Origin of the sequence: Mesorhizobium sp. CO1-1-11 (genome assembly GCF_020164995.1) — a bacterium.
Classification (GTDB): Bacteria; Pseudomonadota; Alphaproteobacteria; order Rhizobiales; family Rhizobiaceae; genus Mesorhizobium; species Mesorhizobium australicum.
The window spans coordinates 168,557-225,138 of the sequence record NZ_JAIUHE010000010.1 but is presented as its reverse complement, the minus strand read 5'-3'; the positions used below and the strand labels follow the sequence as shown (position 1 = coordinate 225,138).

At 63.6% G+C, this 56,582-nt stretch carries 52 protein-coding genes and 2 tRNA genes (2 of these 54 running past the window's edge); 28 read left to right on the top strand and 26 right to left on the bottom strand.

Annotated elements, in window-relative coordinates; genetic code table 11:
• Window positions 1-585 carry the 3' portion of a zinc-dependent alcohol dehydrogenase family protein gene (locus tag LB554_RS14235; protein ID WP_140714908.1) on the top strand. It extends 459 nt beyond the left edge of the window, so the window shows 585 of its 1,044 coding nt (coding positions 460-1,044); its start codon lies off the left edge, out of view; its stop codon occupies window positions 583-585.
• A gap of 12 nt (window positions 586-597) precedes the next feature.
• On the opposite strand, the gene LB554_RS14230 is transcribed toward LB554_RS14235, so the two are convergent.
• Window positions 598-1,488, bottom strand: coding sequence for a DMT family transporter (locus LB554_RS14230; protein ID WP_224585137.1), 891 nt, complete (start codon window positions 1,486-1,488; stop codon window positions 598-600).
• 107 nt (window positions 1,489-1,595) lie between these two features.
• Between LB554_RS14230 and LB554_RS14225 the strand changes: the two genes are divergently transcribed.
• Entirely contained in the window at window positions 1,596-2,996 is a 1,401-nt protein-coding gene (locus LB554_RS14225; RefSeq protein WP_140616030.1) for a PLP-dependent aminotransferase family protein, read from the top strand.
• A gap of 232 nt (window positions 2,997-3,228) precedes the next feature.
• On the opposite strand, the gene LB554_RS14220 is transcribed toward LB554_RS14225, so the two are convergent.
• The 3 genes from LB554_RS14220 to LB554_RS14210 form a co-directional block, all read right to left on the bottom strand.
• Complete coding sequence (locus LB554_RS14220; RefSeq protein WP_140616028.1) at window positions 3,229-3,726, bottom strand: MaoC family dehydratase; 498 nt, start codon at window positions 3,724-3,726, stop codon at window positions 3,229-3,231.
• A 258-nt stretch (window positions 3,727-3,984) separates the two neighbouring features.
• Window positions 3,985-4,413, bottom strand: coding sequence for a phasin family protein (locus LB554_RS14215; RefSeq protein ID WP_140616026.1), 429 nt, complete (start codon window positions 4,411-4,413; stop codon window positions 3,985-3,987).
• A 106-nt stretch (window positions 4,414-4,519) separates the two neighbouring features.
• Complete coding sequence (locus LB554_RS14210) at window positions 4,520-5,815, bottom strand: DUF445 domain-containing protein (protein WP_224585136.1); 1,296 nt, start codon at window positions 5,813-5,815, stop codon at window positions 4,520-4,522.
• 268 nt (window positions 5,816-6,083) lie between these two features.
• Between LB554_RS14210 and rirA the strand changes: the two genes are divergently transcribed.
• Window positions 6,084-6,548 (top strand): iron-responsive transcriptional regulator RirA, encoded by a 465-nt coding sequence (gene rirA, locus LB554_RS14205; protein ID WP_015317488.1) that lies wholly within the window; start codon window positions 6,084-6,086, stop codon window positions 6,546-6,548.
• A 32-nt stretch (window positions 6,549-6,580) separates the two neighbouring features.
• Here the strand turns inward: rirA and LB554_RS14200 are convergent, their stop codons facing one another.
• Genes LB554_RS14200 through hemP form a run of 5 tightly spaced genes read right to left on the bottom strand, consistent with a single transcriptional unit; the run spans window position 6,581 to window position 10,696 of the window.
• Window positions 6,581-7,372: a heme ABC transporter ATP-binding protein gene (locus LB554_RS14200; RefSeq protein ID WP_140821989.1), complete on the bottom strand. Its 792-nt coding sequence runs from the start codon at window positions 7,370-7,372 to the stop codon at window positions 6,581-6,583.
• A 7-nt stretch (window positions 7,373-7,379) separates the two neighbouring features.
• Complete coding sequence (locus LB554_RS14195; protein ID WP_224585135.1) at window positions 7,380-8,480, bottom strand: FecCD family ABC transporter permease; 1,101 nt, start codon at window positions 8,478-8,480, stop codon at window positions 7,380-7,382.
• 5 nt (window positions 8,481-8,485) lie between these two features.
• Entirely contained in the window at window positions 8,486-9,394 is a 909-nt protein-coding gene (locus LB554_RS14190) for a hemin ABC transporter substrate-binding protein (protein ID WP_224585134.1), read from the bottom strand.
• Window positions 9,395-9,404: 10 nt separating this feature from the next.
• Window positions 9,405-10,466 carry a hemin-degrading factor gene (locus tag LB554_RS14185; RefSeq protein WP_224585133.1) on the bottom strand — a complete coding sequence of 354 codons (1,062 nt, stop codon included), beginning with the start codon at window positions 10,464-10,466 and terminating at the stop codon, window positions 9,405-9,407.
• Window positions 10,467-10,489: 23 nt separating this feature from the next.
• Window positions 10,490-10,696 carry a hemin uptake protein HemP gene (gene hemP, locus LB554_RS14180; protein WP_015317483.1) on the bottom strand — a complete coding sequence of 69 codons (207 nt, stop codon included), beginning with the start codon at window positions 10,694-10,696 and terminating at the stop codon, window positions 10,490-10,492.
• 198 nt (window positions 10,697-10,894) lie between these two features.
• Between hemP and LB554_RS14175 the strand changes: the two genes are divergently transcribed.
• The 4 genes from LB554_RS14175 to LB554_RS14160 all read left to right on the top strand — a co-directional run bounded on the left by LB554_RS14175 (window position 10,895) and on the right by LB554_RS14160 (window position 15,030).
• Window positions 10,895-13,084, top strand: coding sequence for a TonB-dependent hemoglobin/transferrin/lactoferrin family receptor (locus LB554_RS14175; RefSeq protein WP_140661084.1), 2,190 nt, complete (start codon window positions 10,895-10,897; stop codon window positions 13,082-13,084).
• Window positions 13,085-13,086: 2 nt separating this feature from the next.
• Entirely contained in the window at window positions 13,087-13,524 is a 438-nt protein-coding gene (locus tag LB554_RS14170) for a hypothetical protein (protein WP_015317481.1), read from the top strand.
• A gap of 81 nt (window positions 13,525-13,605) precedes the next feature.
• Window positions 13,606-14,658, top strand: coding sequence for a TonB family protein (locus tag LB554_RS14165; RefSeq protein ID WP_318013205.1), 1,053 nt, complete (start codon window positions 13,606-13,608; stop codon window positions 14,656-14,658).
• Between the two features lie 57 nt (window positions 14,659-14,715).
• Window positions 14,716-15,030 carry an antibiotic biosynthesis monooxygenase family protein gene (locus LB554_RS14160; protein WP_015317479.1) on the top strand — a complete coding sequence of 105 codons (315 nt, stop codon included), beginning with the start codon at window positions 14,716-14,718 and terminating at the stop codon, window positions 15,028-15,030.
• Window positions 15,031-15,038: 8 nt separating this feature from the next.
• Here the strand turns inward: LB554_RS14160 and putA are convergent, their stop codons facing one another.
• Entirely contained in the window at window positions 15,039-18,647 is a 3,609-nt protein-coding gene (putA, locus tag LB554_RS14155; protein WP_140792271.1) for a bifunctional proline dehydrogenase/L-glutamate gamma-semialdehyde dehydrogenase PutA, read from the bottom strand.
• 163 nt (window positions 18,648-18,810) lie between these two features.
• Here putA and LB554_RS14150 point away from each other — a divergent pair, with 163 nt between their 5' ends.
• The gene (locus tag LB554_RS14150; RefSeq protein ID WP_015317477.1) at window positions 18,811-19,263 is read left to right on the top strand and encodes an Lrp/AsnC family transcriptional regulator; all 453 of its coding nucleotides are present in this window, start codon (window positions 18,811-18,813) and stop codon (window positions 19,261-19,263) included.
• Window position 19,264: 1 nt separating this feature from the next.
• Here LB554_RS14150 and LB554_RS14145 read toward each other — a convergent pair whose 3' ends face one another.
• On the bottom strand, window positions 19,265-20,464 hold the full coding sequence (locus LB554_RS14145; protein WP_224585132.1) for a cytochrome-c peroxidase: 1,200 nt from the start codon (window positions 20,462-20,464) through the stop codon (window positions 19,265-19,267).
• A gap of 7 nt (window positions 20,465-20,471) precedes the next feature.
• Complete coding sequence (locus tag LB554_RS14140; protein ID WP_041163818.1) at window positions 20,472-20,921, bottom strand: FixH family protein; 450 nt, start codon at window positions 20,919-20,921, stop codon at window positions 20,472-20,474.
• Between the two features lie 151 nt (window positions 20,922-21,072).
• Here LB554_RS14140 and LB554_RS14135 point away from each other — a divergent pair, with 151 nt between their 5' ends.
• A complete protein-coding gene (locus LB554_RS14135) occupies window positions 21,073-21,996 on the top strand; it encodes a sugar kinase (protein ID WP_224585130.1) in 924 nt (307 codons plus the stop codon).
• 5 nt (window positions 21,997-22,001) lie between these two features.
• Here LB554_RS14135 and LB554_RS14130 read toward each other — a convergent pair whose 3' ends face one another.
• From LB554_RS14130 to LB554_RS14120, 3 genes are all read right to left on the bottom strand, one after another.
• A complete protein-coding gene (locus tag LB554_RS14130) occupies window positions 22,002-23,024 on the bottom strand; it encodes an aldose epimerase family protein (RefSeq protein WP_224585129.1) in 1,023 nt (340 codons plus the stop codon).
• 86 nt (window positions 23,025-23,110) lie between these two features.
• Entirely contained in the window at window positions 23,111-24,568 is a 1,458-nt protein-coding gene (locus tag LB554_RS14125; protein WP_140661079.1) for an NAD-dependent succinate-semialdehyde dehydrogenase, read from the bottom strand.
• A 181-nt stretch (window positions 24,569-24,749) separates the two neighbouring features.
• Entirely contained in the window at window positions 24,750-25,700 is a 951-nt protein-coding gene (locus LB554_RS14120) for an AEC family transporter (RefSeq protein ID WP_140822004.1), read from the bottom strand.
• A gap of 57 nt (window positions 25,701-25,757) precedes the next feature.
• On the opposite strand from LB554_RS14120, the gene LB554_RS14115 reads away from it, so the two are divergent.
• The 10 genes from LB554_RS14115 to LB554_RS14070 all read left to right on the top strand — a co-directional run bounded on the left by LB554_RS14115 (window position 25,758) and on the right by LB554_RS14070 (window position 33,706).
• A complete protein-coding gene (locus LB554_RS14115) occupies window positions 25,758-26,000 on the top strand; it encodes a hypothetical protein (RefSeq protein WP_224585128.1) in 243 nt (80 codons plus the stop codon).
• 94 nt (window positions 26,001-26,094) lie between these two features.
• The gene (locus LB554_RS14110) at window positions 26,095-26,643 is read left to right on the top strand and encodes a histidine phosphatase family protein (RefSeq protein WP_015317470.1); all 549 of its coding nucleotides are present in this window, start codon (window positions 26,095-26,097) and stop codon (window positions 26,641-26,643) included.
• 229 nt (window positions 26,644-26,872) lie between these two features.
• Window positions 26,873-26,946: transfer RNA gene (locus tag LB554_RS14105), tRNA-Tyr, on the top strand.
• Window position 26,947: 1 nt separating this feature from the next.
• A tRNA-Met gene (locus LB554_RS14100) sits at window positions 26,948-27,012 on the top strand.
• 357 nt (window positions 27,013-27,369) lie between these two features.
• Entirely contained in the window at window positions 27,370-28,512 is a 1,143-nt protein-coding gene (locus LB554_RS14095; RefSeq protein WP_224585126.1) for a slipin family protein, read from the top strand.
• A gap of 175 nt (window positions 28,513-28,687) precedes the next feature.
• Window positions 28,688-28,969: an acyl carrier protein gene (locus LB554_RS14090; RefSeq protein WP_010909964.1), complete on the top strand. Its 282-nt coding sequence runs from the start codon at window positions 28,688-28,690 to the stop codon at window positions 28,967-28,969.
• A 55-nt stretch (window positions 28,970-29,024) separates the two neighbouring features.
• The gene (locus tag LB554_RS14085) at window positions 29,025-30,215 is read left to right on the top strand and encodes a beta-ketoacyl-ACP synthase (protein WP_140792266.1); all 1,191 of its coding nucleotides are present in this window, start codon (window positions 29,025-29,027) and stop codon (window positions 30,213-30,215) included.
• 44 nt (window positions 30,216-30,259) lie between these two features.
• The gene (locus LB554_RS14080; RefSeq protein WP_140714886.1) at window positions 30,260-31,531 is read left to right on the top strand and encodes a beta-ketoacyl-ACP synthase; all 1,272 of its coding nucleotides are present in this window, start codon (window positions 30,260-30,262) and stop codon (window positions 31,529-31,531) included.
• A 36-nt stretch (window positions 31,532-31,567) separates the two neighbouring features.
• On the top strand, window positions 31,568-32,596 hold the full coding sequence (locus tag LB554_RS14075; RefSeq protein WP_224523101.1) for a zinc-binding dehydrogenase: 1,029 nt from the start codon (window positions 31,568-31,570) through the stop codon (window positions 32,594-32,596).
• A 126-nt stretch (window positions 32,597-32,722) separates the two neighbouring features.
• Complete coding sequence (locus LB554_RS14070; RefSeq protein WP_181174587.1) at window positions 32,723-33,706, top strand: lipid A biosynthesis lauroyl acyltransferase; 984 nt, start codon at window positions 32,723-32,725, stop codon at window positions 33,704-33,706.
• Between the two features lie 70 nt (window positions 33,707-33,776).
• Here LB554_RS14070 and LB554_RS14065 read toward each other — a convergent pair whose 3' ends face one another.
• Window positions 33,777-34,205 (bottom strand): L,D-transpeptidase, encoded by a 429-nt coding sequence (locus tag LB554_RS14065; protein ID WP_140714882.1) that lies wholly within the window; start codon window positions 34,203-34,205, stop codon window positions 33,777-33,779.
• 215 nt (window positions 34,206-34,420) lie between these two features.
• Here LB554_RS14065 and LB554_RS14060 point away from each other — a divergent pair, with 215 nt between their 5' ends.
• The 5 genes from LB554_RS14060 to LB554_RS14040 all read left to right on the top strand — a co-directional run bounded on the left by LB554_RS14060 (window position 34,421) and on the right by LB554_RS14040 (window position 40,809).
• A complete protein-coding gene (locus LB554_RS14060) occupies window positions 34,421-35,701 on the top strand; it encodes an acetylornithine deacetylase/succinyl-diaminopimelate desuccinylase family protein (protein WP_224585124.1) in 1,281 nt (426 codons plus the stop codon).
• A gap of 162 nt (window positions 35,702-35,863) precedes the next feature.
• The gene (locus tag LB554_RS14055) at window positions 35,864-37,342 is read left to right on the top strand and encodes an ABC transporter substrate-binding protein (RefSeq protein ID WP_224585123.1); all 1,479 of its coding nucleotides are present in this window, start codon (window positions 35,864-35,866) and stop codon (window positions 37,340-37,342) included.
• Between the two features lie 34 nt (window positions 37,343-37,376).
• Window positions 37,377-38,324: an ABC transporter permease gene (locus LB554_RS14050; protein ID WP_140615980.1), complete on the top strand. Its 948-nt coding sequence runs from the start codon at window positions 37,377-37,379 to the stop codon at window positions 38,322-38,324.
• Complete coding sequence (locus LB554_RS14045; protein WP_224585122.1) at window positions 38,321-39,190, top strand: ABC transporter permease; 870 nt, start codon at window positions 38,321-38,323, stop codon at window positions 39,188-39,190. The genes LB554_RS14050 and LB554_RS14045 overlap by 4 nt, the downstream gene beginning before the upstream one ends.
• Window positions 39,187-40,809, top strand: coding sequence for an ABC transporter ATP-binding protein (locus LB554_RS14040; RefSeq protein WP_224585121.1), 1,623 nt, complete (start codon window positions 39,187-39,189; stop codon window positions 40,807-40,809). Before LB554_RS14045 ends, LB554_RS14040 begins: the two co-directional genes overlap by 4 nt.
• Window positions 40,810-40,825: 16 nt before the next feature.
• On the opposite strand, the gene LB554_RS14035 is transcribed toward LB554_RS14040, so the two are convergent.
• Window positions 40,826-41,257, bottom strand: a complete 432-nt coding sequence (locus tag LB554_RS14035; RefSeq protein ID WP_140723860.1) for a TerB family tellurite resistance protein — start codon at window positions 41,255-41,257, stop codon at window positions 40,826-40,828.
• Between the two features lie 114 nt (window positions 41,258-41,371).
• On the opposite strand from LB554_RS14035, the gene LB554_RS14030 reads away from it, so the two are divergent.
• Window positions 41,372-42,157 carry a TSUP family transporter gene (locus tag LB554_RS14030; protein WP_140724190.1) on the top strand — a complete coding sequence of 262 codons (786 nt, stop codon included), beginning with the start codon at window positions 41,372-41,374 and terminating at the stop codon, window positions 42,155-42,157.
• Window positions 42,158-42,208: 51 nt separating this feature from the next.
• Window positions 42,209-42,379: a hypothetical protein gene (locus tag LB554_RS14025; protein ID WP_023769888.1), complete on the top strand. Its 171-nt coding sequence runs from the start codon at window positions 42,209-42,211 to the stop codon at window positions 42,377-42,379.
• A 167-nt stretch (window positions 42,380-42,546) separates the two neighbouring features.
• Here the strand turns inward: LB554_RS14025 and LB554_RS14020 are convergent, their stop codons facing one another.
• Together LB554_RS14020 and LB554_RS14015 are read right to left on the bottom strand one after the other, a co-directional pair.
• On the bottom strand, window positions 42,547-44,022 hold the full coding sequence (locus tag LB554_RS14020; protein ID WP_140723862.1) for a cobyric acid synthase: 1,476 nt from the start codon (window positions 44,020-44,022) through the stop codon (window positions 42,547-42,549).
• Window positions 44,022-44,636 carry a dimethylsulfonioproprionate lyase family protein gene (locus LB554_RS14015; protein WP_140723863.1) on the bottom strand — a complete coding sequence of 205 codons (615 nt, stop codon included), beginning with the start codon at window positions 44,634-44,636 and terminating at the stop codon, window positions 44,022-44,024. The genes LB554_RS14020 and LB554_RS14015 overlap by 1 nt, the downstream gene beginning before the upstream one ends.
• A 136-nt stretch (window positions 44,637-44,772) precedes the next feature.
• Between LB554_RS14015 and LB554_RS14010 the strand changes: the two genes are divergently transcribed.
• Window positions 44,773-45,939, top strand: coding sequence for an isobutyryl-CoA dehydrogenase (locus tag LB554_RS14010; RefSeq protein ID WP_224585120.1), 1,167 nt, complete (start codon window positions 44,773-44,775; stop codon window positions 45,937-45,939).
• Between the two features lie 26 nt (window positions 45,940-45,965).
• Window positions 45,966-46,850: a 3-hydroxyisobutyrate dehydrogenase gene (mmsB, locus tag LB554_RS14005; protein ID WP_140723867.1), complete on the top strand. Its 885-nt coding sequence runs from the start codon at window positions 45,966-45,968 to the stop codon at window positions 46,848-46,850.
• 280 nt (window positions 46,851-47,130) lie between these two features.
• On the opposite strand, the gene LB554_RS14000 is transcribed toward mmsB, so the two are convergent.
• From LB554_RS14000 to LB554_RS13970, 7 genes are all read right to left on the bottom strand, one after another.
• Window positions 47,131-47,775, bottom strand: coding sequence for a cytochrome c oxidase assembly factor Coa1 family protein (locus LB554_RS14000; RefSeq protein WP_224585116.1), 645 nt, complete (start codon window positions 47,773-47,775; stop codon window positions 47,131-47,133).
• Window positions 47,776-47,856: 81 nt separating this feature from the next.
• The gene (locus LB554_RS13995) at window positions 47,857-48,222 is read right to left on the bottom strand and encodes a hypothetical protein (protein ID WP_224523117.1); all 366 of its coding nucleotides are present in this window, start codon (window positions 48,220-48,222) and stop codon (window positions 47,857-47,859) included.
• A gap of 134 nt (window positions 48,223-48,356) precedes the next feature.
• Window positions 48,357-49,736, bottom strand: a complete 1,380-nt coding sequence (locus tag LB554_RS13990; RefSeq protein ID WP_224585114.1) for an aspartate aminotransferase family protein — start codon at window positions 49,734-49,736, stop codon at window positions 48,357-48,359.
• A gap of 244 nt (window positions 49,737-49,980) precedes the next feature.
• Complete coding sequence (locus tag LB554_RS13985) at window positions 49,981-52,050, bottom strand: prolyl oligopeptidase family serine peptidase (protein WP_224523119.1); 2,070 nt, start codon at window positions 52,048-52,050, stop codon at window positions 49,981-49,983.
• Window positions 52,051-52,148: 98 nt separating this feature from the next.
• Window positions 52,149-53,309, bottom strand: a complete 1,161-nt coding sequence (locus LB554_RS13980) for an MFS transporter (RefSeq protein ID WP_224523120.1) — start codon at window positions 53,307-53,309, stop codon at window positions 52,149-52,151.
• Window positions 53,310-53,405: 96 nt separating this feature from the next.
• The gene (locus tag LB554_RS13975; RefSeq protein WP_224523462.1) at window positions 53,406-54,581 is read right to left on the bottom strand and encodes an MFS transporter; all 1,176 of its coding nucleotides are present in this window, start codon (window positions 54,579-54,581) and stop codon (window positions 53,406-53,408) included.
• A 167-nt stretch (window positions 54,582-54,748) separates the two neighbouring features.
• Window positions 54,749-56,582 carry the 3' portion of a phospholipase D-like domain-containing protein gene (locus tag LB554_RS13970; protein ID WP_224585112.1) on the bottom strand. The gene runs 74 nt beyond the window's last position, so the window shows 1,834 of its 1,908 coding nt (coding positions 75-1,908); the start codon falls outside the window, past its right edge; its stop codon occupies window positions 54,749-54,751.

Here is a 56,582-nt window from a genome sequence, read left to right as displayed (position 1 = left end):
TTCCGCGCCATTGTCGATCAGGGCCGGGTAAAGCCCGGCGAATGGGTGGCGGTGCATGGCTGCGGCGGCGTCGGCCTGTCGGCAATCATGATCGCCAGTTCGATGGGCGCCAACGTCATCGCCATCGACCTCACCGAGGAAAAGCTGGACTTCGCCAAACAGATCGGCGCCGTGGCGACCATCAACGCTTCGACGACGCCGAACGTTATCAAGGCCGTCAAGCAGATCACCAATGGTGGCGCCCACATGTCGATGGACGCGCTCGGCCATCCGACGACGTCTTTCAACTCGATCGCCAACCTGCGCCGGCGCGGCCGTCACGTGCAGGTCGGCTTGATGCTGGGCGAACACGCCCGCCCGCAGGTGCCGATGGACAAGGTGATCGCCTTCGAACTCGAAATCCTCGGCAGTCACGGCATGCAGGCCTATCGCTACCCCGCGATGATGGAGATGATCCGCCACGGCAAGCTCAAACCCGAACTGCTGGTCGGCAAGAAGATCAGCCTCGACGAAGCGCCAGCGGCCTTGATGGCGATGGGCGGCTTCGAGGGTATCGGCATTGGGGTGGTGACGAAGTTCTCGTGAGGGTCGGCACCGCTATGCAGCCGCACGACGCGGCAAATCCTGCTTGGCAAACTTCTTCGCGCCGAAAACGCAAAGCACCACGCCGAGCGTGACGACGATCATCATCGGGCTGACCTGTTCATGCAGCAGCGTCGCCGCCAGTGCGAGCCCGAAGAACGGTTGCAGAAGCTGCAACTGCCCCACCGCCGCAATGCCGCCTTGCGCCAGGCCTCGATACCAGAACACGAAGCCGATCAGCATGCTGAACAGCGAGACATAGCCAAGGCCAATCCAGGCATTGGAGCCTACGCTGGCGAAGGATGGCGGCAGGGTCGCAAAAGTCAGCACCAGCATGACCGGCAGGGACAGCACCAGCGCCCAGCAGATCACTTGCCAGCCCCCGAGCTTGCGCGACAGCGCGGCACCCTCGGCGTAGCCAAGGCCGCAGGCGAGGATGGCCGCAAGCATCAGCCCATCGCCGACCGGCGAAGCCGTCACGCCTTGCGCAAGCGCGAAGCCCGCCACCAGCGCACTGCCCAGGCATGAGAATAGCCAGAAGGCCGGCCGAGGCCGTTCACCGCCGCGCAGCACGCCGAAGATCGCGGTCGCCAGCGGCAGCAGGCCGACGAAGATGATGGAGTGGGCCGAGGTGACATGCTTCAGCGCCAATGCCGTCAGCAAGGGAAAGCCGACGACCACGCCAAGCGCAACGATGACGAGCGACAGCAAGTCATGACGCCCGGGGCGCTTCTCGCGGAACACAAGCAGCAGCGCGAGACCGAGCAGGCCGGCAATGACCGCGCGGGCCGACGTCAGGAATATCGGGTCGAGATCCATCACCGCCACGCGCGTCGCCGGCAACGAACCGCTGAAAATCAGCACGCCGATAAATCCGCTCACCCAGCCGCTCGCCGTCTTGTCCATCGCAGGCTCCGTTTGTTTCGCCCCTCTATGGGGCCCGCGGCTATGGCGCCACCAGAGACAATGCAGTACAATTCGATAAAACTGTCATGGTTTTCTGGGAGGTACAGATGGACGAAGCAGTGAGGCTCGACAGCGGTGGAACTCTCGTCGAAGGGGTCATGGCCGCCATCCGGCAGCGGATTGCCGCGCGCAGCCTGACGCCTGGAGCAAGGTTGCCCTCGATCCGCGCTTTCGCCAAATCCATGCAGGTGTCGAAATCCACCGTGGTCGAGGCCTACGAACGGCTTGCCGCCGAAGGCGCGATCCGTTCGCGGCCCGGTTCCGGTTTCTATGCCGCCGGGTCGCTGGCACCGCTGTCGCTCGCCGAGATCGGTCCCCGGCTCGACCGTGCCGTCGATCCGCTCTGGGTCTCGCGCCAGTCCCTGGAGGCTGGCGACGAGGTCCTGAAACCCGGCTGCGGCTGGCTGCCGGCTTCATGGATGCCACAGGCCGGACTGCGCCGGGCATTGCGCACTGTCGCGCGTGCCGACGATGTCGCGCTCGCAGATTACGGCACGCCGCTCGGGCTGCCGCCGCTGCGGCAATTGCTGGCGCGGCGCATGGCCGGGCACGGCATCGAAGCCTTCCCCGACCAGATCATGCTGACGGAATCGTGCACCCAGGCCATCGACCTGCTCTGCCGGTTCCTGATCGAGCCGGGCGACACCGTGTTGGTCGACGATCCCTGCTACTTCAATTTCCATGCTCTGCTGCGCGCCCACCGCGCCAAGGTCGTCAGCGTGCCCTACACGCCATCGGGGCCCGACATCGAGCTGTTCGCCCAGGCGCTGGCCGAACACCGGCCGCGCCTCTACATCACCAACTCGGCCATCCACAACCCGACCGGCGCGATCCTGTCTCCGGTGACGGCCCATCGTTTGCTCAAACTGGCCGACCAGTCGGATCTGACCATCGTCGAGGATGATATCTTCGCCGATTTCGAGCACATTCCCGCCCCAAGGCTAGCGGCGTTCGACGGCCTTAGTCGCGTCGTCCAGATCGGCAGTTTTTCCAAGACGCTGTCGGCGTCGGTCCGCTGCGGTTTCATCGCCGCGCCCCGTGACTGGATCGAGGGCCTGACCGATCTCAAGATCGCCACGACTTTCGGCGGCGGACGGCTGGCGGCCGAACTTGTGCTGACGCTGCTGAAGGACGGCAGCTACCGAAAGCACATGGATTTGCTGCGCGCCCGCCTTTCGCGGGCCATGGGCGAGACCAGCGCCCGGCTGAAGGCGATCGGCATCACGCCCTGGATCGAGCAGCCGGCTGGGCTGTTCCTGTGGTGCACCCTGCCGGAAGGCGTGGACGCGGCCGAAATCGCCCGCAGTGCGCTCGCCGACAACATCGTGCTGGCGCCCGGCAATGCGTTCAGCCTGTCGCAGTCCGCCAGCCGCTTCCTGCGCTTCAACGTCGCCCAGTGCGCGGACGAGCGGATTTTCAAGGCGCTCGAAACGGCGATGACTCGCTGATATGGGAACCACCAAGTCAGCAGACAAATAAGCCGCGACAACACCTCGTTGTTGCGGCCTTCTGCCCCGTCAAATCAGACCATCCATGAAACGGCAGAACGCCGCCAAATCTCACCATTTGCGCGGATGCTCAATCATGCCTTTTCCGAAATGCCATACCCAGATCTGGGCCTATTCCTTGCCGCACAAGAACAGCTGAAGGAAATGACGCAAGGAGCCTGGCGGGCGCCGTTCAGGCCCCTGCCCGTTTGCGGCGCTCGTAGAGCATGACGAGTGTTTCAGCCATCAGCGCCGGCTTTTCCTCGCCTTCGATCTCGACCGTGTTGGCTGCCTTCATCAGATACTGGCCCGGGCCTTTGTCGTCCATGGAAAGCAGCGTCGTGCGCAGGCGAATGCGTGCGCCGACCTTGACCGGCGCCAGGAAACGCACCTTGTCGAAACCATAGTTGAAGGCGGCCTGCGTATTCTCGGGCACGATACCCATTTCAAGGGCCAGCGCGCCGATGATCGACAGTGTCAGATAGCCATGCGCGATCGTGGTGCGGAACGGGCTTTGCCGCCGCGCCCGTTCAGGATCGACGTGGATCCATTGATGGTCGCCCGTGCATTCGGCGAACTGGTTGATACGGTTCTGGTCGACCGTGGTCCATTCCGAGACGCCGAGCTCCTGTCCGGACATCGTTCTCAGCTGCTCGTAGGTTGGCGGCGTTTTAGGCCGTACTTCCGTCATGCCTGCTTTCCCGATCGCTTCCAAAGCTTCCGGACCACGAACCGGCGGCCTCTGTCAATTCGTCCCTCGCAAATCCGTCCGGCGGACTCGCGCTCACTCGTGCCACGTCTTGCCATGCGATGGCAGGCGAATTGGGACTTTTTCGACCTTTCAGACTGCCGGGAGCTTATGGCGTGGCGCTAATGCAACTGTGCGAAAGGTTACGGAATCGGGAACGGGGGGTGCCCGGCCGAGAGCGGAACGACAGCCCATGAGAACCTACTTCTGCCCGTAACCGGCGCGGACCTCCTCCATCGCCTCCTTGATGCGTGCGCGCAGGATGTCGATCGATTCGGTGCCTGATTTCCTGGCTAGCTCAGCCACTTCACCGGCGTTCTTGAGCGCCGCCTCAAAGGATTTTCTGGCAAACTCGGTCTGCTTGGCCATCAACTCCTGCGGATTGCCCGGTGCGCGGTAGCTCTGCGCCATGTCGGCGATCTCGCGCAGCGTGTCCTGCAGCATTTCGCGTTGCCTAGACAACAGCGAGGACGTCCCAGCCGCCCCGGCACGCGCGGATTTCTCCAAAGCTTCGAGATTCTTGCGGTGATGCGCAAGAATCGCTTCGACATCCACATTCGGCACCTTCAGGTCACGGCCGAACCTGCCGAACATTTCCATGAAAGAATCGGATTCCGATTGTCTGGCCATGATTGTCATCTCCCCTTTGCCGCGATCGCGGACGCCCTCATCGAGGAGAATAGCACTCGAACGCCTCGTGTCCATTTCGAACACGGGCCTAGGCGATCGCTAGGGATCAATTGACCGGGAGCAGCAGCTCGATCGTGTAAAGCACGATGCCCGCCAGCCCACCGATGATCATGCCGTTGAAGCGGATATATTGCAGGTCCCTGCCAATGTTCATCTCGATCAGGCGTGTCAGTTGGGCAAGGTCCCAGCGCTTGACCTGGTCGGCGATGAATTTCGACACACCGCTCTTCTGGCTTTCGACGAAGGAGGCCAGCGCCACCACGAAGCCTTGGTTCATGTCGGCCCGGATCTGCGCGTCTCCGGCAAGATGGCGGCCGACTTCGACAAACATGTTGGCCAGATGCTCCCTGATCAACGAATTCGGCGCCTTGGCGTCCTGCTCGATGAACAGGCTGAGGCTCTCCCACATGTCGCCGGCCAGCGCCCTGATTTCCGGTCTGGCGAGGAAGTCGCGCTTCATTTTCTCCGCTCGCCTGGCATATTGCTTGGACGTGCGCAGCCGCTCGACGAAACCTTGCGCGAAACGGTCGAATTCGGCGCGCATCGGGTGATCGGGATCGGCACGCACCTCGTCCAGCAAGGAGCCAGCCGAAGCGACGATCTTCTTCAGGAGATAGGCGTCGGCCCGGAACAGGTTGAACAGCGACGGCAATTCCTCGCGGATTTTGTCGCGCATCGTCGCCAGCGCCTGTTCGTCGTTGAGAAACCGGCCGATGACCTTGATGAACTCGTCGAACAGCTTCTGGTGGCGGCGGTCGTCGGTGAGCGCCGACAGAAGTTCGGCCGCAAGTGGCGCCAGCGGCACCTTTTCGATCTGTTCGAGCATGCGGCTGGTGACGAAGCCGCGCAGACCGGATTGTTCGACGGCGGCAAGCGTCTGCGGCACCAGCCGCACGACGAAGCGCGACAGGCCGGCGGCGCGTTCGGCATCGGCCAGCCAGTCGGCCACGAGCGCCGAAAAATCGACCTCGGCGAGTTTTTCACGCACCGGTTCCGGCGCCAGGAAATTGGCCTCGATGAAACGGCCGAGATTGTCGGCGATACGGTCCTGGTTTTCCGGGATGATAGCGGTGTGCGGGATGGGCAACCCGAGCGGCCGTTTGAACAGCGCCACCACCGCGTACCAATCGGCAAGGCCGCCGATCGTTGCCGCCTCGGCGAAGGCGGCGACGAAGCCGAGCCATGGATAGCTGCTCTGGAAGGACTTGGCCAAGGCAAAGACCACCACGCAGAGTGCCAATGCCGCCGTGGCGACGAACTTTGTCCGCCGCAACGCGGAAAGCTTGGCGCCCGCGTCGGCATCGAACCGCACTGGCGCCAGGGATTGGTCCGATTGAGCCATGCCGCTCCTCGTCTATTAGGCCTATCTAGTGCCGCGGCCGCCGGAATGCCCGTGGCAGCCGGTTTGTCTGTCCCGGCTTTTGCCAGGCGGCGCACATAAAGTTGACGAGTTTATTCATCTATGATGCCCGGCTAGTCTGGAATTATTCCAAGGTATAGGCCATATTCCGCCGAGACCAGTGCAGCGATCCGGATTCCGGACGAGGGCCGCGCCAGCAAAGTTTAGACTCTGGCGTGGTTGCATCATATCAGCGCCGAGTGAGGACAAGATGCGGCTTACGCGCCAAACCAACTATGCCATGCGCATTCTGATGTATTGCGCCGCCAACAATGACCGGTTGAGCCGCATCCCGGAGATCGCGGCCGCCTATTCGGTGTCGGAACTGTTCTTGTTCAAAATCCTGCAGCCTCTGGTCGAGAATGGCATGGTCGAGACTGTGCGCGGCCGGAACGGAGGGGTACGGCTCGGCCGTGCCGCCGAATCGATAAGCCTGTTCGACGTTGTGCGCGTGACCGAGGAAAGTTTTGCCATGGCGGAGTGCTTCGAGAACGATGCCGCCGAATGCCCGCTGGTCGACAGCTGCGCCCTGAACTCCGCATTGCGCGAAGCGCTCAACGCCTTCTTCGCCGTGCTTGCCCGCTACACGATCGCCGACCTCGTGGCGGCAAGGCCAAATGTACGCGCCCTGCTCGGCATCGACATGCTGATGGAGCGCCGCGCCCCAGCGGCCTGATCCCTGCCGCATCGTGCAGTGTCGGCTGAATATCAGCTGACCGACGATTGCGGGAGCACGAACGGCATGTTGCCGGCCGGCAGCACGCCGACCTTGAGCCGGCAATCGAACACCTTCTCGATCAGGTCGTCACTCAGCACGTCGCGGGGCGAGCCGCTGGCGGCCAGCCGGCCGCGATGCATCACGAAGATGCGGTCAGCGTACATGGCCGTCAGATTGAGGTCGTGCAGGATCGCTACCACGCCCCCGCCCCTTCTGGCGAAGTCGCGGGCGATGTTCATGATGATCAGCTGGTGCTTGATGTCGAGGCTGGACACCGGCTCGTCAAGGAACAGATAGCGCGGCTTGCCGTCGAGCACCGGTGCCCAGACCTGGCACAGCACGCGCGCAAGCTGGACACGCTGCTGCTCGCCACCGGAAAGTTCCTGGTAGAAGCGGCCGGCAAAGCCGTCGAGATCGACCCACGCCAGCGCCCGTTCCGGCAGGCGTCCGTCCTCGCCCGGCAGCACGCCCGAACGGCCACCGACCAGGCCAAGCCTGACGACCTCCCGCACAGTGAAAGGAAACGACAGTGTCGTCGCCTGCGGCAACACAGCCCGCTGGACGGCGACCTCCACCGGCTTCATCGCTGCGAGGTCGCGGCCGTTGAGGACGACGCTCCCGGTATAGCCGAGGTCCCCCGACAATGCCCTCAGGAAGGTCGTCTTGCCCGAACCATTGGGGCCGACGATTGCCGCCACCTCGCCCGGCCGCGCATCGAAATCGACACCGGCAACAATTCTCTTGCCGGCGATATCGACCGAAACATCCCTCGCCTCAATCATTCCATCCTCACAAATCGATCACGCCGCGCCTGCGCAGCAATATCCACAGGAAGAACGGCGCGCCTGATATCGCGGTGACGATGCCGATCGGCAGCTCGGCCGGCGCCACGATGGTGCGGGCGACCGCATCGGCGAGCAGCAACAACGAGGCGCCGAGCAGCGCCGAGGCCGGCAGCAGGTAACGATTGTCGGGTCCGATCAGCAGTCGCAGCAGATGCGGCACGACGATGCCGACGAAGCCGATGCCGCCGCTGACGGCGACGGAGGCGCCGACCGCCGCCGAAACGCCGATGATGGCGGTGTATTTCAGCCGCTGCACCGGAATGCCGAGATGGCCGGCGGTCGCTTCGCCCAGCGCCAGCGCGTTAAGGCCGCGGGCCAGGAACGGCATCGCCGCCAGTGCCAGGACGATTATGGGTCCTACGGAAGCTATCTTGGCCCATGTCGCACCGCCGAGCGATCCCAGTGACCAGAAGGTCAAGTCGCGCAGCTGGCGATCGTCGGCCATGAATATGAGGATTCCGGTCAGCGCCATGGCAAGTGCCGCCAGGGCTATGCCCGCGAGCAGCATGGTGGCGACCGAGGTTTGCCCACGTCGCGTGGCGACCTGATAGAGCGCCAATGTGGTGACGAGACCGCCGACGAACGCCGCAAGCGGCAGCGCCAGCGTTCCGAGCAAGGCGGTCACCGGCGCCAGCACGGTCCCGCCAAGAACGATGATGACCACCGCGCCAAGGCTGGATCCTGCGGAAACGCCGATCAGACCGGGGTCGGCGAGCGGATTGCGGAACAGTCCTTGCATGACGGCGCCACAAACCGCGAGCGCCGCACCCACCAACATGCCGAGGATGACGCGTGGCATGCGGATGTCATGGACGATCAAGCTGTCGCGGGCGTTGAGCGCCGCATCGCCGGGGACGGAGCCAAAGAGCCAATCCCTGAAGACGGTCACGGCGGATGCATCCGATGCGCCGGATGTGAGCGAAAGCAAGATGGCGATCGCCAAGCCCAGGCACAGCAGAAGGATGACGGCACGGGCGCGGCCGGAACGATCCCCTTCGGATGCCCTAATCGGCTTCGCCGGACCTGCGATCGACTGGTCGGCCATGATGCTCAGTCCGTGACCTGTGCGCCATAAAGCGAAACGGCGAGATCATGGATCGCGTCGGCCGTGCGCGGCCCGAAGCCGAGTAGATAGGCGCCATCGATGCGGATCAGCTTGCGCGCCGTTCCGGCCGGCGTTGAGGCGATGGATGGATTGCCGAACACTTCGTCGTCCGAGACCGGCGGCCCCGCATTGCTCATCATCAGGATCACGTCCGGCCTTGCGGTGATGATCGCTTCGTCCGACATTTGCTTGTAGCCGGAAAAGCCTTCCACCGCATTGACCCCGCCCGCCAGCTTGACCATGCCGTCGGCCGCGGTTTCGCTGCCGGCCGCCAGGATCTTGCCACCCTGCGTCGAGAGAATGAACAGCACGCGCCTGCGCTCCTTGATCGAGGCTGTCCGCTTTTCGGCGGCTGTGAGTTTCGCATCGAGCGCCCTGGCCAGCACCTCGGCCTTGGCCTCGACCCCGATCGCCTTGCCGACAATGCGGACCTTCTGGAGGATGCCTTCGCGGTTGTACTGCTCGGGCACTTCGATGAACGGAATGCTGGTCTTCTTCAGCACGTCGACGGCTTCCCTGGGGCCGCTGCCGTGCAATGCCAGTATGCCCGTCGGATTGACCGACAAGACGCCTTCCGGCGACAGCTGGCGCATGTAACCGACATCAGGCAGGTCGAGCGCGGCCTTTGGATAGAGGCTGGTGGAATCGCGCGCCACCAGATGTCTCTCCTCGCCAAGCGCATAGACGATCTCGGTGATGGAGCCGCCAATGGCGGCGATCTTCGAAGGATCGGCGAACACCGAAACGCCTTCGGTGGCGCCGACTGGTTGCAGCGCGGCGACAGCCATGGAAAGGCCGATTGCATAACTGACCATCGATCCGCGCAGGGCGGACGGTCTCGAAACAAAACGCATCACACTTTCCTCAGGCTGCCGTCGGGTTCGGGATGCGCGGCAGGTGCTCGGCCAGAAAACGCCAGTCGTCGCGCTCGCTTTCGCCTTCATGGCGCTTGCCGAAGAACTGGATGATCATGTCGCCATTGGCGGCATAGACCTCGAGCGATGTGACATGGCCGTCCTTGGTCGGTTTGCGCACCGCCCAGACTTCATGGATGTGGTCGGTGCGCAGGTGCAGGTGGAAGGTCTCGTCGAGCACGTTGATCCACGGCCCCATGGGCTTGATCGATTTGATCGGACCGGAGTGGATCTGGATGCAGCCGCGGTTGCCCACGAAGCACATGATCGGCATCTCGCTTTCAGCGGCGTGATGGAACATGGCGCGCACCGCGTCATTATCGAGCAGCCAGGCGTAGTCCTGGCCAACCATGCGCACCGCCTGGCGGCGGCTGAGCTTCAGCGTCTTCAGCATGCCGAAGAACTGGTGCACGTCCGTCAGCCGGCTCCAGCGGTCACGCAGGTCGTCCAGGCTCGCCGTCGATGCCCCGGCCTCGCTTTCCTCATCGAGAACCGTCCCTGAAATGTCGATCGTCGGCTCCTGGTTCGGCGATTCCAGCGAGGCGACCAGTTTCTGGTAGGCATGGAGGCTGGAGGCCGGGCGCAGATGCACCTTGTGCACCGCGTCGCCGGCCGCATCGAAGAACTGCAGGCTGCGGCGGATGTCGTCGCCGTCGCGCTTCTCCACGGCAAAGCCATGCGCCCAGATTTTCGGAAAAATGCGCAGGTCGATGTTCTCGCCGAGCACCATGGCATTGTGATTGCCGGTGACGACCTTGTCATAGACGCCGATCTTCTCGTGTACGGCGCTTTCGTTGCGGGTCAGCGCCATAACCTCGCCAACGGCCTCGATACCGGTCAGAAGGTCGTTGACGCGCGGTTCGACGCGGACGGCGCCGTCGCCGCAATGCGCGGCCACCAGCTCGGCCTCCGAAATACCGAGTTGGGCGGCCAGGTCACGCTCGCGCGCTTTCGGATTCTCGGTCCGGGCCCGCCGGATTTCATGCGGAGCGGGTTTTACGCGCTGGTCCATGTCTTTACCTCTGATGCCTTGCCTTACTTGTTGAGAATGAGCTTGCCCTGGCGGGTGATCTTCAGCCGGTAGAGCGCGCCATGATGCTCGATGCCGATTTCGTGCTCGCCCTGGAACAGCGTGTTGCTGGACAGCGTCCGCACCGCCAGCGAGACCCGATCGAAACGGGTGGAGGTATCGTCGGAACGGCGGACGCGATAGCGAAACTCGTTGGGATTGTGCGTGTTCATCTGGGTCGATCCCTTTCCTGTGCCGGGCATCTGGCTAGGCGTTGCGAATTGCCGATTCATTTCTTGACTTGAATAATCATGTTTACTAGTCAGTGCAATACCGGACTAAATGAGTCAACATTTAAGATGCCGGATACGATCAAAATGCCAGCAAGCCCCGGGCCAGCCAGCATGGAACCTGGGATTTGGAGTTGGGGCATGGGGTTGATAAGTTGGGAACGGCGCGGCCGGTCGGCGGCGAACGGTGCGGCGGCTTTGCTCGCAAGCGTGGCGGCGATCGCTCTGTCCGCGCCATCGGCGCACGCGCAACCTGCGACGCAGGCGGCGAGCGAGCAGACGGATCAATCGAAGAAGACTGACCAGCAAAAGGCAGCCCCCGCGGGCGCTACGTTGCTCGACAGGATCCTGGTGCTCAGCCGCACCGGCGAAACGGCGATACAGTCGCTGGCCTCGGCCAGCCATGTCGACCAGGAACAGCTCGATCGCCGCATGGCGACAACGCCGAACGAGATGCTTTTCGGTGTGCCTGGCGTCGCTGCGCAGGCCGACGCCAGGCGCGTCAGCACCAGCATCAACATCCGCGGCCTGCAGGATTTCGGCCGCGTCGCGGTGATCGTCGATGGCGCGCGCCAGAATTTCCAGCGTTCCGACCACGGCACCCAGTCGACCTTCTATATCGATCCCGAGCTCGTCAAATCCGTCGACGTGATCCGTGGTCCTGTCGCCAACACCTATGGCTCGGGCGCCATTGGCGGCGTCGTCTTCTTCGACACCAAGGATGCGGTCGATTTCCTCAAGCCCGACGAGACGTGGGCCGGTTCCGTCACCGGACGCTACGAGAGCAACGGCAAGGGCTGGACCACGAGCGCCACCGGTGCCTATCGCATCAATGAGAACTGGGACGTGTTGGGCAACATCGTTTACCGCGACTACGACAACTACAAGGACGGCGACGGTGACACCGTCAACGGCACCGGCTTCGACGTGCTGAGCGGCCTGCTCAAGACGACGATCCGGCCAACCGAGAACAGTGAGCTCAAGCTCGGCTGGGTCGGTTCGAGCGACGGCTGGGACGAGACCAGCGGCGGCGTGCCGGTCAACGATGTCGACCTGAAGTCGAACACCTTCACGGCCCGCTACAACATCACGGACGAAGACAAGAGCTGGCTCGATCTCCACATCAACACGTCCTACAACAAGACAAATCTCGACCTGACCAGTCTCGCGCCGCAGAACCGCTTCGATCCGGTGACCGGTCTTCCCGTGGTGCTGCCGGCAGGATCACTGTCGACATTCGATGTCGGCACGACCGGCATCGATATCTGGAACACGTCACGGTTCGAAACGAACGGCATCGCGCATGAACTGACCTATGGCGGCGATTGGGTCGGCGACAACGTCAAGACGGGTGGCGCGGCCGGGGGCGACAGTTTCTACACGCCGTCGGGCAAGCGCAACGTGTCCGGCGCCTACGTCCAGGACAAGCTCACCTGGGACTGGCTCGAAGTCGTCGCTGGCCTGCGCTACGACAGCTACAGCCTGAAGGATGACATGCATGATATTTCCGGCGACAGGCTATCCCCGCGCGTCACCGTCGGTGTCTCGCCGTTCGAGAGTGCCGGGCTTGCCGGCCTGCAATTCTACGGCACTTATGCGGAAGGCTACCGCTCGCCCTCGATCACGGAAACGCTGATCAGCGGCAATCATCCCGCCGGCGTCAGCTTCCCGTTCCTGCCCAATCCAAATCTGCGGCCTGAAACCGGCAAGACGACCGAGTTCGGCGTCAACTACAAGCAGAACGACATCTTCGAGCCGGGCGACGCCTTGCGCCTGAAAGCAGCCTATTTCAACAACGATGTCGACGACTATATCGACGGCGTAACGCTGTCGCCGTTCGCTCCAGGCAGTGGCTGCCCCTTTGGCCCCGGAATCCCGATCTGCTTCCAGTATCAAAATTTCGCCAAGGCCAAGATCAACGGCTTCGAGCTGGAGGGCGTCTATGACGCGGCATGGGGCTATGCCGGCCTCTCGGCCTCGATCACGGATGGCCACACCATTTCCTACAAGGGTGTGGAAGCCGACCTCGCCACTATCCCCTCCTCTCAGGTCACCGCTCAGCTTGGCCTGCGTTTCCTCGAGGACAAGCTGACCGTCGGCGGTGAGGTGCAGTATAACGGCAAGCCGAAGGGCAATGCCGTCGCGACGGACTACACACTGGTCAATGCTTTCGCCAGCTATCAGGCGACCGACAATCTGAAAGTCGATTTCCGCGCCGACAATCTGTTCGACGTCAAATACGCCAATCCGCTGAACGGCAGCACCACGGTTGCGGTCTACGAACCCGGTATCACGCTGAAGCTAGCGGCAACCATGCGCTTTGGAGGCTGACCATGACGCCCTTGACGGCATCCCTTCGTTTGCTGACCTCGACGCTGGCGATGTCGCTGACGACAATTCCGGCGTGGGCTGAGCAGTCCGCGCCGGTCCTGACCCTCGAACTCAATGCCGCGCAGCCTTCCGGCAAGGGCTGCCGGCTGACCTTCCTGGTCAGCAACAATCTCGGCGCCGACCTGACCAAGGCGGCGTTCGAGATCGCTCTGTTCAACAAGGCCGGCATCGTCGACCGGCTGACCGTGCTCGACTTCAAGGACCTGCCGCACGGCAAGACCAAGGTGACACGCTTTGACCTGGCCGGCACCGACTGCACCAAGGTCAGCCGCGTGCTGGTCAACAGCGGAACGGATTGCGCTGGCACGGGCGTCGAACCAACTGCCTGCATGCGCAAGCTGAAGACGGACACCAGGACCGGCATCGCTTTCGGCGTCTGAAGTGGGACTGCATAAGAAAAGACCGTGGCAGGGCCGCTGGCCGGCTTCGATTGCTTACCGGTTGAGGCAGCCGATCTTGATTTGACAAGTCTGCGCGTATCGCTGCAATTTCGCGCCCGCGACATGCAGGAAATCAGTCCACTCCCCGACGCTGGCAGCGAGTTGGCAATAGCGCCGGCAGAGCGACTTGCCCAGGCACGACCGCAAGCCAGCAACGGCAAGTGGCAGGCTGCGATCGCCATCTCCTGCCTGGTCCATGCCGGCGTGGCGGCGGCTTTTCTGATCTCGTCCGCCGGCAAGTTCGATTCGAGGGAGGCAGAGCAGTCGGAAGGCGGCGATCACAAAGGTGACAAGGTCGCCGGCAGTGCATTGGACAAGTACCCGGCGGCAATGAATGTCACGCTGGTGCCACCCCCGCCGACGGCCAAGCCTCATCCGGCAAAGGCGGCCAGGCCGGCGCCGACTAAACCTTCACAGCCCGCGCAGGAACCGGCGACACACGCTCCCGAGCCTGCCCGTGACGCCGCGAAGCAGGCTTCGGAGCCCTCGGCGGAACCGGTCAAACAGCCCGTGGCCACGCCGGACATACTGGTGGCGGCAACCCCGCGCCCGGACGACCAGAGCGTGGCTGCCAGGACAGAAACGCCGGCACAGCCGAACGCCCAGGCCGAAACCACCGAAATTCCTGTCACCGTTCCCGACCAACCGCCGATCCCCGTTGCAAGGCCAACTCCGGCGGCTGCCCCTGCCACTGCTGGAGCAGCTAATGAACGGAGCGGCACGGCCGATGGCCAGGACCGGCTGGCGGAAGCGGCCAGCAAGGGCAAAAGGCAAAAAGACCCAGGCAGCGCCGCGGAAGACAGCTACCGCGGCAACGTCTTTCGAAAGCTCGGCAGCGTCAATCGTACTCTCCCGCCTTCGCTGCAATTGGCCGCGCGCAACAATGCGGTTGTGGCATTCGCCATAGGCAGGAAGGGCGACATAGACCAGTTGCGCATTCTGGAAAGCTCAGGATCGCCGACTTTCGACGAGGCCGCGCTTGGCATCGTGCGCAAGGCCGCTCCCTTCCCTCCAATTCCGTCACAGGCATCGAACCCGAGCTTGGAGTTCGAGGTCGGCATCGGCCCGTTTTGACTAGGCCCGGGACAAACGTTGCGGCGCAACCATCAACATCCGCGTGAAAGGGACCCCATGTACATCGCCATGAACCGCTTCAAGGTCCAGACCGGCTCGGAGGGCAACTTCGAAGCCATGTGGAAGAACCGCGACTCCAGCCTGGCCGAGATGAAGGGTTTTCGCGAATTTCACCTGCTGCGCGGCCCGGTCAACGAGACCGAGGGCTACACGCTGTTCGCGTCGCACACGGCGTGGGCAAGTCACGATGATTTCGTCGCCTGGACCAAGTCGGAGAACTTCCGCGCCGCCCACCGGAATGTCGGCACGACGAAAGTCCACTATCTCGGCCACCCGCAATTCGAGGGCTTTTCCGTCGTCGAGGGCGCGTAGATGCCGACCTATGCGGCGGCCAAGAGGCTGGCATTGCCACCCGCGGCGGTCGTGTCGACGCAGACCGCCCGCTCATGCGCATAAGCCGCCGGATAAAGCACCTCGCTGACCAGCGGGACGATCGGCCCGCTGCGCTCGGCGATGACCTTGCGCACGATGCGCGCCGCCTCGGGCGTGCCTGAAAAAGCAACCACATCGACGCGCAGCGAGCGCGCCTCGACAGGATCGGGGCGGCCGTCGATGGCCGCCAGCGGCAGGCCTTTGCCGGTCAATGCCGAGAGCGCAGCCGGTGCGCCCGGCGCAACAGCCAGCACCGCATTGCCGGCGGCGAGCGCCTGGATGGTCTGCGCCAGCAGCGTGTCGCCGTCCGGCCCCAAGCACAGCACCCGGCCGCGCGGCGACAGCGACAGCGTGTTGGCCTCGCCGGTCGGCCCGGGCAGATCGACCTGGCCGAAATCAATGCTGGCGGCGGCACCGATCGCGGCCGCGCCCTTGCCGCGAAGATGCTTCCTGAGGATGGCGACCCGGTCCGGCCGCGTCGACCAGCCGCCGAGAGCGGGATCGGGCAGATTGTCGGCCAGTTCGGTCGCGGTCACCTTATGGCCTTCGCCGACTTCCGTGCCCGCTTCAGGCCCTTTGCGGAAACGCCTGAGATAGTGCGGCCCGCCGGCCTTTGGCCCGGTGCCGGACAGGCCCTCGCCGCCAAATGGCTGCGAACCGACGACAGCGCCGATCTGGTTGCGGTTGACATAGATGTTGCCGGCATGGATGCCGTCGACGAAATGCTGCACCCGGCCCTCGATACGGGTGTGCAGGCCGAAGGTCAGGCCGTAGCCCTTGCGGTTGATGGCGGCGATGACGCTGTCGATCTGGTCGGCGTCGAAGGTCGCGACGTGCAGCACCGGACCGAACACTTCGCGCTCCATCTCCTCGATGCCCTTGACCCGGAAGACATGCGGCGCGACGAAGCGGCCATCCTTGGGCGCCTCAAGTTTAGCGATCAGCCGGCCCTGCAGGCCCATCGTCGTGCAATAATCGCGGATCGAACTTTGCGCGTCATCGTCGATCACCGGACCGACATCGGTCGAAATCCGCCAGGGATCGCCGACATTGAGCGCCTCCATGGCGCCTTTCAGCATCTCCAGCATCTTCTTCTCGACGTCTTTCTGGACATAGAGCACGCGCAACGCCGAGCAGCGCTGGCCGGCACTCTGGAAGGCCGACGCGAGGATGTCACGCACCGCCTGCTCAGGAAGTGCCGTGGAATCGACGATCATGGCATTGAGGCCGCCGGTCTCGGCGATCAGCATGGCGTCCGGCGCCGCGGTCTCGGCCAATTGCTTTTCGATCAGCTTGGCGACCTCGGTCGAGCCGGTGAAGCAGACGCCGGCAATACGCGGGTCCGCTGTCAGCGGACCACCGACCGACGGGCCGTCCCCGGGCAGGAGTTGGATGACGTCTTCCGGCACGCCGGCCTCGCGCAGCATCTCGACGGCGCGGAAGGCGATCAGCGGGGTCTGCTCGGCTGGCTTGGCGATCACTGAATTGCCAGTGACAAGTGCTGCCGCGATCTGGCCGGTGAAGATGGCGAGCGGGAAATTCCACGGCGAGATGCAGACGATGGCGCCGCGCGCTTGCGTGCCCGTTTCGGCGTTCGCCGCCTCGGTGGCGTAATAGCGCAGGAAGTCGACCGCCTCGCGCACTTCGGCGACGCCGTCGGCCAGCGATTTGCCGGCCTCGCGCGTGGCGAGCGCGAAGAACTCGACGGCATTGGCCTCGTAAAGATCGGCGGCACGGTTGAGGATAGCGGCACGCTCGGCGACCGGGCGTTTTGCCCACGCCGGCTGCGCCTCGACAGCGATGCGCACGGCGGTTGCGACCTGCTTGGCGGCGGCCTCGTGAACCGTGCCGACCACCTCGGAAGGCTTTGCCGGATTGAGGATCGGGCGCTGCTTGCCGTAGCCGGCGGCGCGCGTGATCGGCTTGGCGTGCCAGCGATCGGGACCCGCAAATGCCGCTCTGGCCTGCTCGATCGCCGCCAGCGTCACCGTGTCGGTGATGTCGAATCCCTTCGAGTTGCGGCGCCCGATCCCAAAGATCTGGGAAGGCCGGGCAATCGCCGGATTGGCGGCGGGACCCTGGCTTTCAACCGTTTCCAGCGGATCGCGTGCGATATCCTCCGGCTCGACCTCCTCGTCGGTCAATTGGTGCACGAAGGAGGAGTTGGCGCCGTTTTCCAGGAGCCGGCGGACCAGATAGGCCAGCAGGTCCGAATGCGCGCCGACCGGCGCATAGATACGGCAACGCGTGCCTTCGGCCTTGCGCACCGTTTCGTGCAAAGCCTCGCCCATGCCATGCAGGCGCTGGAATTCGAAGGTGTCGCGACTGTCAGCCATCGACAGGATGGCGGCGACGGTGTGCGCGTTATGGGTGGCGAACTGCGGATAGATGCGGTCGGTCATGCCAAGCAGCTTTTTCGCGCAAGCCATGTAGGAGACGTCGGTGTTGGCCTTGCGCGTGAACACGGGATAACCGGCAAGCCCGAGTGTCTGCGCCCGCTTGATCTCCGTGTCCCAATAGGCACCCTTGACCAGCCGGACCATGATGTTGCGATTATGCTTGTTGGCCAGGGCATAGAGCCAATCGATGGTGAAAGCCGCGCGCGGACCATAGGCCTGCACGACGACGCCAAAGCCGTTCCAGCCGGCGAGTTCCGGCTCGGCCAGCACCCGCTCGATCACGTCGAGCGACAGGTCGAGACGATCCGCCTCCTCGGCGTCGATGTTGAGCCCCATCCGCGAATGCCGTGCGGCCAGGGCCAGCGACAACAGCCGCTCGGCCATCACAGGCAGCATCTCTTCCTTTTGCGCTTCTTCGTAGCGTGGATGCAGTGCCGAAAGCTTGACGGAGATGCCATGGTTCTGGCGGATATCTGGCCCGTTCGAGCCAGCATCGAGCGAGGAAATGGCGTCGGCATAGGCCTTGTGATAGCGCAGCGCGTCCGCCTCGGTGCGGGCCGCCTCGCCCAGCATGTCGAAGGAGTAGAGGTAACCCTTCTGCGTCATTGGCCGGCCGCGCTTGACGGCTTCCGCGATCGTGCGGCCAAGCACGAACTGCTCGCCCATCTCGCGCATGGCTGCGGCCACTGCCTTGCGGATGACCGGTTCGCCCAGCCGGCGCACCATCGAACGCAGCGTGCCTTCGATACCGCCCTCACCTTCATCGAGCACGCGGCCGGTTAGCATCAGCGCCCAGGTCGAGGCGTTGACGAAGATCGAACTCGAACCGCCCGAATGCGCCGACCAGTCGTGCGGCGCGATCTTATCGGCGATGAGATCGTCCATCGTCTCTGTGTCGGGTACGCGCAGCAGCGCCTCGGCCAGGCACATCAGCGCCACGCCTTCCTTGGTGGAGAGGCCGTAGGCCGAGAGGAAGACTTCCATCAGCCGGGGATCGGACGAACCGCGCACCGCCCGCACCAGGTCGGCCGCACGCGCCGAGATCGCCTTACGGTCTCCGGCCGAAAGCCCGGCCGCCTCGGCTAATCGCTTAACCGCTGCGTCTTCGTCGGGCAAATAATTGGCGCGGATCTGCTGGCGGATGGCGTCGAGCGGCATGGCGGTCCTATGAGCAAGCACAAGGGAACGGGCCGGCGGTCACCGGACCGAATGGCGCAAGCTAGCACAAGTGCCAGATTTCAGGCGGTCTGAAAAAATCGACAGGGCAGCTCAATTGATCTATCATGTTTCCGAAAAATTGCTCATTCGGGCTGCAGTTTCGATGACAGAAGATCAATTGGACCGCATCGACAGGAACATCCTGTCGGCACTGGCCGGCAATGGCCGGCTTTCCATGTCGGAACTGGCGGTCAAGGTCGGCCTGTCGAAGACACCGGTGCAGGCGCGGGTGAAGCGGCTGGAGAAGGACGGCTATATCAGGGGATACCAGGCGATCATCGACCGCGAACGCATGGGCGAAGGCCATGTCGCCTTCGTGCAGGTGAAATTATCGGACACCCGATCCGCCGCGCTCGATGCCTTCAACCGCTCCGTACAAGCCGTGCCGGAAATCGAGCAGTGCCACATGATGGCGTCGAGCTTCGACTATCTCCTTAAGGTCCGCACGAAGGACATCGCCGCCTATCGCCGCGTGCTCGGTGAGCGCATCTCCGCCCTGCCCCACGTCGCCCAGACCTCGACCTTCGTGGCGATGGAGACGGTCAAGGACAGGTAACCTATTCCGATAGCGTCTTCAGGAACGCCACCAGTGCGGCGCGCTCGCGGTCCGAGAGCTCCAGCGGGTGAATTTCAGAACTGCCCTCGACGCTTGGCGCAGCCTTGGCATAGTGAGCGACGACCTCGTCGAGCGATGAAAACTGCCCGGCGTGCATGTAAGGCGGCCGCGTCGCCGCACCGCGCAGCGACGGCGTCTTGTAGGCGCGCACAAGTTCCGGCGCATCCTTGACCATGAAGCGCAGCTCGCCGCAGGCACTGGCCTCGCCATCGCGATAGGCTCCGAAGCAGTTGAACGGGTCGGCCTCGACCTGGGCCACCGCATCGACGCGCCCACGATCCGCCGGCAGGCCGGCAGCAGGCGGTACACCCGTGTTGTGAAAACCGTTGTCGCTGAAGCCCGGGCCGTTGTGGCAGCTCACGCAATTGGCCTTGCCGACGAACAGTTTCAACCCAAGGATTTCCTCCGTGGAAAAGACGGCATCGCCTTTCGGCTCGGCGCCTGTCGCAAGGTCCAGCGCAAAGCGGTCGAAGCGTGTCGGTGCCGGCTCGATCGAGCGTTCGAAAGCGGCGATCGCCTTGCCGATATTGGCATAGACGCCGTTGATTGCGTCGCGCTGCGCATCGCTCATCGCGTTCCAGGCGGTTTTTTCGGCATCGCTTCCAAGCGGGCTGGCATTTGGCGGAATGCTGGACAAATCAGGCAATGGCCCGAAGATGCGCTCATAGCGTTCGCCGAAACGCGCCTTCATGTAATGCGCGTAGGCAGCACGGTTTCCCGCCTGTTCCAACGGGTTTTCGAGCGGTGTCAGCGCCTGCGCCCACAGGCTGTCGCGCCGTCCATCCCAGAAGAACCAGGGGTCGCGCGCCACGCCGGCCAGCGGCATGGTGCGCCGGTTGGTGTGGCCGACTCCGACCGCCTGCGGCAGGTCGTCCTGGAACTGCCGGTCGATCTTGTGGCAGGTCGAGCAGGACACCGCACCGTCGCGGCTCATCCCGACGTCGAAGAACAGCGTCGAGCCGAACGCCGCCGCGGCCGGCTCATCGGCGAAGCGGTTGGTGGTATCAGGCTTCAGCGCCGGCAGCGTATTCAGCGCGAGCGATGCAATCGTCTTCTTCTCGGCATCGGAAAAATCCGGCTTGCCGCAACCGGCAAGGATGGCTGCCACCGTCAGTGCCAAAAAGCAGAAAAAGCGCCTCATCGACCGCTCACAGCACCACGTTGAACAGCACAGTGTCGGAGCCCGCGCCGGACGATATGGCGAAACGCAGTTGCCACCAGCCGCTCATGGTGAATTTCACCCCTTCGATGCGGTAGCGTCCCTCGCCTAGATAGTCGGTCGCCTGCGGGCTGGTCGGCAGACCGTGATTGTGTTGCGGCATGCCACCGGAGATGGCAATCGCGGCTCGCTCCACCGAGGCCCCCGTCTTTGTCTTCAGCGTCAGAAGCCAGGATTCCAGTTCGCCCTGCCGCACGACGCCCCGTTCCGGCACGAAACTCGCTACGTACAACCCGTTGTCGGTTTTTTTCGTCCGCGAGACATCCGGGCCGGCGGGCTGTGCCGAATGCGGCGCGGTCAGATAAACGGCCGCGAGAACGCCGACCAGCAAAGCAGCCAGACCAAGACCTGCCAGGAGATAACGCCATAACGATGCCAAACCGGTTCCTCTTTCGCAGATAACGTCCTGCCGGGCGGATCGCATCCCGCCAGCCTGTGGGAAAACGCTGTGGCGGAAAAAAGCCTGCTTGCCAAGCATGGCGCTGCGTTCGGCAAAAAGCTACAGCACCGAAAGCACTGGAGGATTGCAGATGGTGGGAAACGGCGTCGCCTCGATCGGCGAATGCATGCTGGAACTGTCGGGCCAGACCGGGCCGAACTGGCGCATGGGCTTTGCCGGCGACACGTTCAACACGCTGTGGGCGCTGCATGCCCTAAGCGCTGACCGGCCGGCAACCTATGTCTCGGCCTTCGGCGACGACCCTTTCTCGCAGGGCCAGATCGACTTCTTAGCCGAAAACGGCATCGGCATCGGCTCCAGTCCGGTCATACCGGGCGCGCGCCCCGGCCTCTATGCCATCACGCTGACCGGCGCCGAGCGCTCCTTCACCTACTGGCGCGGCGACGCCGCCGCCAGGCAGCTCGCCTCGGACCCGGCGGCACTGGCGAAAAACCTGGAAAATCAGGCGCTTGTGTACTTCTCCGGAATCACTTTGGCAATTCTCGATGAGGCCGCGCGCCAGACGCTGCTGGCCGCAGTGGCAAAGGCGCGCGCGGCGGGCTCGCTGATTGCCTTCGATCCCAACTATCGGCCGCGGCTCTGGCGTAACCGCGAGGACGCGCAAGCAGCGATTGCCCGGGCGCTTGCGGTTACCGACATCGCGCTGCCGACGTTCCCGGACGAGCAGATGCTGTTCGGCGATGACACACCGCAGGCGACCGCCGAGCGCCTCGGGCAATTGGTCAAGGAGGTCGTGGTCAAGAACGGCGAGGCACCGGCGTTGATTGGCAAGGGTGGAGCGCTGCGGGAGGTCGCCGCAATCCACGTGCCTGCGCCCGAGGACACGACCGGTGCCGGCGATTCCTTCAACGGCGGCTATCTCGCCGCACGGCTTGGCGGGATTGCCCCGGCGGACGCTGTCCAGCGTGCGCACCGCGTCGCCGCCGCCGTCGTGCAGGTCCGCGGCGCATTGGCGCCGTTCGAGACGCTACGGGCGGCGTTCGGCCAGTCCTGAAAAAGTCAGCCCTGCCGGAACCGATATTCCGTCACGTGGTGGTAGATCGCGCCAGGCCATAGCGTCGCCTGCGGGAAATACGGCCGGTTCGGCGCGTCGGGCCATATCTGCGGCTCCAGACAGAAGCCGCTGAAGGCCTTGTAGTCCCGCCCTTCCAGGCCGGTGCGTGGCGTCACATATTGCCCGGTATAAAGCTGGACGCCGGGCTCGGTGGTCCAGACTTCCATCTCGACGCCGGAACTCGCCCCTTGCACCCAAGCTGCCTGCCTGAGCGGACCGCGCGCCGCGGCCAGGCAGAAATTCTGGTCGTAGGGTAACTGTTCGCCCTCGGTCTCCATGCGCAGCGGCCGCGCCTGGCGAAAATCGAAAGGCGTGCCGTCGACCGGCTTGACCACCCCGGTCGGGATCATGTCGCCGTCGACAGGCAGATAGGCGCCGGCGTTCAGCATCATCCGATGGTCGAGAATGTCGCCGGTGCCGCCATCGTCGAGATTGAAATAGGAATGCTGGGTGAGATTGCACGGCGTCGGCTCCTCGCAGGTCGCCGTCAGTTCGACGCTGAGCGTGCCGGGAATTTTCAGCCGGTAGGTGCAGGTAACGTCGAGCGCTCCGGGAAAGCCCATCGCGCCATCGGGATCATGCAGCGTCAGCGTGACGAAGTCCCTGCCATGCAGCGAAACCGCCCATGGCCGGTGGGAATAGCCTTGCGAGCCGCCATGCAGCGTATGCTTGTCCAGGAAGTTGCGCTCGGTCTGATAGCGGTTGCCGCCAATTGTGAAACGAGCGTCGCCGATGCGGTTGGCGTAGCGCCCAACCACCGCCCCGAAGAAGCCGGTATCGGTCTCATACGCTTCCAGAGTGCTGTAGCCGAGAACCAGCGGCGCATCATGCCCGGCCAGGCGCAGGTCCTGGACGATGGCGCCGAGCCCGATGATGTTGGCGGTGAGGCCGCCGCCCCTGATCGTGAAGCGGCGGACCGGTTCGCCTGCCTGCGTCGTGCCGAAAACCTCGCCGTCCTTCATCATCATGCCCGCAAACGTCAGTGGATCCAAAGGACTTCGGCCGGTTCTTCAGCCTCGAGGCAGGTTTACGAGCCTGCCTCCGGACTAGCCTATCAGAGGCCGAGGCCGCCGATGCACACGTATTTGGTATCGAGGTAATCCTCGATGCCCTGATGTCCGCCTTCCTTGCCAAGTCCGGATTCCTTGACGCCGCCGAACGGTGCTTCAGGTGTGGTGATCAGCCCTTCATTGACGCCAACCATGCCGTATTTCAGGCCTTCCATGACCCGGAAGGCGCGGCCGAGATCGCCGGTGTAGAAGTAGCAGGCAAGGCCGAACTCCGTGTCGTTGGCGAGCGCCACGGCCTCTTCCTCGGTCTCGAACTTGAACACGGGTGCGACCGGCCCAAAAATCTCTTCCTTCATAAAGCGCATTTTCGGCGTCGCGTTGGCGATGACCGTCGGCTGGAAGAACGAACCGCCGAGCGCGTGGCGCTTGCCCCCGGCGACGACCTTGCCGCCCTTGGCCGTGGCGTCGGCGATCAGCTCCTCGACCTTCTCGACCGCCTTCTCGTCGATTAGCGGCCCCTGCTGGACGCCCTCTTCCAGGCCGGAACCAACCTTCAGCCCGTTGCTGGCCGCGGCGAGTTTCTCGACGAACTTGTCATAGACGCCAGCCTGGACCAGGAAGCGGTTGGTGCAGACGCAGGTCTGGCCGGAATTGCGATATTTGGCGGTGATCGCGCCGGCCACCGCACGCTCGATATCGGCGTCGTCGAAAACGATGAACGGCGCGTTGCCGCCGAGTTCCATCGATACCTTCTTGACGGTCACCGACGATTTCTGGATCAGGATCTTGCCGACTTCGGTCGAGCCGGTGAAGGTGATCTTCTTGACCAGCGGATTGGCGCAAATCTCGTCGCCGATCTCGCCGGCGGCGCCGGTCAGGATGTTGACGACGCCCTTGGGAAAGCCGACTTCCTCGGCAAGCGCCCCCCAGGCAAGGCCGGAATACGGCGTCTGCGAGGCCGGCTTGACGACAGCGGTGCAGCCCGCGGCAAGTGCGGGACCAAGCTTGCGGGCCAGCATCGAGGACGGGAAATTCCACGGCGTGATGGCGGCGATGACACCGACCGGTTCTTTCGTCACCAGGATGCGGCGGTCCGCCCATGGCGAGGGCACGACATCGCCATAAGTGCGGCGGCCTTCTTCGGCGAACCACAGGATGTAGGCGGCAGCCGAACCGATCTCGCCCTTGGATTCGAACAGCGACTTGCCCTGCTCGATGGTGAGCAGTTCGGCCAGGACGTCCTGATTGTCCATCATCGCGTCATGCAGCTTGCGCAGCAGCTTCGAGCGCTCGAGCGCGGTCGTCTTGCGCCAGGTTTTGAAAGCCTCATCGGCGGCCTCGATGGCGCGGCGAGTTTCTGCCTTGCCCGACTTCGGTACGGTGCCGATCTTGAGGCCTGTAGCCGGATTGTTCACATCGACCGTCTGGCCGCTGTCGGCCTGCACCCATTCGCCGTTGATGAGATTGGCCTGCCGCATGAAATGGCTGGTTTTCTGAAGCATGGTCTAGCCTCCGTTCGGCGCTCACGGGCCGCTATCTGGATGTCTTCGGTAAAGCGCAGGCAGGGCCCCGCGCTGGAGCCATTGCTCTTAACCTAGGGAAAGCCCCGCAAGCAATCGCAAGATGGCATATAGGGGTTGGACCAGCACAAGACGAGCGCGTTGGCGTACGGCGTCGCCAACCTTATCCGAAAACATGCAGGACAACCGTCAGCCAGAAAGCGGTGGTGATCGCCGCGCAGGCCGTGGCGATGGTCATCTGGTTCGATGCCAGCGCCTGGCCGGTGTTGAACTGCACCGCGATGAGATAGGAATTGATGCCGGAGGGCAGCGCCGCCACCACAACCGCCACCTTGGCGGTCAGGGGCGGCAGGCCGAGCAGCCAGACGAAGGCAAGAACCAGTGCCGGCATCAGGAACAGTTTGAGCGCCGAAAGCGCCAGCGCCGGCCGGACATTGCCTGATATCCCGAAGCGGCGCAGGCTGAGCCCCATGGCAAACAGCGCCACCGGCCCGGCCGTATCGGCCAATGCATCCACCAGGCGCATGGCGAGACCAGGCAGCGGCACGCCGCTGAGCCGCCATGCCAGGCCCAGGACAATGCCGATGATCAGCGGATTCATGAACAGCCGCCTGAGGAAACTTCTGATAACGCGCAAGGGATGCACGTGTTCGCCGCTGCCGCGCCCGAACATCTCGAACAGCACGATCGAAGCCATCATCATGATCGGCAGATGCACCGAGACCAGCAGCGACAGCACTTCGAAGCCGCTCGGACCGAATATGCCAAGGATGAAGGGAGCGCCGAGCAGCACGACGTTGGAGTAGGCAGACGACACCCCGCCGACGACCCCGGCGCGCGCATCGCGACCGAAGATCCGCGTGGTGACGACATGGCCGACGGCCCAGGTGATCGCCACGGCGGTGAAATAGGCACCCCATAGCGGCCATGGCGCCACGCCATGAAAATCGGCATTGACCATGGTCTGGAACAGGAGCAGCGGCATTGCCACCGAGACCGCGAAGTCGGATATCCCCTCGCCGCTCGCCGGTCTCAAATAGCCCGAGAGCCCGGCGAGATAGCCGAGCGCGACAAGACTGAAAACGAACAGGACGGTTTCGGTAAGCGGAGACATTTTTCAGGGATAGGCGAGCCACGGTCGCTGCGCAATCGCACCCGATCATGCTGCTCGATGCCTGCCGCACCAATCCGTTTCCTGCCGATGCCATGGTGCGGCGCGCGCCAAACCGCCTCGGCCGAGCCGATCGGAGCTGGCGGGCTGGAACCGGTGCGCGGCGGCCAGCCCGAATACCTCAAGGCGATTGCCTTCTTCGATAATGCCAAACAGGGCTTTACCGAAGCCGGCTACACGATCCCCATCCCGCTCACCGATCAGAAGATCGATCTGGTGAAGCAGCAGCTCGCCAAAAAGTGAGGCTTGAGACGCGGCTGACGCCCGGCTTGTCTTTGTGCCTGCTTTCCAATCCTTATATGGTTGGAGCCCGACACGGGAGCATGGAAGGGTGGCGATGATCCGGTTAGCCTTGGCGTTGTTCCTGCTTGTCGTCCCCGCCGCCGCGCACGCGACGGACGCCGGCTGGGCGCTGCTGCGCGATGGCGGCCATGTCGTGCTGCTGCGCCACGCCATGGTCACCGGCACCACCGACCCGGCCAATTTCGACATCGGCAATTGCGCCACCCAGGTCAATCTGTCGGCGCGCGGCAAGCAGCAGGCAAGCAAGATCGGCGCCCTGTTTGCCGCCCGCGCGGCTCCCATCGAGCGCATTTTGTCCAGCCGCTATTGCCGCTGCCTCGACACCGCGCGCACCGCCTTCGAGGCCGAGCCGGAGCTGTTCGCACCGCTCGATCTCCTGAAGGGTGACGATGCGCAGAAAGCAGCGCAGATCGCCGCCATCATGAAGGAAATCCGCGCCTATTCCGGCTCCGACAATCTGGTCCTGGTCACCCATCTCGAAAACATCGTGGCGCTGACCGGCGTGTCGCCGCGCGAAGGCGAAGCAGTGGTGGTCGAGCCGCAAGGCGACGGCTTGCGCGTACTCGGCCGCGTCACCTTCTGAGACAACTGCTCCCGAACGCGGGCGCGGCAATGAGTGTTGCCGAAATGCCACCGCCGAAAGAAGCCGCGAATTCGGCACGACAATGTCGCTTGCGACAACCCGTCGCAGGGGCTATAGGCGCGCTCCCGGTCACGAAAACCGAAGCGAGCACAACGGTTGGAGCTTTCGTCTCCGCCCGTGCAGACGGCTTTGCCGCCCTGTATACGGCGCCGCTTTGGGGATTGGGATCGCGGATGTAGCTCAACTGGGAGAGCGCCGGACATAATCCGGAGGTTGTGGGTTCGAGTCCCGTCGTCTGCACCACGGATAGCTCAGTTGGTAGAGCATCAGACTCATAATCTGATTGTCGAAGGTTCGATTCCTTCTCCATTGGCTCGATAAGCCAGCACCCTGCCAGGTGTTATCTGAAACGGTCCGGGGACTGGAATGCTGAAGACGTGACGGACGGCCGAGGCCTTCGGGCCAGAACGTATCGAAAAGTCCGATGCCATCGGCTCGCGGCCAGGCTCGCGGTGATGGTCAAGGCGCAGTGTCGCCGGCAAGGGAGGCTCGCCTCCGGCGCCCGCTTCGCTGCCCCGCGATCCGCTCCCGCAGGCCCGCCGCGCATCGATGCCACCAGTCCCCGGATCATTCGTGTCCGGAATTGGAAGCGAAACGAGAAACGAAGGGAAGATCGACGCATGACGTGACGCCTCGCATGGGGCCATGCCCGACAGGAGTAAGACAATGACTATTCTCGATACAGTTCTTGGGCGCGAGCGCGTCCTCGTTAGGGAAAACGAACGTGCCCTCACTCTCTACAAGGGAGAGATCAAGGCTGTCCTGCTGCCGGGTGAGCACTGGCTCGCCAACCGGAACCAGAGCCTTGAGGTGTCCCGGCACGATCTGAAGAGCCCGGAATTCGTTTCGGCGTACGAGAAGGCGTTGTTCGACAAGCTCCCGGACGTGGCCGCGCGTCATTTCACCGTCGTGCGCACCGGGCGCACGGAAGTTGCCGTCATCGAGCGTGACGGCAACCTGCATTCCGTGCAGGCCCCCGACCGTAAGCTGGTACTGTGGACCGATGCCGGACCGTGGAAGGTGACGGTGATCGACACCTCGGCCGATCTTGCGATCGATCCGGCTATCATGCGCCGGCTCGGCCAGGCTCGGAAGGCGGAATTGATGTCCGTTCACCCGGTTGTCGACGGCCAGGCCGGGCTGCTGTTCATCGACGGTGTCCTTGTGCGGACGCTTGCCGCTGGCGTGCACGGCTTCTGGACCGTCGGACGGATGGTGCAGATCAAGGTCGTCGACCTCAAGCGCCAGTCGCTCGATGTGGCCGGGCAGGAAGTGCTGACCAGGGATCGCGTCACGATCCGCGTCAACATCGCGGCCGAATACCGGGTCATCGACCCGGTCAAGGCGGTGAGCGCGGTGAAGGACTTCTCCGAGGCCCTCTACCGCGCCCTGCAGTACGCGTTCCGCAAGACGCTGGGCGCGCTCACGCTCGACCAGATCCTCGAAAAGAAGGTGACGGTCAACGAGGAAGCGGCGGCCAAGGTCCGTGCCGACATGGCCGAGATCGGGGTCGAGGTCAGCGATATCGCGCTCAAGGATGTCATCCTGCCGGGTGAGATGCGCGAGATCCTCAACCAGGTGGTTTCGGCCGAAAAGCAGGCCGAGGCCAACGTCATCCGCCGCCGCGAGGAGACGAACGCCACGCGTTCCCTGCTCAACACGGCCAAGGTGATGGCGGAGAACCCGGTGATGCTGCGGCTGAAGGAGCTCGAGGCTCTGGAAACCATCGCCGGCAAGGTCGAGCGGCTGACCGTCCACAACGGAACGGTCGGGCTGCTGAACGACCTTGTCAAGCTCCGCGACAGCTGAGCTTACGTAGCGTCAACGGAAGGGCCGCCGAGTCGACCGGCGGCCCTTCTTGCGTTTCCTGGGCATCCTACCCATCTGCGCCCGGCTTAACAGGCCTTTTCCTGCCGGGAAAAACCGATTAGACAGCGCCCAAACGAATGCGGACAGATTCCGCCCGCAAAGAAGGAAAAGCCCCTTGTCTACAACGTTCGACAAAGTCGCCAAGATCATTGCCGACACCAGCGAGATCGATATCGACACCATCACGCCCGAGAGCCACACCATTGACGATCTCGGCATCGACAGCCTCGACTTCCTGGACATCGTGTTCGCCATCGACAAGGAATTCGGCATCAAGGTGCCGCTGGAAAAGTGGACCCAGGAAGTCAATGACGGCAAGGCTTCGACCGACGATTACTTCGTCATGAAGAACCTGTGCGCCAAGATCGACGCGCTGGTTGCCGCCAAGACCGCCTGAGGTCATCAGGGCGCGTGACTTGACGCGCTCCGTCACCTGACCCACAAAGCCGCTCATGAGCAGCCCCCACCACGTCGTCATCACAGGTATCGGCCTTGTTTCCTCGCTGGGGGAAGGTCCCGACGCCCATTGGCAAAAGCTGGCGCAACCGGGCCGGGAGCCGGTGCTCGAGGCCGGGCGCTTCGCGCCCTACACGGTTCATCCACTACCCGAGATCGACTGGAACCTGCAGATCGCCAAGCGCGGCGATCAGCGGCAGATGGAGACATGGCAGAGGCTCGGCACCTATGCGGCGGGCCTCGCGCTCGACGACGCCGGCATCAAGGGCAATGACGAACTCTGCACCACCATGGACATGGTTGTGGCGGCCGGCGGCGGCGAGCGCGACGAAGCGGTCGACGCCGACATTCTAGCCGCTTCGGAAAACCGCAACGACCGCGACGTGCTGCTCAACGAGAAGCTGACCACCGAATTGCGACCGACGCTTTTCCTGGCGCAGCTTTCCAATCTGCTCGCCGGCAACATCTCCATCGTCCACAAGGTGACCGGCTCGTCCAGGACCTTCATGGGCGAGGAAGGCGCTGGCGTCGCCGCCGTCGAGACGGCAGCCGCGCGCATTCGCTCCGGCCAGTCGACGCACATCCTGGTCGGCGGCGCCTTCCAGACGGAACATTCCGACATGCTGCTCGGCTACGAGCTGGCCGGTTACCTGCATCGCGGCCCGTGGAAGCCCGTCTGGCAAAGGCAGGGCGCCGAGGGCGGCGGCGTGGTCTCAGGTTCCGGCGGTGCCTTCCTGGTGCTTGAGCAGCGCGAACACGCGGCAAGCCGCGGACGCAAGATCTACGCTGAACTCGGCCCCGTCGTCTCCGGCCGCGCCAGGCGCGCGCGCGGAGAACTCGACGCCGAGATCGCTCTCCTGCTCAAACAGGCGCTGCCGCTGAACGGCAAGCTGCTCGCCATGTCGGGAGCATCAGGCGCGCATGCGGCAACATCAGCCGAAAAGGCGGCGCTCGACGCCAATCCGGCGATATCGGCGCGCGGTTTTGCAACGTTGACCGGGCACATGAAGGAAGCGCAGTTTCCCTTCGCCGTGGCGCTGGCGGCACTGGCGGTCGACCGCAAGGCCGCCTACCCTGTCTTTGACGCCACGGCCGAAAAGCCATTCGAAGGCATTCCCGCGAGCGTCCTTGCAACGGCGATCGGCTATCACCAATTCGAGGGCATGGCGCTGGTCAACGCCGCTTGAGGCGGCGTCTGGCGAACGCACTGCAGAGATAAGAGGGCTCCCGGATGGCCAATTTCAGAGATCACATGGGCAGGCCCGTCGTTGCCGTTACCGGTATCGGGGTGGTGACCTCGCTCGGCGTCGGCAAATCAGACAATTGGGGCGCGCTGACCTCGGGCAAGTCGGGCATCCACCCGATCACCCGCTTCCCGGTCGATCACCTCAACACACGGATCTCCGGCATGGTCGATTTTCTGCCGTCGAGCTCCAAGGGAGCAAGCCTCCTCACCTATGAACTGGCGGAAACCGCGGCGCAGGAGGCTGTTGGCGAAGCCGGCCTGAATTCCGGCGATTTCGGCGGCCCTCTCTTCCTCGCCTCGCCGCCGGTCGAACTCGACTGGCACGACCGCTTTTCGCTCTATAATTCCGACAAGCAGGATTCCGGCGCCGAAAGGCTGCTGCGCGTGGCGCGCGGCCTGAAGGAACTCGATCTCTTCGAAACCACCCAGTTCGGCTCGATCGCCGACCGGCTCGCCGACCGGTTCGGCACGCGTGGCCTGCCGATCACGCTCTCGACGGCTTGCGCCTCCGGCGCCACCGCCATCCAGCTCGGCGTCGAGGCGATCCGCCGTGGCGAATGCGACCGCGCGCTGTCGATCGGCGCCGACGGCTCGGCGACCGCCGAGGCGCTGATCCGCTTCTCGCTGCTGTCGGCGCTTTCCACCCACAACGACAATCCGGAAAAGGCTTCCAAGCCGTTTTCCAAGGACCGTGACGGCTTCGTGTTGGCCGAGGGATCCGGCGCTCTGGTGCTGGAATCGCTGGAGGCGGCACTTGCCCGCGGGGCCGCCGTTCTCGGCATCCTCAGCGGCTGTGGCGAAAAGGCCGACGATTTCCATCGCACACGCTCCAAGCCGGATGGATCGCCGGCGATTGCCGCTGTCCGGGCCGCACTTGCGGATGCGGGTCTCGGCGAAGACGAGATCGACTATGTCAACGCACACGGCACCTCGACGCCGGAAAACGACAAGATGGAGCACCTGTCGCTGTCGACGGTGTTTGGCGAGCGCATCGGCTCGATGCCGATCTCGTCCAACAAGTCGATGATCGGCCACACGCTGTCGGCGGCGGGCGCGGTCGAAGCGGCGTTTTCGCTGATGACGATGCGCGAAAGCGTCATTCCTCCGACCATCAACTATGACAATCCTGACCCGGCGATCGTGCTCGACGTCGTGCCGAACAAGAAGCGCGATGCGCAGGTTCGCTCCGTTCTGTCGAACTCCTTCGGCTTTGGCGGCCAGAACACTTGCCTTGTCATGGCGCGGGAACCGGTCTAAGCGAGCCCTTTCCGCTTAACAGAACCGACAGGCTCCATGCGCGCACTGCAACTTATCGAGGACCGCCGCCTTGAAACGGTGGACCTGCCCCCCCCGCCGCCTCCCGCGCTTGGCGAAGTGACGCTGCGCATCAAGGCGGTGGCGCTGAACCACATCGACGTCTGGGGCTGGCGCGGCATGGCCTTCGCCAAGCGCAAGCTGCCGCTGGTCGTCGGCGCCGAGGCCTCCGGCGAGGTGGAGGCGGTCGGTCCCGGCGTTTCCAGCCTGCTGCCCGGACAATTGGTATCGATCTACGGCGCACGCACCTGCGGCCTCTGTCGTGCCTGCCGCGAAGGCCGCGACAATCTGTGCGAGCATGTTTCGGGCGTTCACGGCTTCCATCTCGACGGTTTCGCGCAGGAGAAGATCAACCTGCCGGCGCGCCTGCTGGTCCCCGCCCCGCCCGGTGTGACCGACATCGGGGCCGCCGTGGCGCCCGTTACCTTCGGCACCGTCGAGCACATGCTGTTCGACAATGCCAGGCTGCAGCCCGGTGAGACGATCCTCGTCCATGCCGGCGGATCCGGCATCGGCTCGGCGGCCATCCAGCTGGCCAAACGGATGGGCTGCACGATCATCACCACGGTCGGCTCGAACGACAAGATCGACAAGGCCAAGGCGCTCGGCGCCGACCATGTCATCAACTACCGCGACGATCGTTTCGAGGGCGTCGTGCGCAAGCTGACGAAGAAGAAAGGCGTCGACGTGGTGTTCGAGCATGTCGGCACCGACACCTTTGCCGGTTCGATGCTGTGCCTGAAGCGCGGCGGTCGCCTGGTGACCTGCGGTTCGACCTCCGGCGTGTCGACTCAGATCAACCTGATGCAGCTCTTCCAGCAGCAGTTGAAACTGCTCGGATCCTTCGGTTGCCGGATGGAGAACATGGCCAACGCCATGCAGAAGATGGCCGCTGGACAGGTCGCTCCGGTGATCGACACCGAGGTCGGCTTCGACGATATCGATGCCGCGCTGAAGCGCATGGAAGGCCGCGACGTCTTCGGCAAGATCATCCTGCGCGTCGCCTAGAGTCGTATGATTTCAGGTCGAATCGACCTGAAATCTGAATCCGCCTCTAAATCAAGGAATAGAGCATGATGTCATCCGAAAACCGCTTCACACTTTTCGGCATCATGCTCTAGAGCCTCGATTTCCGTGCTCAAGAAGCTTCGCCGCGATCTGAAATTTCGCTATGGCAGACAATTGCGCCAGGTGAATTACTGGTTTGTTGCGCGTCTCGCGATGGTCATCATGTCGCTGCTGCGCCTGCTGCCGGTCGACAGCGCGCTAAATTTTGCCGATCGCACCGCACGCCTCATCGGTCCAAGGGTCGGACGCCACCAGGTCGCCCTCGACAATCTGCGCAAGGCCTATCCGGAAAAGAGCGAGGACGAAATCCGGGCCATCGCCTCCGACATGTGGGGCAACATGGCCCGCCTTGCCGCCGAATACATCTTCCTCGACGCCCTGTTCGACTATGACCCAGCCGCCGGCAAGCCCGGCCGCATCGAGGTCAAGGGAACAGAGCATTTCGTGGAGATCGCGGCAGAGAAGCAACCGCACATCGTCTTCACCGGCCATCTCGGCAATTTCGAGCTGCTGCCGGTGGCGGCCGCGACCTTCGGCATGAACATCACGGCGCTGTTTCGGCCGCCCAACAACCCCTACCTCGCCGACTACATCCTTTCGACAAGGCGATCGACCATGGGAGGCTTGCTGCCTTCGATGGCCGGTGCCTCGTTCGCGCTGGCGGGGGTGTTGGAGAATGGCGGCAACATCGGCGTCCTCGTCGACCAGAAATTCTCCAACGGCCTGGACACGACCTTCTTCGGCCGTCCCTGCCAGAGCAACCGCGTGCTCGGCACCCTTGCCCGCCACTATGACTGCGACGTCTATCCGGCGCGTTGTATCAGGTTGCCGGGCAACCGCTTCCGGCTCGAGATCGAGGACAAGCTGGTCCTGCCGCGCACCGCCGACGGCAGCGTCGATGTCCACGCCACCACCCAGATGCTGAACGACGTCGTCGAGCGCTGGGTCCGAGAGGATCCAGGCCAATGGATGTGGTTCCACAAAAGGTGGGAGATCAGCAAGTGGCGGCGGAAAAACCGCACCAAGCCGGCTCCCGTCTCAAACACCTGAGCAAGCCGCTGGCGGGAACGTGTGTTCCTCCGCCAGCAAGCAAAGCCAGTATCAACAAATCGCCAATTGCCTAATTGGTGACGACAATGCGCGTATTGCCGAAGCCCACTTCGCGGACCATCGAATAGAAGGCCGCGGCATTGGCCGTATGCAGCCTTACGCAGCCATGCGAAGCCGGACGGCCGAGCTGCCTGACGGCGCCCGTTCCATGGATGGCATAGCCGCCACGGAAGAACACCGAGTACGGCATCGGCGACATGTCGTATTTGCGCGAATACCACATCCGCGCCGTGCGCTGCGGCCGGTAGGTGCCGCGCGGCGTGAAATAGCCCGGACGGGCGGTCGAGACGGCCCACCGATAGACAGAATCGCCATAACGAACCGTCATCGTCTGCGACGACACGTCGATGTTCGCCACCAATGTGGCCGCCTGACTTGCCGCCGATGCGCCAAACAGCGCAACGACCAATACTGCTGCCTTGAGAAATGACATTTTCATGCGATCAAACCCCTTTGATTGCCCTTGCCTGCTCGCCATCACGTTGTTTTTCACCTTTTTAATGGCGGTGAACAGATAACACACAGTCTTTGACCAATTCGCCAATCCAAAGCAGTGAATTTGAACGATTTCCCGCGATAGTTGCCACAACGACACGTTGCACGGGTTTGATCACGGGCTTGCAAAACCACTGGGATCGCTGCTCAACTCGCGGCATGAACGGGCGACTCCTCAAGGCAATCGACATCAGGCGCGACGAGTTGGTGGCGCTGACCGCCGACCTGATCCGCTTTCCGACCATAAATCCACCCGGCGAAGCCTACGGACCATGCGCCCACTATATCGGTGAGCGGCTAAGGAAGAGCGGCTTCGAGACCGAGTTCATCCGCGCCGACGGCACGCCCGGCGACACCGATCGCTATCCGCGCATCAACGTCGTTGCGCGGTTTGATGGACGGTCACCTGGTGCCTGCGTCCATTTCAATTCGCATATCGACGTTGTCGAAGCCGGCGACGGCTGGACCGTCGATCCGTTCGCCGGCATCGTCAGGGATGGCAAGGTCTATGGACGCGGCGCCTGCGACATGAAGGGGGGCCTCGCCGCCTCCATCATCGCTGTCGAAGCCTTTTTGGAAGTCTTTCCCGATTTTCCCGGCGCCATCGAGATCTCGGGAACGGTCGATGAGGAATCCGGCGGCTTCGGCGGCGTCGCCCATCTGGCCGGGCTCGGCTATTTCTCGAAACCCAGGGTCGATCACGTCATCATTCCCGAGCCTCTCAACAAGGACCGCATCTGCCTCGGCCATCGCGGCGTCTGGTGGGCGGAGATCGAGACCAAGGGTGAAATCGCGCACGGCTCGATGCCGTTTCTCGGCGACAATGCGGTGCGCCATATGGGCGCGGTGCTGCAGGCATTCGAGGACGAACTGTTCCCGGCACTCGACCTCAAGGTCACGCGCATGCCGGTGGTGCCGGAAGGCGCCAGGCGCTCGACCATGAACATCAATTCCATTCACGGCGGCCAGACCGAGGATTTCCGCCCCGGCCTGCCCTCCCCCAACGTGCCCGATTCCTGCCGTCTGACCATCGACCGCCGCTTCCTTCTCGAGGAGGATCTGGCCACGGTCAAAGCCGAAGTGACCGGCATTCTCGACCGGCTGAAGCGCGAGCGCAAAAAATTCGACTACGAGATCCGCGATCTGATGGAAGTGCTGCCGCTGATGACCGAGCGCGACGCGCCCGTCGTCAAGGCGGTGGCGCAAGGCATTCATGCGATCTTCGACCGCGAGCCCGACTACGTCATTTCGCCCGGCACCTACGACCAGAAGCACATCGCCCGCATCGGACATATCCACGACTGCATCGCCTATGGCCCGGGCATTCTCGACCTCGCCCATCGGCCGGACGAGTGGGTCGGCATATCGGACATGGTGGAATCGGCCAAGGTGATGGCGATCGGGCTCAACGTGCTGCTGCGCGGCACGGCCACGGGATAACCCCTGCATCGCGATAAGCTTCGGCCCGCCGACAGGGCTGGCACGACAAAAACATTCCCGGCCATCCTGCCTGGCAGCACGAAACGCAATTTACTCCCACGCGAAATCACGCTTCTATCGCCCGGCTTGAGCACGTGTCCTGAACGCATGGGGAGTTGCACGATGAGATTGTGGAAAACCATTCTGGCCGCCGCGGTTCTCGCATTGGCCGCTGGAACCTCCGCCTTTGCGGCCCGAACCGACCTGGTCATCGGCATTCCGCTCGAACCGCCGCATCTCGACCCAACCGCTGGTGCCGCTGCGGCGATCAAGGAAGTGCTCTACGCCAATGTCTTCGAGGGCCTGACCCGGATCGGACCCAATGGCGAAGTGCTGCCGGATCTGGCGGAAAGCTGGACCATTTCCGATGACGGCAAGGTCTACACCTTCAAGCTGCACACCGGCGTCAAATTCCACGACGGCGCCGATTTCAGCGCCGATGACGTGAAATTCTCGCTCGACCGTGCCCGCGCCGACAATTCGGTCAACGCGCAGAAGGGCCTGTTCGCGGCCATCGACAAGGTCGATGTCATCGATCCGGCGACGGTGAACGTCACGCTGAAAAACCCGCAAGGATCCTTCCTTTACAATATGGGCTGGGGCGACGCGGTGATGGTGTCGCCGAAATCCGCCGACACCAACAAGGAAAATCCGGTTGGCACCGGCCCGTTCAAGTTCCTGAACTGGGCCAAGGGATCATCGATCACGCTGGTCAAATCTGACCATTACTGGGGCGCTCCCGTGTTCCTCGACAAGGTCGAGTTCCGCATCGTGCCGGATGCCGCGGCCTATGTGCCGGCCCTTTTGTCCGGCGACATCCAGGCTTTCCCCTTCTTCGATCCCGACAGCCTCGCACAGGTCAAGGACGATCCGCGTTTCAAGGTGGTGATCGGTTCGACCGAAGGCGAGACCATCCTCTCGATCAACAACAAGAAGCCACCTTTCGACAAGCTGCAGGTCAGGCAGGCGATCTCCTACGCGCTCGACCGCAAGGCGATCATCGACGGCGCCTCGGCCGGCCTTGGCCTGCCGATCGGCTCGCATATGTCGCCGGCGAACAAGGACTATGTCGACCTCACCGGCCTCTATCCACACAATGTCGACAAGGCCAAGGAACTGCTGAAGGAGGCCGGGCTGGAGAACGGCTTCAAGGCAACGCTGAAACTGCCGCCGCCCAGCTATGCACGGCTCGGTGGCGAGATCATCGCCTCGCAACTTCGCGATGTCGGCATCAACCTGGAGATCATCCCGGTCGAATGGGCGCAGTGGCTGGACCAGGTGTTCACCAAGAAGGATTACGACCTGACCATCGTCTCCCACACCGAGCCCAACGACATCGATATCTATGCGCGCAAGGACTACTACTTCAACTACGACAATCCGACCTTCGACAAGGTGATCGCCGACCTCAACCTCACCTCCGACGAGGCCAAGCGCAAGGAACTGCTTGGCGAGGCGCAGAAGATCCTGGCCGACGACGCCGTGGTCGGCTTCCTCTACGAATTGCCCAAGGTCGGTGTCTGGGACGCCAAGCTGCAAGGCCTGTGGGAAAATGCGCCGATCCAGGCCAATGACCTGACCAAGGTGAAGTGGAGCGAGTGAGGTTCGTGGTGCGCGCGCCACTCCCTCGCCTTCCATGAGCGCCTACCTCCTCAAGCGCCTCGCCGTCGCTTTAGCCACGCTGGTGCTTGCCTCGATGGTGGTGTTCGCCGTGCTGGAGATCCTCCCCGGCGATCCGGCGCGGCTGATGCTGGGCATGAACGCCAGTGCCGACCAAGTGGAACTCTTGCGCAACCAGATGGGCCTCAACGCGCCGATCGTACTGCGCTATCTGCACTGGGCCGGCGGCTTGCTCACCCTCGATTTCGGCCGCTCCTATACCTACTCGGTCCCGGTCATCGATCTCGTGCGTGAACGGCTGGCCGTCTCGCTGCCGCTGGCGCTGATCGCGCTCGCGCTCTCCACCTTGATCGCCATTCCGGTCGGCCTGTTTTCGGCCAGCCGGCGCGGACGGGCCGGCGATACGATTTCAATGGGCGTCGCGCAGCTTGGCGTTGCCGTGCCCAATTTCTGGTTCGCGCTGATGCTGATCTATGTCTTCGCCGTCTGGCTGCGTCTGGTCCCGGCCGGTGGTTTTCCTGGTTGGGGCGCCGGCGCCTGGCCGGCACTGAAATCGCTGCTGTTGCCGGCGGTGGCGCTTGCCTTGCCGCAAGCGGCGATCCTGGCGCGCGTCACCCGCTCGGCGCTGATCGAGGTGCTCAACGAGGATTATATCCGCACCGCCCGCGCCAAGGGCCTGCCCTATCGGGCCGTGCTGTGGCGGCACGCGCTACGCAACGCCATGATCCCGGTGCTGACCATCCTTGGCTTGCAATTCGCCTTCCTGCTCGCCGGCACCATCATCATCGAAAATGTCTTCTATTTGCCCGGGCTCGGCCGGTTGGTGTTCCAGGCGATCACCCAGCGCGACCTGATCGTCGTCGAGAGCGTCGTCATGCTGCTGGTCGCCGCCGTCATTGCCGTCAACCTCGTCGTCGACCTTTCCTATGCGGTGGTCGATCCCCGCCTGAGGACCCGGCAATGACGCTGCGCATCGACATCCCCGACGAGACGTTCCGCGGCATCCTGGCCAAGGCGTTTGGGAACACCGCTTTCGTTACCGGTTTCGTCATCACCGTGCTGATCGTGGCGATGGCTGTCGTCTCCTATGTCTGGACACCCTTCGATGTGACGAGGCTCGTCATAGCGGACAAGACGCAAGGTCCCTCGCTGGCGCACTGGTTCGGCACCGACCATTTCGGCCGCGATATCCTGTCGATGATCATGGTTGGCGCCCGCAACTCGATCGCCGTGGCGCTGGTCGCCGTCGGGATCGGCATGGGTGTCGGCGTGCCGCTTGGCGCCTTCGCCGCCGCGCGCGGCGGCCTCGTCGACGAGGCGCTGATGCGCATCAACGACCTCGTCTTCGCCTTCCCCGCGCTGCTGTCGGCCATCATGATAACAGCCATTTTCGGGCCGGGCGCCGTCAATGCCATCATCGCCATCGGTATCTTCAACATTCCGGTGTTCGCCCGCGTCGCCCGCGCCGGTGCGCTGGCCATCTGGCCGCGCGAATTCATCCTTGCAGCGCGCGCCGCCGGCAAGAGCAGCACGCAGATATCGATCGAACACGTGCTGCCCAACATCGCCACGCTGCTCCTCGTGCAGGGCACAATCCAGTTCGCGCTGGGCATCCTGGCCGAAGCCGGGCTTTCCTATCTCGGCCTCGGCGCTCAGCCGCCGATGCCGAGCTGGGGCCGCATGCTGTTCGACGCCCAGACGCGCATGGTGGCGGCTCCCTGGATGGCGATCTTCCCCGGCATGGCGATCGTCGTCACCGTGCTCGGCCTGAATCTTCTGGGCGACGGCATCGCCGACATTCTCGACCCGAAATCGCGGCGGCAGCGATGAGCCTGCTCGAAGTCGATAATCTGTCGCTGGTCATCGGCGACACACAGATCCTGAAAGACATGGAGCTCTCCGTCGCGCCCGGCGAAGTGATGGGGCTGGTCGGCGAATCCGGCTCCGGCAAATCGATGACCGCGCTGACGGTGATGCGGCTCCTGCCCCATGCCGCACGCGCCACCGGGCGCATCACGTTCGACGGCATCGATATTCTCGGAGCGACCGAGGACCAGATGTGTGCCTTGCGCGGCGACGACATCGGCATGGTGTTCCAGGAGCCGATGACGGCGCTCAATCCGGTCAAGACGATCGGCGAACAAGTCGCCGAAGGTATACGCTGGCACACCGGGGCGAGCCGTGCCGACGCCGAGGAGCGGGCGCGAAAAATGCTCGACCGCGTCGGCCTGCCCGAAGCGAAATTCCCGCTGTCGCGCTATCCGCACGAATTGTCGGGCGGCCAACGCCAGCGCGTCGTCATTGCCATCGCCTGCGCGCTGAAGCCGAAGCTGCTGATCGCCGACGAGCCGACGACGGCGCTCGACGTGGTGCTGCAGGCACAGATCCTCGACCTCCTGCGCGATCTCGTGGCGGAGAACCGCATGGGCCTGCTGCTGATATCGCATGATCTCGCTGTCGTAACAGAGATGGCCGACCGCATCACCATCCTGCGCCACGGCGAGGTGATGGACGCCGGCGACACGGCGCGCACGCTCTCCGAACAGTTCCATCCCTATACGCGCCAGCTGGCGCAGGCCTCGATGCATGTTCCGGCGCGCGCTAAGCCTCATCGTGTCGGGACGGACCAACCCTTGCTGCAGGTTGAGGGCGTCAGCCGCGACTACCCCGGCCGCCGCATCTCGCTGTTCAGGCGCGCGCCAGACATACGTGCGGTCGACGACGTCTCGCTATCGATGGCGCCGGGCCAGTCGGTGGCGCTGGTCGGCCGCTCCGGCTGCGGCAAGTCGACCCTTGCCCGCATGATCCTGGCGTTGGACCGGCCGAGTTCGGGCGTGATCCGCTTTCGCGGCGAACCCATCACCGGCAGGAGCGAGGCCGAGCTGAAGCCGGCCAGGCGCGATATGCAGGTTGTCTTCCAGGACCCCTACGGCTCCTTCGATCCGCGCCAGAAGGTCGAAAAACTGGTCGCCGAACCCCTGCATGTCCTGGAGAAAAAACCAACGCGCGCCGAGCGCCTCGAGATGGTGGCGCATGCGCTGCACGAGGTCGGCCTCGACCAACGCGACATGGACAAATATCCGCACGAATTCTCCGGCGGCCAGCGTCAACGCCTGTCGATCGCCCGCGCCATCATCACGCGCCCCAAGCTTGTCATCGCCGACGAGCCGGTCTCGGCACTCGATGTCTCGATCCGTGCACAGATCCTGGACCTCTTCGCCGGACTCAACCAGAAACTCGGCATCGCCTATCTCTTCATCACTCATGACCTGGCCGTCGCCCGCGCCATCACGGATGAGGTGCTTGTCATGCATGACGGCAAGATCGTCGAGCGCGGCAGGACGAGCGATGTGCTCGATCAGCCACGATCAGAGGCGGCCAAGGCGCTTGTCGCTGCGGCGCCGGATCTGCGCCGGGCGATCGCGAAACGGATGCAGGAACAGGGGTGAGTTGCCGATCCGCCTGCTACTCTTCCGGCTTCACCACATCGACCGGGCTGATGTCGAGCAAATCGAGCGTGCGGCGCAACAGGCGCACCTCGGTCTCGGCCAGTTGCGAATCCGCCTTGGCGATTTCCGCCATGTGCTGCGCCAATTGCTTGCGCCGCCCGACGTCGAGGTCGCGAAACAGCGCGATCGCCTGCGAGCCGTTGGTCTCGTAGCCGAATTCGTTGAGATATTCGATGACCGCGTCGATGCTGGCCTCCGGAATGCCGAAAGCATCCTTGCAGATGCGCCGGAAGGCAACCATCTCGCTCTCGCTCACCGTGCCATCGGCCAGGATCATCCGGAACAGCATCAGCAGTTCCGCCGACAGGACGGGATCGTCCGCGACCTTTCGTACGCCCGGGTCGCCGTCGAAGATCGAGCGTATCTGGTCCAGCAATGCGAATGCCATGAACGGCCCCTTTCCGATTCCTCTTCAACAGAATTAGCGCGGAATCGGCCTTGCGCAAACGGGGTGGCCGTGGTCGAACGCGCGCTGCAGCCGACGGACATCTCGACATATCAGATGATCGACCTCACCGCCCAGACCATCGCCATGCTCGCTTTCGCCGCCTTTGCCGCGGGCTTTGTCGATTCGATTGCCGGCGGCGGCGGGCTGATCACCATTCCGGCGCTGCTGCTCGCCGGTTTTTCGCCGGTCGAGGCGCTTGGAACCAACAAGCTGCAAGGCATGTTCGGCTCCGGGTCGGCGACGATCCACTACGCCTCGAAAGGCCATGTCGACCTGCGCCGGCAGTTGCCATCGGCGCTGCTTGCCCTCGCCGGCGGCGCCATCGGCGCACTGCTGGCCACGGTCGTGCCCGGCGACCTGTTACGCGCGGCCCTGCCGCTGGTGCTGATTGCCATTGCGCTCTACTTCGCGCTCAAGCCCAACATGAACGATGTCGACCGGGCCGAGCGCCTGTCGCCCTTCCTGTTCGGCGTGACCGTGGTGCCGGCCATCGGCTTCTATGATGGCGTATTCGGGCCGGGCGCCGGTTCCTTCTACATGCTGGCCTTCGTGACGCTCGCCGGCTACGGCGTGCTCAAGGCAACGGCGCACACCAAACTGCTCAATTTCGCCTCCAACATCGGCGGCTTCATCATCTTTGCCGCTGTCGGCGTCATCTCATGGAAGATTGGCCTGATGATGGGCGTCGCCCAGTTCCTCGGCGCCCGCGTTGGCGCGAGCTTGGCCATGCGTATCGGCGCCAAGCTGATCAAGCCGCTGCTGGTCATCGTCTGCGTGGCTCTGGCGGTGAAGCTGCTGGCCGATCCGGCCAACCCGTTGCGTGTCATGATTGGTCTGTGATCACGCGCCTGTTACAGTGCTGATGTTCGAATCATGTTGGAGGAGCCAGACATGAATCTCAGCGCGCCTACCCAGATTGTTTTCATCATCTCCGTTGTCATCGCCATCATCGGCATTCTTGCCGCGCTTGGCGTCCTCGCGTTCATTCCAATCGCATCGGTGTGGATTGTTCTTATCGCCTACATCGTGCTGGCCGCCGGCTGCCTGATGCGCGGCGCCTGACAAGTTTCCCTCGACAAGCGGGGACTGAGAGCGCCCGGCCAAGCCGGGCGTTTTTGATTCTAATGCGGGCTCTGCTAGATTCGCTTGGCGGAAGGATGGGCAATGCCAATCGAGATGTCTGGTCGTTCGGCACCTACTGGCCGAAGGCCAGCGAGAAGGCCTGACCTTCAACGCGCCAGCGAAAAAATCGCGTCGCAGTCCAGATGGGTCTCCAACTCGGCGGCGACTTCGTCCAGCGCCCGCTCGACTTCGGCACGATAGTCGAGGCCACCGCCCTTGATGCCGAGGCTTTCGAGAAATTTCCCGCGAAAGCCGTCGGCGCCGAACAGGCCATGCATGTAGGTGCCGATCACCTTGCCGTCCGCCGAGATCGCGCCATCCTCGGCACCATTGATGATCGCCGACGGGCGCCTGGTGTCCGGACCCGTGGTGCGGCCGAGGTGGATCTCGTAGCCTTCGAGCGGCAGGCCGAACGGCACTGACCGGGCGCTGACATTTCGCACCGTCTTTTCCGGCTCCATCACCGTCTCGACATCGAGCAGGCCGAGCCCCTCGGCTTCCATGACGGAGCCTTCGATGCCGTCGGGATCGCGTACCATGCGGCCGAGCATCTGGAACCCGCCGCAGATGCCGACGACATGGCCGCCGCGCTTGCGGTGCGCCGCAAGATCCCGATCCCAACCATTCTCGCGAAACTTCAGGAGATCGCCGATCGTCGACTTGGAGCCGGGAATGACCACCAGCCCGGCATCGGCCGGCAGCTTCTTTCCCGGCGGCACGAATACCACCTCGACCTGCGGTTCGGCCTTGAGCGGGTCGAGATCGTCGAAATTCGCGATGCGGCCAAGCATCGGCACCGCGACTTTGAGCGCGCGCGCCTCGCCGGATGCCAGCCGCTCCAGCACCACGGAATCCTCCGACGGCAGCCGCGCCGCCGCCTTCAGCCACGGCACGACGCCGAAACAGCGCCATCCGGTGAACTTCTCGATCGCCTCGATGCCGTCATCGAACAGCGAAACATCGCCCCGGAACTTGTTGATGAGATAGCCGACGATTATGCGCCGATCCTCTTCCGGCAGGATCAGATGCGTGCCCGCGACCGAGGCGATGACGCCGCCGCGATCGATGTCGCCGACCAGCACCACCGGCACATCGGCGCGCGTGGCAAAGCCCATATTGGCGATATCGCGGCTGCGGAGGTTGATTTCGGCCGGCGAGCCGGCGCCCTCCACGATGACCAGGTCGGCGCCCTCGCAGACCTGGCCCCAGGACTCCAGCACTGCATCCATCAGCCGGCCCTTCAGCGCCTGGTAGTCGCGCGCCCTTGCTTCGCCGAACACTTTGCCCTGGACGATGACCTGCGCGCCGACATCGGTCTGCGGCTTGAGCAGCACCGGGTTCATATGCACCGATGGCGGCACGCCGCAGGCGATCGCCTGCAGCCATTGCGCGCGGCCGATCTCGCCGCCGCCATGGTTGTTGTCGCCGGGGATATCGGCGACGGCGGCGTTGTTCGACATGTTCTGCGGCTTGAACGGCCGCACCTGCAAGCCACGCTTTTTCGCGGCGCGGCACAGGCCTGCGACCAGCACCGTCTTGCCGACATCCGACCCTGTGCCTTGCAGCATGATCGCCCTGGCCATCAGCCCCTGCCCTGCGTCGCGGTGCCGGTGATCGTGGATTTTTGCGCCAACGGCCCGCCGCGCCAGATATAGAGCGCCAGCAGCGGCTCCTTGCCCGTTCGCATGGCATGGTTGACGTTGGAGGCATGGTGGACGACCTCGCCGGCCTCCCGCCTGCGAAAACCGCTTTCGCCCATGCGCCATTCCGTACCGCCGGTCAGCGGAATATAGATTTCCTCGGCGACGTGATGATGGTCGGGGTAGACGATCCCGGGTCCAAGAATCAGCAGCCCGGCGGCAGCCTCTTCGTTGACGAAGTGCCCACGCGTGCCGAAGATTTCCAGCCAGCCGTAATTGTCGATAAAGGCCCTGCCGAAATCAGCCTCGGTGTAGGTCTGTCCCCAATGCAGTTCGTTGCGCAGCTCGGCCAGCAATCGCACCAGCGGCCTCGCATCCGGCGGTGCCAGTCCGGCCGCGCGATCAAGATGGCGCAGGCAGCCAAGCGCATGCGGCTCCAAATTTCGGGCTGGCATATCCCAGCCGATACGCGCCACCGCCTCGCGCACCAGAGCGTCATCGACGGAAGCGAGATAGGCGTGGAACTTTTCCAGCAGCTTATCGAATTTTGTCGTCACATCTTGCTCCGGGCATGCATTGGTGCACAGCCGCTCCGCGGCGGGTCGGGTTGCGCGGCGGCATCATTGGTCTAGATTGGTCCGCGCGCAAAGCCAAAAACGACGGGCCAGCAGGTCAGACATCAGGGAGCACGCCATGGACGCCGCGGTCGATGCGAGCACCAGCCAGTTCGAACTCAACGAGGAACAGCGTGCCATCCAGGATATGGCGCGGGCCTTCGCCGCCGATCGCGTCGCGCCCAATGCGCTCGACTGGGACCGCAGGCGACATTTCCCCGCCGATGTGATCCGCGAGACGGGGCCGCTCGGCCTCGGCGGCATCTATGTCAGGGACGATGTCGGCGGTTCCGCGCTCGGCCGGCTCGACGCCGTACTGATCTTCGAGGCGCTGTCGCATGCCGACCCGGCCTTTTCGTCCTTCATCTCGATCCACAACATGGTGGCCTCGATGATCGACCGCTTCGGCAATGAAGAACAGCGCCAGCGTTTCCTGCCGAAGCTCGCCTCCATGGAATGGCTGGCGAGCTATTGCCTGACCGAGCCTGGCTCGGGTTCGGATGCGGCGGCGCTGAAGACGCGCGCGGTGAAAAGCGGCGGCGATTACATCCTCAACGGCGCCAAGCAGTTCATCTCCGGCGCCGGCGACAGCGATGTCTACGCCGTCATGGTGCGCACCGGCGCCGACGGCCCGAAAGGCATCTCCACCATCGTCGTGCCCAAGGATGCGCCCGGCCTCTCCTTCGGCGCCAATGAGCACAAGATGGGCTGGCACATGCAGTCGACCCGCCAGGTCATCTTCGAGGATTGCAAGGTGCCGGCGGAGAACCTCTTGTCGGGCGAAGGCGCCGGCTTCGGCATCGCCATGGCCGGGCTCGACGGCGGCCGGCTGAACATCGCCGCCTGTTCGCTGGGCGGCGCCCAGTCGGCGCTCGACAAGGCGCTCTCCTACACCGCCGAGCGCAAGGCATTCGGCTCGAAGATCAACCAGTTCCAGGCGCTGCAGTTCAGGCTGGCCGACATGGAGACAGAGTTGCAGGCGGCGCGCATATTCCTCTATGCGGCGGCCTCCAAACTCGACCGCAAGGCGCCGGACGCCGGCAAATGGTCGGCAATGGCCAAGCGCTTCGTCACCGACACCGGCTTCAACGTCGCCAACGACGCGCTGCAACTGCTCGGCGGCTATGGCTATTTGCATGATTACGGCATCGAGAAGCTGGTGCGCGATCTCAGGGTGCACCAGATCCTCGAAGGCACCAACGAAATCATGCGCGTCATCATCGCGCGCGCCCTGATCGGCCGCTGACGCCAGCAAACTCCGGGAGAGAGACTATGACGACGATCGCCTTCATCGGCCTCGGCAATATGGGCAATCCGATGGCCGCAAACCTGGTCAAGGCTGGGCATGCCGTGCACGGTTTCGACCTGATGCCGGAAAACCTCGCGGTCGCGCGCGAACATGGCGTCGTCGTTATGGCCAATGCGCTCGCGGCGGTGAAGGATGCCGGCGTGGTCATCACCATGCTGCCGGCCGGCAAGCACGTGCTGTCGGTCTATGGGGACATTGCTCCCAAGGCCAGGAACGGCGCGCTGTTCATCGATTCCTCGACGATCGACGTCGAATCGGCGCGCAAGGCTCATACGATTGCAGCAAAGCACGGCCTGCTGTCCATCGACGCGCCGGTTTCGGGCGGCACCGGTGGTGCCACGGCCGGTACATTGACCTTCATGGCTGGGGGAGCCGACGATGCTTTCTCGGCCGCCGAGCCGATCCTGAAGCCGATGGCCGGCCGCATCGTCCATTGCGGCGGTGACGGCGCCGGACAGGCGGCGAAGATCTGCAACAACATGATCCTCGGCATTTCGATGATCGGCGTCGCCGAGGCGTTCGTGCTGGCGGAAAAACTCGGCCTGTCGCATCAGGCGCTGTTCGACGTCGCCTCGACCTCGTCGGGCCAGTGCTGGTCGCTGACCACCTATTGCCCCGTGCCTGGCCCGGTTCCCACTTCGCCCGCCAACAGGGATTACAAGCCCGGATTTGCGGCGGCTCTTATGCTGAAAGACCTGAAATTGTCGCAGGAAGCAGCGCTTGGCGCGGGCGCGGTGACACCGCTTGGCGCAGAAGCGGCGCAGCTCTATGCCCTTTTCAACGCCCAGGGCCATGGCGGCGCCGATTTCTCCGGCATAATAAATTTTCTGCGCGGCAACTCGGCGTAAACAGCGGATTTAGTCTAGTTTTTTCGGGTTCTTCCAGACCAAGGCCGCAAATTTAGATTTGCTTAAGCTCTCGATAACTCCGCGGTAACGATGTCCCTGTAAAACAGATTGCGAGGCGGACATATCGCATCCGCCCGGCGCTCCGGATCAGGTCTCGCGTACCGGAGCCCGTAAGTTTCGCAAGTGTCTTCGTAGCGAAACGCCATGCGTATCTGGCAAAGCCGCGTTCCCGATGGGGCGCGGTTTTTGCGTTGCGACCCCTTTATTACTGACGATCCGTCTATATGCCGATCGCCGCACCCGGGATCGGCACATGGTCTTCATTGGTCAGCACGATCGGTGCATCGACGCCGTCGACGCGGATCACGAGCAGGCGCGTACTCCATGTGCCGGCATTGCGAACCAGATGGGAATATACGGTGCCCTTGCCCTTGGCGCCGTGGACGGGAATGCTGAACTGGGCGTCGCCCGCGCCATTCGCATTGACGTTGAGATGACCGCCGACCCAGAAATTGTCGGCCAAATCGTCGCCGAGGGCGGCCTTGACCCGCCCAGGGGCGCGGACGGCGTCCATGGTCATGCGGTAGGCGTCGCTGCCTTTGAGCACGAAAGGGATGCTGCCGACCATCGTCGCACAACCGCCGATACTGACCACCCATACGGCAAGGCCGGCAATCGCCCAATTGCGCTGCGTCTTGCGGAACTGCTCGGCGTCGCGCCAAGCCCGGTTTTGCCAAGCCCAGCGGCTGCCGCGCGCGCCAAGCACGAAGATCATGATGAGGTTGACGACCGGGATCAGCGCCAGCAGTGCGATGAAGGTGCTGTTGCCGATGCCCCAAATCCAGTTGAGGAAGAAGGCGCCCCAGTTCCAGCGATCGAGTTCGGCTGGAATTTCAGCCGGTTGGTTGAGCGGTTGTCCGGCCATGTTGTTCCCCATCGGCGTGTATGCCGATTGGTTCTAGCGCAAGACTTCGACGATGCGCAAAAAAGTTCCGGGGCTTCCGCCTCAACCCTTTGTGGAAAGGCGGCGAAAATTTGCCCTCACCGCGCGGCCGGCCGGCTTCAGCGCTGCGCTGATCGACCGTTCGGCCGCGACGCCGTTGAACAGCGACGGCATTCGACCCGAGAGAACCTCCGGCCAGAAACGTGACGCCGATTGCAGGAAAGACATTTGCGCCGCAAGCGCGCCCTCGGCCATGGCGACGGTCTTCTCGCTGACAGCCATTGCCGTCTCCGCGCTCCAGGGCTCGCCGCTTCGCGCCTCCATGGCCATCAGCGGCAGCCGCATCATCACCACCAGCGGCGCCAGCATCAGGTCCGCGCCAAGGCTGGCCGCCTCTTGCACGCGTCGGCTTTTGCCGGTCTTTCTCATGTGGGCAATCCCCTGTCGCGGCCGGATCGGCCGCCCCTTACATTACGCGCCGAAGGCGAAATTCGTTCCCGCTCATAGCGCATATTTCCGGGATTGGGCGTTTCTTCGCAAAAACGCCCAATCGAGGTTTGCTCCTATCGCTTGCGCAGGTCCGCCTGTGCCAGGTCGAGCGCCTTGCCGATGCGCTCGCAAGCCATGTCGATCGTATCGCGGGTCCAGATCAGCGGCGGCGACAGGATCATCGTATCGCCGGTGGCGCGCAGCATCATGCCGTTGGCGATCGCGTGGTCGCGCACCGTCACCGCGGCACTTCCCGACGGCAGGAAGCGCTCCTTCGTCCCCTTGTCCTTGACGATCTCGATAGCGCCCATCAGGCCGATCGAGCGCACCTCGCCGACCAGATCATGCCCGGCAATACGTTCCTGCAATGCGCTAGCGAAATAAGGTCCGGTGTCGTTCCTGACACGGTCGACCAGCCCTTCCCTCTCGATGATCTCCAGGTTCTTCAAGGCCACGGCGCAAGCAACTGGGTGCCCCGAATAGGTGTAGCCATGGTTGAACTCGCCGCCCTTCTCGACCAGCGTCGAGGCAATGCGGTCGCCAACCAGCAGCGCCGAAAGAGGCTGATAGCCCGAGGTCAGCGCCTTGGCCGTGGTGATGGTGTCCGCTTCGATGCCGAAGGTCTGCGCCGCGAACCACTCACCTGTGCGGCCATAGCCGGTAATGACCTCGTCCAGCATCAAAAGCACATCGTATTTGCGGCAGATGCGCTGCACTTCGGGCCAGTAGCTCGCCGGCGGTATCTTGACGCCGCCCGCGCCCATCACCGGCTCGCCGATGAAGGCCGCGACCTTGTCGGCACCGGCCTCGAGGATGGCGTCCTCGACGGACTTTGCCGCGCGCAGGCCGAAATCGTGGTCGCTTTCGCCCGGCAGAGCCAGCTCGTAGGCATAGGGCATCATCACATGGACGATGTTGGGCACCGCACCGTTGAGCTGCTTGTGCATGGCATCCATGCCACCGAGCGAAGTGCCGGCAATGGTCGAGCCGTGATAGGCCATCTTGCGCGAGATGACGCGGTTCTTCTCCGGCTTGCCCTCAAGCATCCAGTAATGGCGCACTAGGCGCAAGGCGGTGTCGTTGGCCTCCGAACCGGACGAGCCGTAAAACACCTGGTTCACGTTGCGTGGTGCGATCTCGGCCAGCTTCTTCGACAACAGCACCGGCGTCGGCGTGGAGCATTTGAAGAAGGAATTGTAGTAAGGCAGTTCCTTCATCTGTGCATAGGCGGCCTCGGCCAGCTCGTCGCGGCCGTAGCCGATATTGACGCACCACAGGCCGGCCATGCCGTCCAGCAGTTCCGTCCCTTCGGAATCGTAGATGAACGGGCCATTGGCGCGGGTGATGACGCGCGCGCCTGCCTCACGCAGCTCCTTATGATCGGTGAAGGGATGCAGGTGATGCGCGGCGTCGATCTGCTGAAGCTGCTTCAGCGAATAATTCTGGTAGGTCATTGATTTGGTCTTTCCTCTGAAATCATTCCGGCGGTGCCGGGGCGAATTCGTCAGAGGACGGCAGGCGGCGAATAGCCGATGCGGGCGCACAGCCGCAAAAGCTCGGCGCGGAGCGTGCGTGACGACGGTGTCACCGCGACCCGGAATGCGCGAGCTGATAGTCTAGCGAGAGCCATGAAGGTACCTTAGAGCAAAGGGCGGTCGAGGTGAACCACCCTTTGCTCAGGGGTGCCATGGAATGAGGTCAGGCTTTTCCGCCCAGTGCCCGCTGCAGGAAGACATACTTCATCGCCGTCTGCGCCGCCTGCGGTCGGCGGTCGCCGCGCCCGCCATGTCCGCCCTCGGTCTCCTCGAAGAACAGCGTCCTGCCGTGTCCTGCCTCCTGCAGGCGGGCCGCCATCTTGCGCGCATGGCCGGGGTGAACCCGGTCGTCGGCGGTCGAGGTCGTCAAGAGCACCGGCGGATAGCCGGCATCGGCCTTGACATGTTGATAGGGCGAATAGGCGGAAAGCCACTTGGCGTCTTCCGGCTTCGACGGATCGCCATATTCGGCCATCCACGAAGCGCCCGGCGGCAATTCGGTGTAGCGCAGCATGTCGAGCAGTGGCACCTCGATGATGACGGCGCCGAAAAGCTCGGGATGCTGCGTCAGGGAAGCGCCGGTCAGCAGGCCGCCATTGGAGCCGCCCTGGATGCCAAGCGATTGAGCCGTGGCGATACCGCGCCTGACGACGTCCTGCGCCACTGCCGCGAAATCATCAAACCCGTTCTGGCGTTTGCCTTTCAGCGCCGCCTGGTGCCAGGCCGGTCCGAACTCGCCGCCGCCGCGAATGCAGGCCTGCACATAGGCATTGCCTTTCTCCAGCCATAGCTTGCCGCGCACGCCGGCATAGCCGGGCAACAGCGGCACTTCGAAACCGCCATAGCCGTAGAGTAGCGTCGGCACCGGACCGTTCTGGTCGCGCCGCCTGACGACGAAATAAGGGATCATCGTGCCGTCCTTCGAGCGCGCCTCGAACTGCTCCGAGATCAGCGGCGAGGCATCGAAGCGGGCCGGCTGCGATTTCACGGTCGCCAGCGTCTCGCCATTGTCATCGGACCAGATGATCGAGCTTGGCGTCAGGAAATCGGTGAAGGAAAAGGAGACGGTGGAGCCGAAATGCTCGGCATGGCTGATGCCGACAGTGCCGTTTTCAGGCAGCGCGATGGGTTTCAGCGACCAGGCGCCGCGCTCGCGCTCGCAGACGAGAACCTTGCCGCGCACATTGTCCATCAAGCTGATGAACAGGCGGTCCTGCGTTCTTGCGAGCCCGGCAATGGAAACCCGATGCGCCGGCGCCAACAAGGTTTCGATGGCGCCAAAACCGCCGGTTTCGATCCAATGCGCGAAGTCGAAGGAGTAAAGCCCGTCCGGCTGGCATGCGGTGCCGTCCGGCGCCGTCCATGGCGTGCGCACCCCGAACACCAGTTGATCCCTAAAGAGCGAGGTGTCGGTGACGTCGTCGGGCAGCGGGATGCGGCGGTTCTCGCCCGAAGGCAGGCGCAGGAAACTGTGCGATGCGAAGAAGTTGAGTGTCCGCGCCAGAAACAGGTGACGCTTCTCGCCGTCGAACTCGACACCGGCGCCAACGGCAAGATCCTCGATCTCTGCCTCGAAGATCGGGGTCGCCTCTTCCAGCCTGGTGCCGCGCTTCCAGAGCTTGACCACGCGCGGATAGCCGGATTCTGTCTTGTCGGCCTCTTCGAAAGCGGCCGAGATGATGACCGTATCCTCGTCCAGCCAGCCGAAGCCCGATTTCGACGCCGGCGCCTGAAAACCGCCTTCCACGAAGGACTTGGCCGCGATGTCGAACTCGCGCATCGCGCTGGCGTCACCGCCATCGGGCGACATCGAGACCAGGCAGCGGTTGAAATCGGGGTAGAGCCTGACGGCGCCGCCGAACACCCATTTTATCCCCTCCCTCGCAGCCAGCTGGTCGAAGTCGATGATTGTCTCCCAGTCGGGCTTGTCGGTCTTGTAGGAAGCGACTGTCGTGCGGCGCCACAGGCCGAGCGCATTGGTCTTGTCCTGCCAGAAATTGTAGACATGACCGGCGATCGCCGCGCCAACCGCGATATTGTCCTCGGCCGTCATCAGGTCGAGCGCCGTCTGGAACGACGCCTGATAGGATGGATCGCCCTGCAATTCCGCCACCGTGACCTCGTTCTGGCGATGCACCCAGTCGAGCGATTCCTTGCTTGTCCTGTCCTCCAGCCAGAGGAACGGATCGCCGGTCTTCTGAAAGGGCTGGGCTCTGGTTGTCGAAGCGGTCATGCAGGTCTCCGGGATTTTGAACGGCTTCGCCTACATTGCGTTGGCGGCGCTGACATTCAAGGTGCGATACGGCCTTTCGCGGCCCTTGCGGCGTTGCTTCACCGCACCCGCCGACGGATAATCGTCGCCAACGCAAGCGCGGCGCAGATCGCGCCGAGCGTCAGCGGCAGGCCGCTCGCACCGGTCACATTCATTATGCCGCCCGCTAGCGGCGGGACGACAATGCCGCCGACACCCCACATCAGGGAGAATGCCGCATTGCCGGCAACCAGCGCCGAACCGGTGAAGCGCTCGCCAAGTTCGATGATGGACATCGTGTAGATGCCGTAGGACACAGCTCCCCAGACGAAGACGCAAGGCCAGATCAGCGGCGTTTCGATCAGCATTGGCAAAAGCACGCAGCCAAACAGCGTCAGCAGGACGCAGATGAAGCGCACGAGACGGGCCGTCAGCCGCTCGGCCAGCAGGCCAAGCGGAACCTGCATGGCGATGTTGCCGGCGATCATGACCGACAGCAGCGCCGACATGCGAGCCTCCGCGATGCCATGATGCGTGCCGTAGACGGGCAGCAGCGCCAGCACCGCCTGCTCGAAGCCCGCGGCTACGACCACCGCCGACAGAAGCAGCCATGCGAGCGGCATGAAACCCATCACCGAAACCTGATGCCCGGCCTCGTCTACTCTGGGCAGCCGTGGCAGAACCAACGCCAGGCAGATGCCGCAGAGCACGAAGGCGCCAATGCCGACAAGGAACGGCGGCCAGCCTTCTGTGCCAACGGCGAGCAGACAAAGCGGACCGGTCGCGAAGCCGGCGGAAATGATCGTCGAATAGAGGCCCATGATGCGGCCGCGCCGGGCCGGCGGCGCCAGCGCGATCACCCAGATTTCGCTGAGCACATAGAGCGGGTTGGTCACGACGCCGATCAGCAAGCGCAGCGGAAACCAGAGATAGACGTTCTGCGTCCAGCCGATCAGCGCCAGCACGACAGCCGAAAGCGCCGCGCAAGTGAGGGCCGTGCGCCCTGCCCCGAACCGACGCGCCAGCGCCGGGATGAGCGGGGACGAAACGATGAACCCGATCGGCGTCATCGCCGCCGACAGGCCGATCATCGCGGGCGAGACACCCTGGCGCTGGAGGATGAAGCTCAGCAGCGGATAGGACAGTCCCTGCGCGATGGCGAAAACGGACACGGTCGCGATCACACCGGTGATCGCCGCCCATTGCACCGTCTCGTCGCTTCTCGTGTCCACCAGGTCCATGATCCATAACGCTGTCGCGGTTGCAGACTTATCGGTTCGGGCCGGCGGCGGTAAGCCCCGCCGCCCGAACGGATGCCCGGCTCCAGCCAAACCCTGTCAGGAGCCTCCGCGGCTGGCCGATCTATAGAGCGCGAAGGCGACCAGCAAAGCGTCGAGGCCAATGATCACGAGTGGCAATCCCACCGGCCCGATCGCCTGCATCAGCAGGCCCGCGCCCGGCGGACCGACGATACCGCCGACGCCCCATAGCAAGGCGAACGCCGCATTGCCGGTGACCAGCAGCGAACCCGTGAAGCGGCTGCCGAGTTCGACCAGCGCCATCGTATAGACACCGTAGCCCACCGCGCCCATCACCAGAAGCACGCCCCAGATCAGCGGTGTGGTGATCAGCAGCGGGAGCAGAACAGCGCAAACGGTCGTCGCCACCGCGCAGGCCAGGATCATCGACCGGCCACCGAAGCGTTCGGCGAGCAGGCCGAGCGGGATCTGCAGAAGGATGTTGCCCAGCGACAGTGACATCACCAGCGCGGCGAGCACCGCCTCCGGCAAGCCATAGCCCGCCCCAAACACGGGAACCAGCGCATAGGTGCTTTGCTGGACGGCGGCCGAGACCAGCACCGCCAGCAGCAGCGCCGGCGCCAGCCGGGCAAAACCGACAAAGCTGCCGGCAGGCTGGCCGTCATCCTCGAAACCGGCGAGCTTCGAGGAGACAAGGCGCAAAATGACGGCACAGAGCAGGAAACCGACGATGCCGACGCTGAAGGGAGCCCAGCCCTCGATACCGACCAGAGTGAGCGTAAACGGACCTGCGGCATAGCCGGCGCCCATCAGTGTGTTGAACACGCCCATCACTCGCCCGCGTCGAGACGGCGGCGCCAGCGAGAGAGCCCAGACTTCGCCCAGCACATAGAGCGGGTTAATGACGATGCCGATCGTGAAGCGGATGACGTACCAGGCCACCCAGTTCTGGAGGTAACCGATGCCCAGGAAGCACAGCGCCCCGATCAGCGAGCAGCCAACCGCCAGATTTCGCGCGCCGACCAGCCGCACGGCAGCCGGCACGAAAGAGGCAGACAGAATCAGGCCAACCGGCATCATCGCCGCCGACAAGCCGATCAGGGCGGGCGACAGGCCTTGCTTCTGCATCAGGAGCGTGAACAGCGGCGAGCTCAACCCTTGCGCCGCTCCGAACATGGCTAATGCGGCGGTGACGCCCGCGAGCGCCGCCCATTGCGTTCCCGCTTCGCCTTCGCTTGAGCCGGTCGCGACCATGCCGTCATCCATGTCAGTGCTGCCATCGGCCAGCAAGCACGACTAGCTACTGCTTCGACCAGAGGAAAGGAAGAGCCGGACCGGAGATCCACTTGCACCAAGAAAATCGACCGACCGGCCGACGCCATCGGCCCGGATGAACGAACTTTGGATACAGAACGCGATGGCTACGGGAAGTAGCGGGCGATTGCGCCTTTCTTGCCGTCCGCATAGGGCTTCAGCCACTTGTCGTCGATGGCAATCCCGTCAGCGTCGGAAGGCCCCTTGCCGATCGTCCTGCGCCAGGCCCGGAACTTATAGTGGTCGAAGACGTCGAGCATGTGCACGGCATAGGCCGCGGCAAAGGTCTTGTCGCCTTCCACGATGACCAAATTCTCGTCGTTTTCGTAGGACGCCTTGTAACCGAGGTTATGGCTGCCGGTAATGACGGTGGCGTTGTCCTCCATCGGATCGATGATAACAATCTTGTCGTGCACGATCGCGTGGCCGACGGTGAGCACTTCGGCCTGGAAATCCGTCGCGATGGTGGCCCCGGTCAGGTTCGCCGCCCGTACAATGGAGACATTCGGGGCCTCCCAGACCTTCTCCGGATAAACAAAGGGCGACTTGCCGTCCTTGTTCGACTTGTGGGTGACCGGATCCTTGGTGGGAGCGACATAGTTGGGCATGGCCGTTTCGTCGCTGATCGCGCCCTGCACGATGAGGTTCGGATCGGCTTTCGCCGCCGCAACCGCTTGGTCTACGATCGAATTTTCGCCGAGCAGCGAAGGGTTGAACACCAGGAACAGCACCGCCCGCTTCGCCGCTTTGATGCGGGCAAAGACGTCCTGGAGGTCGACCGGACGTACCGAAATGTCCTTCTTATTGCAGTTCGGGTCGTTGGGCGAAAACCACACCGTCATGCCGTCCAACACCGCCGAGGCGCCGTTGAGCGGGTTTGGCATGTGGTTCTCCTTGCGGAACGGCACGCCCTGCGTCTGCACGACGTGGCCGGCAGCACTTTCCGAAGCCGGTGGCGGAAACACATCGGCTTTCATGCGTTCCCAATAGGCGTCGAACACCTTCGCCATCGCCGGATCGTCGCGGACAAAAGCGTTGTTGGACTGGCCGCATATGCCGGTCGACGTCCAGTTGGTACTGCCGGTCATAACCGCTTGCGGATTGCCCTGGGTGTCGCGGTAGACGGCGAACTTGTTGTGGCCGATATGGTTGTTGTTGAACAGGCGGTCCGTCACCACGACGCCCGCATCGTGCAAACGCTTCCTGTAGGGTGCGTTGCCGGTATCCCAGGCCTTGGTCTGGTCATCCCTGCCCGAATTGGAGAGGATGACTTCGACTACATCCCTGGCTGCGATGATGGCATCGCACAATTCGTCGTCGCCGAGCTCATAGAGCGCAAGCCTGACGGTGCCGCCTTCGGCCTTGGCCCTTTTCAACAGGCTGGTCAGCACGTCAGGCACGTCGCCATGCAGATAGGCCCGGATCTTGCTGGTCGGGTCTTGCAGCACCGCCCTGATTTTGTCGCGCTGGCCGACCTTGATGCCGGCTTCCGCCAGCGCATGCGACATCCATTGCGTCGAAAGCACGCCGTTGGTGAAGGCAACGCGTGCCTTGCCGAACATTTGGCCCAGGAAGATTGGCGGACTGACCGCGCCCTGCCCAAGATAGCCAAGGGGCCGCGCCGGTCCGGTATAGGCGGGTTTGCCGTCGACGACCTGATCGGGGCGCACCGGCACGGGATCGAGGCCCGCCTTCATGTCGCCAACGGGACGCACGCGGTAGGCGATCATTTCGCCGTCCGGCCTGACGTCTATGCTGTCGCGGCGGCGCCTGACAGTCAGATCGCGCCAGAATGTCTTCTGCACCGGCCAGACACCGGTATCCTGCGGAATCCATCGGGGATTGCGCTGACCCTTGAAGGGCACCCAGGACGCAAGGCAACGCTCCTCGCCTGTATCGGGATAGAGGCGTACGATCTCGAAACCGAGGCAGCCTGGGATC

Excerpts from the sequence above, each read along its gene's own strand:
- LB554_RS14230 (WP_224585137.1), bottom strand. The coding sequence starts at position 1,488 with ATGGACAAGACGGCGAGCGGCTGGGTGAGCGGATTTATCGGCGTGCTG.
- LB554_RS14225 (WP_140616030.1), top strand. The coding sequence starts at position 1,596 with ATGGACGAAGCAGTGAGGCTCGACAGCGGTGGAACTCTCGTCGAAGGG.
- LB554_RS14220 (WP_140616028.1), bottom strand. The coding sequence starts at position 3,726 with ATGACGGAAGTACGGCCTAAAACGCCGCCAACCTACGAGCAGCTGAGA.
- LB554_RS14215 (WP_140616026.1), bottom strand. The coding sequence starts at position 4,413 with ATGGCCAGACAATCGGAATCCGATTCTTTCATGGAAATGTTCGGCAGG.
- LB554_RS14210 (WP_224585136.1), bottom strand. The coding sequence starts at position 5,815 with ATGGCTCAATCGGACCAATCCCTGGCGCCAGTGCGGTTCGATGCCGAC.
- rirA (WP_015317488.1), top strand. The coding sequence starts at position 6,084 with ATGCGGCTTACGCGCCAAACCAACTATGCCATGCGCATTCTGATGTAT.
- LB554_RS14200 (WP_140821989.1), bottom strand. The coding sequence starts at position 7,372 with ATGATTGAGGCGAGGGATGTTTCGGTCGATATCGCCGGCAAGAGAATT.
- LB554_RS14195 (WP_224585135.1), bottom strand. The coding sequence starts at position 8,480 with ATGGCCGACCAGTCGATCGCAGGTCCGGCGAAGCCGATTAGGGCATCC.
- LB554_RS14190 (WP_224585134.1), bottom strand. The coding sequence starts at position 9,394 with ATGCGTTTTGTTTCGAGACCGTCCGCCCTGCGCGGATCGATGGTCAGT.
- LB554_RS14185 (WP_224585133.1), bottom strand. The coding sequence starts at position 10,466 with ATGGACCAGCGCGTAAAACCCGCTCCGCATGAAATCCGGCGGGCCCGG.
- hemP (WP_015317483.1), bottom strand. The coding sequence starts at position 10,696 with ATGAACACGCACAATCCCAACGAGTTTCGCTATCGCGTCCGCCGTTCC.
- LB554_RS14175 (WP_140661084.1), top strand. The coding sequence starts at position 10,895 with ATGGGGTTGATAAGTTGGGAACGGCGCGGCCGGTCGGCGGCGAACGGT.
- LB554_RS14170 (WP_015317481.1), top strand. The coding sequence starts at position 13,087 with ATGACGCCCTTGACGGCATCCCTTCGTTTGCTGACCTCGACGCTGGCG.
- LB554_RS14160 (WP_015317479.1), top strand. The coding sequence starts at position 14,716 with ATGTACATCGCCATGAACCGCTTCAAGGTCCAGACCGGCTCGGAGGGC.
- putA (WP_140792271.1), bottom strand. The coding sequence starts at position 18,647 with ATGCCGCTCGACGCCATCCGCCAGCAGATCCGCGCCAATTATTTGCCC.
- LB554_RS14150 (WP_015317477.1), top strand. The coding sequence starts at position 18,811 with ATGACAGAAGATCAATTGGACCGCATCGACAGGAACATCCTGTCGGCA.
- LB554_RS14145 (WP_224585132.1), bottom strand. The coding sequence starts at position 20,464 with ATGAGGCGCTTTTTCTGCTTTTTGGCACTGACGGTGGCAGCCATCCTT.
- LB554_RS14135 (WP_224585130.1), top strand. The coding sequence starts at position 21,073 with ATGGTGGGAAACGGCGTCGCCTCGATCGGCGAATGCATGCTGGAACTG.
- LB554_RS14130 (WP_224585129.1), bottom strand. The coding sequence starts at position 23,024 with ATGATGATGAAGGACGGCGAGGTTTTCGGCACGACGCAGGCAGGCGAA.
- LB554_RS14125 (WP_140661079.1), bottom strand. The coding sequence starts at position 24,568 with ATGCTTCAGAAAACCAGCCATTTCATGCGGCAGGCCAATCTCATCAAC.
- LB554_RS14120 (WP_140822004.1), bottom strand. The coding sequence starts at position 25,700 with ATGTCTCCGCTTACCGAAACCGTCCTGTTCGTTTTCAGTCTTGTCGCG.
- LB554_RS14115 (WP_224585128.1), top strand. The coding sequence starts at position 25,758 with ATGCCTGCCGCACCAATCCGTTTCCTGCCGATGCCATGGTGCGGCGCG.
- LB554_RS14110 (WP_015317470.1), top strand. The coding sequence starts at position 26,095 with ATGATCCGGTTAGCCTTGGCGTTGTTCCTGCTTGTCGTCCCCGCCGCC.
- LB554_RS14095 (WP_224585126.1), top strand. The coding sequence starts at position 27,370 with ATGACTATTCTCGATACAGTTCTTGGGCGCGAGCGCGTCCTCGTTAGG.
- LB554_RS14085 (WP_140792266.1), top strand. The coding sequence starts at position 29,025 with ATGAGCAGCCCCCACCACGTCGTCATCACAGGTATCGGCCTTGTTTCC.
- LB554_RS14080 (WP_140714886.1), top strand. The coding sequence starts at position 30,260 with ATGGCCAATTTCAGAGATCACATGGGCAGGCCCGTCGTTGCCGTTACC.
- LB554_RS14075 (WP_224523101.1), top strand. The coding sequence starts at position 31,568 with ATGCGCGCACTGCAACTTATCGAGGACCGCCGCCTTGAAACGGTGGAC.
- LB554_RS14065 (WP_140714882.1), bottom strand. The coding sequence starts at position 34,205 with ATGAAAATGTCATTTCTCAAGGCAGCAGTATTGGTCGTTGCGCTGTTT.
- LB554_RS14060 (WP_224585124.1), top strand. The coding sequence starts at position 34,421 with ATGAACGGGCGACTCCTCAAGGCAATCGACATCAGGCGCGACGAGTTG.
- LB554_RS14055 (WP_224585123.1), top strand. The coding sequence starts at position 35,864 with ATGAGATTGTGGAAAACCATTCTGGCCGCCGCGGTTCTCGCATTGGCC.
- LB554_RS14050 (WP_140615980.1), top strand. The coding sequence starts at position 37,377 with ATGAGCGCCTACCTCCTCAAGCGCCTCGCCGTCGCTTTAGCCACGCTG.
- LB554_RS14045 (WP_224585122.1), top strand. The coding sequence starts at position 38,321 with ATGACGCTGCGCATCGACATCCCCGACGAGACGTTCCGCGGCATCCTG.
- LB554_RS14040 (WP_224585121.1), top strand. The coding sequence starts at position 39,187 with ATGAGCCTGCTCGAAGTCGATAATCTGTCGCTGGTCATCGGCGACACA.
- LB554_RS14035 (WP_140723860.1), bottom strand. The coding sequence starts at position 41,257 with ATGGCATTCGCATTGCTGGACCAGATACGCTCGATCTTCGACGGCGAC.
- LB554_RS14030 (WP_140724190.1), top strand. The coding sequence starts at position 41,372 with ATGATCGACCTCACCGCCCAGACCATCGCCATGCTCGCTTTCGCCGCC.
- LB554_RS14025 (WP_023769888.1), top strand. The coding sequence starts at position 42,209 with ATGAATCTCAGCGCGCCTACCCAGATTGTTTTCATCATCTCCGTTGTC.
- LB554_RS14020 (WP_140723862.1), bottom strand. The coding sequence starts at position 44,022 with ATGGCCAGGGCGATCATGCTGCAAGGCACAGGGTCGGATGTCGGCAAG.
- LB554_RS14010 (WP_224585120.1), top strand. The coding sequence starts at position 44,773 with ATGGACGCCGCGGTCGATGCGAGCACCAGCCAGTTCGAACTCAACGAG.
- mmsB (WP_140723867.1), top strand. The coding sequence starts at position 45,966 with ATGACGACGATCGCCTTCATCGGCCTCGGCAATATGGGCAATCCGATG.
- LB554_RS14000 (WP_224585116.1), bottom strand. The coding sequence starts at position 47,775 with ATGGCCGGACAACCGCTCAACCAACCGGCTGAAATTCCAGCCGAACTC.
- LB554_RS13995 (WP_224523117.1), bottom strand. The coding sequence starts at position 48,222 with ATGAGAAAGACCGGCAAAAGCCGACGCGTGCAAGAGGCGGCCAGCCTT.
- LB554_RS13990 (WP_224585114.1), bottom strand. The coding sequence starts at position 49,736 with ATGACCTACCAGAATTATTCGCTGAAGCAGCTTCAGCAGATCGACGCC.
- LB554_RS13985 (WP_224523119.1), bottom strand. The coding sequence starts at position 52,050 with ATGACCGCTTCGACAACCAGAGCCCAGCCCTTTCAGAAGACCGGCGAT.
- LB554_RS13980 (WP_224523120.1), bottom strand. The coding sequence starts at position 53,309 with ATGGACCTGGTGGACACGAGAAGCGACGAGACGGTGCAATGGGCGGCG.
- LB554_RS13975 (WP_224523462.1), bottom strand. The coding sequence starts at position 54,581 with ATGGTCGCGACCGGCTCAAGCGAAGGCGAAGCGGGAACGCAATGGGCG.